The sequence below is a fragment of the Streptomyces sp. NPDC025618 genome (genome assembly GCF_055558795.1).
On record NZ_JBVHLW010000006.1, the window covers coordinates 139345 to 195707 of the forward strand.

The following is a 56363-nucleotide window of genomic DNA, read 5'->3' on the forward strand; positions in this document are numbered from 1 at the left end:
TCTCTCTCTCTTCTCCCCCCTCCCCCCCCCCCCCCCCCCCCCCCCCCCCCCCCCCCCCCCCCCCCCCCCCCCCCCCCCCCCCCCCGGACAGCTACGAGGGCCACGTCAAGGACCAGGAGAGCGTGCCCACGTATCACTGGGTGAAGGACGGAGGCCGGCAGAAGGAGACAGTGCAGTGGTCCCGCGTGCGTTACACCGGCTACTCGTTCCTGGCGGTCGAGGTCCAGCCCGGCCCGCGGCCGCGGATGCGGGTGACGGCGCTGGCGGAGAGCGGCGAGCGCATCGATCACTTCGACGTGACGCGGAGCGGAGGGGCGAAGGGCTAGCACAGCGACGTGACGCGGAGCGGAGGGGCGAAGGGCTAGCACAGCGACGTGACGCGGAGCGGAGCGTCGAAGAACTAGTGACCGGTGACGCCGCCGTTGTCGCGTCGGTCCAGCGCGCGCTGGAGGGCTGCGGCGGCGTTCACCCGGTCGGCCTTGTGCTCGGCACTCTCGGCCGGACGGGGGGCGCGGCGGGTCCTGCGGGCTGCGGTTTCGGGCATGGAAGTCACGTCTCCTCTTACTCAGGTCGTCTGGCTGTGTCGGCTGGCTGAATCCCCGGGAGGGGTCGGACGGAGCCGGGAGGAGGGCGCGGGGCGGGTGCCGCAGGGATCACCTGCTCGGGGGCACACCGGCCGGGGCCGCTGTCGCTCGATGGAGCGGAAGGTTCGGCTTCCTCCACGCTAGGACAGGGCGGCGGCGGTGTCTCCCCGAATACTCGGTCTTCCTACTATCTGAGACGGCGGGCGTGCCCGGGACATGACGCCGCCCCCGCCCGGCTGGGGGGCCGGACGGGGGCGGGGATCAGCGAAGGGCAGGTCAGCCCATGTGCGGGTAGCGGTAGTCGGTCGGCGGGACCAGGGTCTCCTTGATGGAGCGGGTCGACGTCCAGCGCATCAGGTTGGACGCGGCACCGGCCTTGTCGTTCGTGCCCGAGGCACGGCCGCCGCCGAAGGGCTGCTGGCCGACGACGGCACCCGTCGACTTGTCGTTGATGTAGAAGTTGCCCGCGGCGAAGCGGAGCTTCTCCATCGCGTCGGCGGCCGCGGCGCGGTCCTGCGCGATGACCGAGCCGGTCAGGGCGTAGGCCGAGACGGACTCCATCTGCGCCAGCATCGCGTCGAAGTCGCCGTCCTCGTAGACGTGCACGGCGAGGATCGGGCCGAAGTACTCGGTCGTGAAGACCTCGTTCGCCGGGTCGGTGCACTCGATGACCGTGGGGCGGACGAAGTAGCCGACGGAGTCGTCGTACGTGCCACCGGCGACGATCGTGCAGCTCGGGTCGGCCTTGGCGCGGTCGATCGCGGCCTTGTTCTTCGCGAAGGAGCGCTCGTCGATGACGGCGCCGATGAAGTTCGACAGGTCGGTGACGTCACCCATGGTGATGCCGTCGACCTCGGCCGCGAACTCCTCCTTGAAGCCGTCCTCCCAGATGGAGCGCGGGATGTAGGCACGGGAGGAGGCCGAGCACTTCTGGCCCTGGAACTCGAAGGAGCCGCGGGTCAGCGCGGTCTTCAGGATGCCGCGGTCGGCGCTCGGGTGGGCGACGACGAAGTCCTTGCCGCCGGTCTCGCCGACCAGGCGCGGGTAGGAACGGTAGTTCTCGATGTTGTTGCCGACCGTCTTCCAGAGGTACTGGAAGGTCTTGGTCGAGCCGGTGAAGTGGATGCCGGCCAGCTCGGGGTGGTTCAGGGCCACCTCGGAGACGGCGAGGCCGTCACCGGTCACCAGGTTGATGACGCCCTTGGGCAGGCCCGCCTCCTCCAGGAGCTGCATCAGCAGCACGGCGGAGTGGGTCTGCGTCGGGGACGGCTTCCAGACGACCACGTTGCCCATGAGGGCCGGGGCGGTCGGCAGGTTGCCGGCGATGGCGGTGAAGTTGAAGGGCGTGATCGCGTAGACGAAGCCCTCCAGCGGCCGGTGGTCGCTGCGGTTCCACACACCGGTCGCGTTGGCGACCGGCTGCTCGGCGAGTATCTGGCGCGCGAAGTGCACGTTGAAGCGCCAGAAGTCGACGAGCTCGCACGGGGTGTCGATCTCGGCCTGCTGCGCGGTCTTCGACTGGCCCAGCATGGTGGAGGCGGCCAGCGTCTCGCGCCAGGGGCCGGCCAGCAGCTCGGCGGCGCGCAGGATGATCGCGGCGCGGTCGTCGAAGGACATCGCGCGCCAGGCCGGGGCGGCGGCGAGCGCGGCGTCGACGGCGTCCTGCGCGTCCTGCCGCGTGGCGTTGTTGAAGGTGCCGAGCACGGCGGCGTGGTTGTGCGGCTGGACGACCTGGAACGGCTCGCCGCCGCCCATCCGCTTCTCGCCGTTGATCGTCATCGGCAGGTCGACCGGGTTGCCCGCCAGCTCCTTGAGCTTGGCCTCGAGACGGGCGCGCTCGGGGGAACCGGGGGCGTAGCTGTGCACCGGCTCATTGACCGGGGCGGGGACCTGGGTAACGGCGTCCATGGGTTCCGTTTCTCCTTCGGGGCTCGTCAGGGGGGATCGGGCGGCTCAGCCCTTGGTGAGGATGGAGCGGGCGAAGAACAGCAGGTTGGCGGGCTTCTCGGCGAGGCGGCGCATGAAATAGCCGTACCAGTCGGTCCCGTACGCCGTGTAGACGCGCATCCGGTGGCCGTCGGCGGCCAGCCGGACGTGCTCCTCACTGCGGATGCCGTAGAGCATCTGGAACTCGTACTCGTCCAGTTTGCGCCCCGCCTGCCGGGCCAGCTCCTGCGAGATGGCGATCAGCCGCGGGTCGTGCGAGCCGATCATGGGGTAGCCCTCACCCGCCATCAGGATCTTGACGATGCGTACGAACGCCTTGTCGATCTCGGCCTTGTCCTGATAGGCGACGGACGCGGGCTCTTTGTACGCACCCTTCACGATACGCACCCGGCTGCCGGCCGCGGCGAGGCGGCGGGCGTCGTCCTCGGTGCGGAAGAGGTACGCCTGGATGACGCAGCCGGTCTGCGGGAAGTCCCGCCGCAGCTCCTCGTGGATCGCGAACATCGAGTCGAGGGTGGTGTGGTCCTCGGCGTCGAGTGTGACCGTGGTGCCGATGGCCGCGGCGGCCTCGACGACCGGGCGGACGTTGGCGAGCGCCAGCTCGTGGCCGCCCTCCAGCGCCTGGCCGAACATGGAGAGCTTGACCGACATCTCGGCCTTGGTGCCGAGGCCGAGCTCCTTGAGGCGCTCGATCAGCGCGAGGTAGGCGTCGCGGGCGGCGTACGACTGCTCGACCGTGGTGATGTCCTCGCCGACGACGTCGAGGGTGACCTCCAGGCCCTCGGCCGCGGCGTCCTTCACGATCGGGATGACCTGGTCGAGGGTCTCGCCCGCGATGAAGCGGGCGACCACCTGCTTGGTGCCCGGCGCGGCCGAGACGAGACGGCGGATGGCGTCGCTGCGGGACGCGGCGAGCAGCACAGGACCCAGCACTGGGCACCTCCACGATGACGGCCGGCCCCACGGCGGGGGCGGCATAAGTAACTCATCGTGAAAACTAGAGATCACAGCGATCCTCGGCCATCGACAGCTGTCACGCATCCGTGGCCCGGATCTCAGACACATGTATGACAATAGTGAGCGGCACATGAAACCGGGGGGCGAAATCGGGCCGTAACGGGTCCACACGAAGGGGCCCCAGGTCCGAAGGGAGCGCGGCGGGGCGATGCGCGGCGACTATCAGCAGCTCGTGGACGAGATATCGGCCGCGCTCGGCGCGCCCGCGACCCTGGAGGACCGGGATTTCGGGCTGATCGCCTTCGGCGCCCACGACAGTGACGACGACGTCGAGCTGACGATGGACCCGGTGCGGACCCGGTCGATCCTCCAGCGCCGGTCGACCGCGGCCGTCCGGGCGTGGTTCGAGGCGTTCGGCATCGCGCGGGCCCAGGCTCCGCTGCGGATCCCGCCGGATCCCGCGGCGGGGGTGTTCAAGGGCCGCATCTGTCTGCCCGTACGCCACCGGGGCGTGGTGCTCGGCTATGTGTGGCTGCTGGACGACGAGCACCTGTCCGGGCTGGACCTCTCGGTGCCACTGGCGGACCCGCGGCTCGCGCAGGCGATGGAGACAACCACCCGGATCGGGGCGCTGCTGGCCGCCGAGGCCCGCGCGGGCGCGGAGCTGGGCGAGCTGCTGCGGGAGTTGCTGACCGGGCGGCCCGCGGGCCGGGACTCGGCGCGGGCCGCCCTGCGGGACGCGCTGGGCGCGGCGGGTGACGGGCCGCTGGCGGTGGTCGCGGTGGCGCCGTGGCGGGCGGCGGGCGACACCGAGGGCGAGCCGGGTGAGACGGGGGACGCGGAGGGGCCCGGTGCGGGATCGGCGCTGGCCGGGCAGTCGGGGGTGGCGGCGCTGTGCGCGGTGCCGGACGCCCTGCCGGACGGCTCGGCGGCGCTGGCCGCGCTGATCCGGCTGCGGGCGACGACGGCCCCGGCGCCCGCGCTCACGGCGGCGGACCGGCTGCTGCGCTCGCCCCGCGCGGGCGGTGCGGGCGGTGCGGGCGGCCGCCCCGTGCGGGCCACGGCCGGGCTCGGTGCTCCCCGCCGGGGGCTCGCGGAACTGCCGGCCGCCTGGCGCGAGGCGCTGGCGGCCGCGCGGGCGGCCGGGGCGGAGGCGCGGCTGGGGCCGGTGGCGGAGTGGTCGGGCATCGGCCCGTACCGCGTGCTGTCCGCGCTGCCGGCCCAGGCCGCGGCGGACCCTTCCGTACGCCCGCTGCTGGCCCCGGCGCACACGGAACTGGCCCGCACGGCGGAGGTCTTCCTCGACTGCGCGGGCCAGGCGGGCCGCACGGCGGCGGCGCTGGGCATCCACCGGCAGACGCTCTACTACCGCCTCTCCCGGGTGGAGCAGCTCACGGGCCTGGACCTGGACGACGGCGAGGGCCGCCTGCTGCTCCACATGGCCCTGAAGGCGGACCGGTTGTAGGAGCGGGGGCTAGTCCTCCTCGGCGCTGATCGCCTGGACCGGGCAGGCGCGCACCGCCTCGCGCGCCAACGGGTCGCCGCCGCCGTCCTCATTGCCGGGGATCACCGTGCCGAAGCCGTCGTCGTCCTGGGCGAAGACGCCGGGCGCGGTCAGGGCGCACTGGCCCGAGCCGACGCAGAGATCGGAGTCGATGGAGATGCGGAAGGTGCTCATGGTGGTTTCCGTTCCGTGAAGTCGTCACGACGGGTTCGGCGCAGGCCGCCGGTACGTCCAGTGCAGGCCGCTCCGCAGCGCTCGGCTACGCGCGATCCGGCCACATCCCGCACAACGACGGAATACGGCACACCGCTACGCCTTCCAGGACAGGTCCGCACACACGGGTGCGGCCGTGCCACCCCCCGATGGCACGGCCGCACTGCCCGGGGCGTCAGGCCGCGGGCTTCCTGAGGGTCTCCATCAGGCTGGTGAAGCTGTCGTCCGCGTGGCCCTGGCCGAGTCCGCGGCGGAAGATCTCCAGGACCGCGGCGGGCAGTGAGGCGTCGACTCCCGCGTCCTTGGCGGTCTGCGTGATGTGGTCGACGCTGGCCGCGCACATGGCGAGCCTGTCGACGTCACCGCCGTGCTGCCCGGCGTCGACGCGCGGGGTGTAGAAGGAGAGGAAGCCCGGGACCGAGGACACGATCGAGGTGGCGTACGGCCGGACCTCCTCGGCGGTGATGCCGTGCGCCTCGGCGACGGTGACGGCGTGCAGCCAGCCGCTCATCGTGGTCCAGAAGATGTCCATCATGAGCTGGTAGTGGAGCGCGGCCAGGCCCGGGTCGGCGCCGCGGTAGTCGGCGGCGGTGAGCACCTCCAGTGTGGGCCGGTGGGCCTCGAAGACGTCCCGGGGGCCGCTGTAGAAGGTGGCCGACTCGGACGAGCCGATGCCCGAGGGCGGCACCTGCACCCCGCCGGTGAGGTGACGCGCGCCGTGCTCCTCGGCCCAGGCGGCGGCCTCGCGGGCGCGCGCCGGGGTGTCGGAGCTGAGGTTGACGAGGACCCGGCCGGGCAGCGCCGCGGTGGCGGGCCCGAGGACCGCGAACATCGCGTCGTAGTCGGTCAGGCTGAGCACCACCAACTCATGGGCGCCCAGCGCCTCCTCGACCGTCGCCGCCCGCTCTGCGCCCTTGGCGACGAGGGCGTCGGCCTTGGCGGCGGTGCGGTTCCACACGGTCACCGGGTGGCCCGCGGCCAGGAACGCCTCGGTCATCGCCGTGCCCATGGGGCCGAGACCGATGACGGTGACGGCCTGCTTGCCCCGAGAAGACGCCTGCTTGCTCTGAAAAGACATGGGAGATCCCCCCGCTAGAACGAACGCTCTATCTAGAGAGGAACCTAGCACGCTCTGGAACGAACGCTCTATTCGATATCCTTGCCGGGTGAAGACCACTACGCAGGCGGGCGCGGACGCTCTCGGCACACGCGAACGGATCGTCCGGGCCGCGTCACGGCTGATGCAGCGTCAGGGCTACGAGGGGACCGGGATCAAGCAGATCTCCCGGGAGGCCGAGGCGACGCTCGGCTCGGTCTACCACTTCTTCCCCGGCGGCAAGCAGGAGCTGGCGACGGAGGCGATCCGGCACGGCGACCGGGAGTTCGCGGACATCCTGCGGTCGGTGCTGGCCGGCGAGGAGGATCCGGCGGAGGCGGTGGCCGCGGTGGCCCGCGCCGTCGCCGGCGAACTGCGCGCCTCCGACTGGATCGACGGCTGCCCGGTCACGGCGACGAGCCTGGGCACGGCCGGGCGCGCGCCGGACATCCAGCAGGCGGCGGCGGAGGCGTTCGAGCGCTGGCGCGGGCTGGTGTCCGACAAGCTCCGCGCCTGCGGGATCGCCGAGGAGGACGCGTACGAGCTCGCGCACACGGTGATCCACACGCTGGAGGGCGCGGAGCTGGCGGCTCAAGTCGCGCGGAGCGACGAGCCGTTGGTGATCGCCGGGCGGCACCTGGCCAGGCTGATCACTTCCTATCGGTGAGCTTTGAGGTCCGGCGCCCATGGGTGCCGGACGACAGAGCTCAGGCGTCCTCGCGGCCACCCGGCGTTCCGTCGGCCAAGGGCGACGGCGACTCGAGGAACTGGCCGGCCAGCGCCCGGCGCATCCCCTCGACCAGCTCCGCGCCGGTCGGCGCGGACTCGGCCTCGATGACCCACTGGACCCACATCCCGATGAACAGGGCGTGGTAGAAGGCGCCCGTGGTCCGCTTCGCCTCCTCGCTCACATGGCTGCCGTCGAGGCCCTCGAAGATCTTCAGCATGCCGTCCCGGCCCTCCGGGAACACACCGGCGAACCACTTCTTCAACTCCGGATTGCTCCCCAGCTGACCGACCACCTCCAGCTGGAGCTCCCAGAACCGCCGGCTCTCCTCGAACCCCGCCGTCAGCGTGTTCAGCTTCGCGGTGAAGAGCTCCGCCCGCGAGGTACCCGGGGGCGAGCCGGCCTCCAGGGCGCGGGTCATCGCGTCGCCCCACTCCTCGGTCATCTTGACGAACGCGGTCATCATCAGCGCGTCCTTCGAACCGTAGTGATAGCCGATCGAGGCGAGGTTGGCGCCGGAGGCCGCCACGATGTCGCGCGCGGTGGTGCGCACCCAGCCCTTTTCGAGCAGGCACGCCTTCGCGCCGGCCAGCAGGTCTTCACGATGTCCCATGCCGGCACCCTAGCGCCGGACCATACACGCGTACTAGACAGGCGTCTAAGACGCTTGTCTATACGTACGCGTGGAGACGGCGCCGGCTCCCGCCCTGCCCCTTCCCCCACCCCCGAACACGCGCGGCAGCGCTGACCGTTCGGACGTCAAGGCCGGGGACGGCGCCCGGGTGCGGGCGCCGTCCACGACCTTCGCCGTCGGCTCAGTCGTGCAGCTTGTGCAGCCAGAGCCCCACGGCGACGCCGTTACCGGTGAGCGCGCACACGTGGTTGGTGAACTTGCCGGGGTCCGCGTTCACGGCGCTGGTGCCCGCCTTGTTGCAGTTGTCGTACGTCCAGTACCAGGTCTGGTACTCCCAGCACGGCACGGTGTTGTTGTTGTCGGAACAGCTCGGCGCGGGCACGTTGTCCATGGGCCGCTGCGGCTCCGCGATCGCTCCGGGTCTGTCACCGGCCGCCTGGGCCGTGGTGGCGACGGCGCCCAGGCCGCCGAGTGCGGCGATCACGGCCACTGCGGCGACGGCCGTACGCGTGGAAAGCCTCATCCCGCATCCCCCTCTCCGAGGGCCCCGCTCCTCGCGCGGGCCCCTGTCGGCACGGGGCCCGAACGGGCCCCGTGCGAGGGCTACCCGGCAGGAACGTTCACGCATTCGCGCACCGCCGTGGAATTCGTACGAGCGACACGACCACGGTCTGCGACCGCTCCGGGTACGGGACGGGGCCGGACCCCTGGGCCCGGCCCCGTGCAGCGCTGTGCCTCAGTCCGTCAGATTCACCGCACGCGCCGACACCGCGCCGATCTCCTCCGCGATCTCGGCGAGGACCGGGGCCGGGATGGACTCGTCGACGGTCAGCGCGACCAGGGCCTCGCCGCCCTCCCGGGCGCGGGAGACCTGCATGCCGGCGATGTTGATGCCCGCCTCGCCGAGGATCCGGCCGACCGTGCCGACGACGCCGGGGCGGTCGCCGTAGCGGAGGAAGGCCATGTGGTCGGCGAGCGCCAGGTCCACGTCGTGGTCGCCGACCGCGACGATCTTCTGGAGGTGCTTGGGGCCCGCGAGCGTGCCGGAGACGGAGATCTCGTCGCCGCCGGAGAGCGTGCCGCGCACGGTCACCACGTTGCGGTGCTCGGCCGACTCGGAGCTGGTGGTCAGGCGCACCTCGACGCCACGCTCCTGCGCGAAGAGCGGGGCGTTGACGTACGACACCGTCTCGTCGACGACGTCCTCGAACACGCCCTTGAGCGCGGACAGTTCGAGCACCTTGACGTCGTGCTGGGTGAGCTCGCCGTAGACCTCGACGTCGAGCCGGACCGCGACCTCGCCCGCGAGGGCGGTGAAGATCCGGCCGAGCTTCTCGGCGAGCGGCAGACCGGGCTTGACGTCCTCGGCGATGACGCCGCCCTGGACGTTGACCGCGTCGGGCACCAGCTCGCCGGCCAGCGCGAGGCGGACCGACTTGGCGACCGCGATGCCCGCCTTCTCCTGGGCCTCACCGGTGGAGGCACCCAGGTGCGGGGTGGCGACCACGTTGTCGAACTCGAACAGCGGGGAGTCCGTGCAGGGCTCCTGGGCGTAGACGTCCAGGCCCGCGGCCGCGACCCGGCCCTCCTTCAGGGCGGTGGCCAGCGCCGCCTCGTCCACGATCCCGCCGCGCGCGGCGTTGACGATCCGCACCGACGGCTTGACCTTGTGCAGCGCCTCGTCACCGATGAGACCGAGCGTCTCGGGCGTCTTCGGCAGGTGGACGGTGATGAAGTCCGCGGTCTCCAGCAGCTCGTCGAGCGTCAGCAGCCGGACGCCCATCTGCGCGGCCCGCGCGGGCTGCACATAGGGGTCGTACGCGACGATCTTCATGCCGAACGCGGACATGCGCTGGGCCACGAGCACGCCGATGCGGCCGAGGCCGACGACGCCGAGGGTCTTCTCGGACAGCTCGACGCCGGTGTACTTCGAGCGCTTCCACTCGCCGTTCTTCAGGGCGGAGTTGGCCTGCGGGATGTTGCGCGCCGTGGCGATCAGGAGGCCGCACGCGAGCTCGGCCGCGGTGACGATGTTGGAGGTCGGGGCGTTCACGACCATCACACCGGCCTTGGTGGCGGCGGCGACGTCGACGTTGTCCAGGCCGACACCGGCGCGCGCGACGACCCGCAGCCGCTTGGCGGCGGCGACCGCCTCGGCGTCGATCTTCGTGGCGCTGCGGACGAGGACGGCGTCCACATCGGCGATGGCGGGCAGCAGGGCGGCGCGGTCCGCGCCGTTGCAGTGCCGGATCTCGAAGTCCGGGCCCAGGGCGTCGACGGTCGCGGGCGAGAGCTCTTCCGCGATCAGTACGACGGGTTTACGGGACGAAGCAGTGCTCACGTGGTCCTCACAGTCCATGGGGTTACCCCCATGCCGTTCAGGCGATGGGGGAGGACGGCCGTCCCGACGGCCGAAGGCGGTGAAGGGCAGCCGCGTGTGACGCACGACGCTGTGAGCCTGACGCGTTGATGCTCCGCAGTCTATCGGGGGTTGGAACCCGCTCGGGCGCGTGCGGAGAAACGTCACCCCGGCGTGACGGGGTGCGGGTCCGCCACGAACACGGGGACCCGCACCCGAGGCCGACTACTTGTCGTCCACCCAGCTCATGAGCTTGCGGAGCTTCTTGCCCGTCGTCTCCAGCAGGTGGTCCTCGTCGGCCTTCTTGTACTCGTTGTACTTCGGCAGGCCCGCCTCGTACTCCTTCATCCAGTTGTTGGCGAAGGTGCCGTCCTGGATCTCGCCCAGGACCTTCTTCATCTCGGTCTTGGTCTGGTCCGTGATGATGCGCGGGCCGGTGATGTAGTCGCCCCACTCGGCGGTCTCGGAGACCGACCAGCGCATCTTCTCCAGGCCGCCCTCGTACATCAGGTCCACGATCAGCTTGAGCTCGTGGAGGCACTCGAAGTACGCGATCTCCGGCTGGTAGCCCGCCTCGACCAGGGTCTCGAAGCCGGCCTTCACCAGGGCGGAGGCACCGCCGCAGAGCACGGCCTGCTCGCCGAAGAGGTCGGTCTCGGTCTCCTCGGTGAAGGTCGTCTTGATGACGCCGGCGCGGGTGCCGCCGATGGCCTTGGCATAGGAGAGGGCGAGCTGGAAGGCGCTGCCGGAGGCGTCCTGCTCGACGGCCGCGATGCACGGCACGCCGCGGCCCTCCTCGTACTGACGGCGCACCAGGTGGCCCGGGCCCTTGGGGGCGACCATGCAGACGTCCACGCCGGCCGGGGGCTTGATGAAGCCGAAGCGGATGTTGAAGCCGTGGCCGAAGAACAGCGCGTCGCCGTCCTTGAGGTGGTCCTTGACGGACTCCTCGTAGACCTTGGCCTGGATCGGGTCCGGCACCAGGATCATGATGACGTCGGCCTCGGCCGCGGCCTCGGCGGGCGTGACCACGCGCAGGCCCTGCTCCTCGGCCTTCGCCTTGGACTTGGAGCCCTCGTGCAGGCCCACCCGGACATCGACGCCGGAGTCGCGCAGCGACAGCGCGTGGGCGTGGCCCTGGCTGCCGTAGCCCAGGACCGCGACCTTGCGGCGCTGGATGATGGACAGGTCGGCGTCGTTGTCGTAGAACAGCTCGGCTGCCACTGAGGTATCTCCTTGTTTTCCGGGATTCCGGTTGTGCGTCCCACCGTATGCCGGGTGGGCGGGAAAAAGTGTTCGGGTCTCGTGATGCGGAAGGGCCGGCCGTCAGGCCGTGCGGTCCAGGGCGCGCAGGCTGCGGTCGGTGATGGAGCGGGCGCCGCGCCCTATGGCGATCGTCCCGGACTGCACGAGCTCCTTGATGCCGAACGGCTCCAGCATCTTGAGCATCGCGCCCAGCTTGTCGCTGCCGCCGGTGGCCTCGATGGTGACGGCCTCCGGGGAGACGTCGACGGTCTTGGCGCGGAAGAGCTGGACGATCTCGACGATCTGGGAGCGGGTCTCGTTGTCGGCGCGGACCTTCACCAGCACCAGCTCGCGCTGGATCGCGGCGCTGTCCTCCAGCTCGACGATCTTCAGCACGTTGACGAGCTTGTTGAGCTGCTTGGTGACCTGCTCCAGCGGCAGCGACTCGACGTTGACGACGATGGTGATGCGGGAGATGTCCGGGTGTTCGGTGACCCCGACCGCGAGCGAGTCGATGTTGAAGCCGCGGCGGGCGAACAGCGCGGCGATCCGGGTGAGGATGCCGGGGGTGTTCTCCACGAGGACGGAGAGCGTGTGCTTGGTCATGGTCTCTTTCTCTCTCCTGGCCTCAGTCGTCTTCGGTGTCGCCGAAGTCCGGGCGGACGCCGCGCGCCGCGAGGATCTCGTCGTTGGAGGTTCCGGCGGCGACCATGGGCCAGACCATGGCGTCCTGATGGACGATGAAGTCCACCACGACCGGGCGGTCGTTGATGGCGTTGGCCTTCTCGATGACGGCGTCGAGCTGGGCCGGGTCCTCGCAGCGCAGGCCCACACAGCCCATGGCCTCGGCGAGCTTGACGAAGTCCGGGACCCGGGTGCCGGCGCACGCCTCCTTGCCGGTGGCGCCGGGGCCGGAGTGCAGGACGGTGTTGGAGTAGCGCTGGTTGTAGAAGAGGGTCTGCCACTGGCGGACCATGCCGAGGGCGCCGTTGTTGATGACGGCGACCTTGACGGGGATGCCGTTCAGGGCGCAGGTGACCAGTTCCTGATTGGTCATCTGGAAGCAGCCGTCGCCGTCGATCGCCCAGACCGTGCGGTCCGGAGCGCCGGCCTTGGCGCCCATCGCGGCGGGCACGGCGTAGCCCATGGTGCCCGCGCCCCCGGAGTTGAGCCAGGTGCGGGGCTGTTCGTAGTCGATGAAGTGCGAGGCCCACATCTGGTGCTGGCCGACGCCCGCCGCGTAGATGGTGTCCTTCGGCGCGAGCTGCCCGATGCGCTGGATGACCTGCTGCGGGGAGAGGCTGCCGTCCTCGGGCTGGTCGTAGCCGAGGGGGTAGGTGTCGCGCCAGCGGTTGAGGTCGGCCCACCAGGCCGCATATCCCGTTCGGGCGGCCTCCGGGGTGTGCCCCTCGGCGTGCTCGGCCTGGATCGCGACGATCAGGTCGGCGATGACCTCGCGGGCGTCCCCGACGATCGGCACGTCGGCGGCACGGTTCTTGCCGATCTCGGCGGGGTCGATGTCCGCGTGGACGATCTTGGCGTACGGGGCGAAGGAGTCGAGCTTGCCGGTGACCCGGTCGTCGAAGCGGGCGCCGAGGGCCACGATCAGGTCGGACTTCTGCAGGGCGGTGACGGCGGCGACCGCGCCGTGCATCCCGGGCATGCCGACGTGCTGCGGGTGGCTGTCGGGGAAGGAGCCGAGCGCCATCAGGGTGGTGGTGACGGGGGCGCCGGTGAGCTCGGCGAGCACCTTGAGCTCCGCGGTGGCACCGGACTTCATCACGCCGCCGCCGACGTAGAGCACCGGCCGCCTGGCCTGGGTGATCAGCTTGGCGGCCTCGCGGATCTGCTTGGCGTGCGGCTTGGTGACCGGGCGGTAGCCGGGCAGGTCGGTGTGCGGGGGCCAGCTGAAGGTGGTCCGCGCCTGGAGGGCGTCCTTGGCGATGTCGACGAGCACCGGGCCGGGGCGGCCGGTGGAGGCGACGTGGAATGCCTCGGCGATGGTCCGCGGGATCTCGGCGGGGTCGGTGACCAACCAGTTGTGCTTGGTGATCGGCATCGTGATGCCGCAGATGTCCGCCTCCTGGAAGGCGTCCGTACCGATCGACTTGGAGGCGACCTGGCCGGTGATCGCCACCAGCGGGACGGAGTCCATGTGGGCGTCGGCGATGGGGGTGACGAGGTTGGTCGCCCCCGGCCCCGAGGTCGCCATGCACACCCCGACCTTGCCGGTGGCCTGCGCGTATCCGGTGGCCGCGTGCCCGGCGCCCTGCTCGTGGCGGACGAGGACGTGACGGACCCTGGAGGAGTCCATCATCGGGTCGTACGCCGGGAGGATCGCACCGCCCGGGATGCCGAAGACGATCTCCGCCCCTACCTCCTCCAGCGAGCGGATGAGGGACTGCGCCCCCGTGACGTGCTCGACGGTGGCGGGCTGCTGCGCCGCGCCGCTTCGGGCCCGCGGCTGCGGATGGTGGGCCCCGGTGGCCTGCTCGGTCATCGACATTCTCTTCTCGAGGGATTCGACGGTAAGGATTCGACGGTTACGACAGCTTCGGCGGTGGGCGGTTTGGGTGGGTCTGCGTGCATCCGATGCAACAAAAAACCCCTCGTGCCGTGAGGCAAGCGAGGGGAGCGCGCCGGAGTGGTCAGCAGGACTTACTGGGTGGCCTGCTTCAGCCGACGCGCTTTCCAAGTACGAGAATTCGGGTGCGCATGGCTCCGACCCTCCACCCGCCGCATATGAGGTGTCAAGCGGGTGGGACGGGCGTCTCATTATTTGAGCGCAATGGAGCATGTGCGAGGGATCCCGCGCCGCCCGCCGCGCCCGAACGGGCGCCCGACGGCATGATCGCGGGGGCCGGCGGAACGCCTCCGACGAGCACGTTCGCGCCGTCCGCGGGGCGGGGCACCGGATAGCTGCCGCGGTCGAGAGCGTAGCGGAGCCGGTGTTCGTCGAGCGGGCCCGCGAACGCCTTGCCCAGGCCGTGGGTGCAGCCCATGGCGCGCAGGGCGAGCGCCTGCTCGGGCACGTCGACGCCCTCGGCCACGGACTGCATCCCGAGGTCGGTGGCGATCCTCAGCAGCCCCGCGGTGATCTTGTGCAGCCGGGCGGACTCCACCACGCCGTCGACCAGCCCGCGGTCGAGCTTGAGCGTGTCGATGGGGAGCCTGCGCAGCGCGCTGATCGCGGCATAGCCGCTGCCGAAGCCGTCCAGGGCGATCCGCACGCCGAGGCGGCGCAGGGTGACCAGCCGCCGCTCCAACTCGTCCAGCGAGACCCGGGGGTCGCTGCCGGACAGCTCCAGGACGAGCGCGCCGGAGGGCAGGCCGTGATGGATGAGCAGCCCTTCGAGGTACTTCGGTGGCAGCGACTTGTCCATCAGACGGGTGGCCGACAGCTGGACGTAGACCGGCACGGGGTGGCCGGCGCGGCAGCGGTGGGCGGCCTGCTCGACGGCCTTCTCGACCGTCCAGCGGCCGAGTTCGGCGAAGCGCGCGGCCTCGTCGCCGCGCTCGCTCTCGGCGACGCGGAGGTATTCGGCGGGGGTGAACAGTATCCCCTGGGCCGAGCGCCAGCGGGGCTGCGCGGCGACCGCGGTGACGCGGCCGGTCTGGAGCTCCACCACCGGCTGGTGCAGCAGCGCGAACTCACCCTCGTGCAGCGCGGTGCGCAGCCGGGTGGCCAGCTCGGCGCGGCGCACCACGTCGGCCTGCATCTGCGGTGCGTAGAGCTCGACGCGGCCCTTGCCCGCCTGCTTCGCGCGGTACATCGCGAGGTCGGCGTTGCGCATCAGGGCGCCGGGGGTGATGCCGGGCTCCGCGAAGGCCACGCCGATGCTGGCGGCCACGCGGACCTCGGTGCCTCCTTCCACCTTGTACGGCTGGGAGAGGGTGAGCCGGAGCCGGTCGGCGATCTCGTGGATGCGGTATTCGCGGGCCGCGGGGTCGCGGGTGCCGTCGCCGATGATGAGCGCGGCGAACTCGTCCCCCCCGAAGCGGGCGGTGCTGTCGCCGGAGCGCACCGAGTCCTGGAGCCGGCGGGCGGCCTGGACCAGCAGTTCGTCGCCCGCCTGGTGGCCGACGGAGTCGTTCACCGCCTTGAAGCCGTCGAGGTCGATGAAGAGCACGGCGGTGCCCGCGTCGGTCGCTCTGCGGCCGGCGAGTGCCTGCTGGACCTTCTTGGTGAACAGGGCGCGGTTGGGCAGGTCGGTGAGCGGGTCGTGCTCGGCGGTGTGCTGGAGCTGGGCCTGGAGCCGGACCCGCTCGGTGACGTCACGGCTGTTGAAGATGAGGCCGCCGTGGTGGCGGTTGACGGTGGACTCGACGTTGAGCCAGTCGCCGGTGCCGGAGCGGAAGCGGCACTCGATCCGGGTGGTGGGCTCCTCGGCGGGCGGCGCCGCGAGGAAACGGCGCACTTCGTGGACGACTCTGCCGAGGTCCTCCGGGTGGATCAGCGAGGCCAGTTCGGACCCGACGAGCTCCTCGGCCTCGCGGCCGTAGACGCCCGCGGCGGCGGGGCTGACGTAGCGCAGTATCCCGGTGGGCGCGGCGATCATGATGACGTCGCTGGAGCCCTGGACGAGGGACCTGAAGTGGTTCTCCTTCTGGGCCAGTTCCTGGGTGAGGGAGATGTTGTCGAGCAGCATGATGCCCTGGCGGATGACGAGCGCGAGGACGACCGTGCAGCCGGTGAAGAGCACGACCTGGTCGACGTGGTGGCCGTCCAGGACGTTGTAGAGGATCCCCAGGGTGCAGACCGCGGCGGCCAGATAGGGCGTGAGGGCGGCGAGCGAGCCGGCGATGGGCCGGCTCGGGTGGTTCAGGTGCTGGGCGGAGCGGGCGGGCGCCGCGTCGTCGTCCTCCTCGCGGGCCACCCAAGGCGCGTACGCCATCAGCAGATAGCCCGCGAACCAGCCCGCGTCGAGGATCTGGCCGGAGCGGTAGTGCGAGCGCAGCAGCGGTGAGGTGAACAGCGCGTCGCACAGGACGGTCAGCGCGAGGGCCGCGATGGCGGTGTTGATGGCGGAGCGGTTGGCCGTGGAGCGCCGGAAGTGCAGCGCGAGGACCATCGACACCAGGGCGATGTCCAGCAGCGGATAGGCGAGCGAGAGGGCCGCGTGCGCCACGGTCTCGCCCTCGAAGTGCGCGGTGTGCGCGAGGGCCAGGCTCCAGGACAGGGTCAGCAGGGAGCCGCCGGTCAGCCAGGCGTCGAGGGCCAGGCAGACCCAGCCGGCCCGGGTGACGGGGCGCCTGGCGAGGACGAGCAGGCCGATGATGGCCGGTGGCGCGAAGAGCAGGAAGCAGAAGTCGGCCGCCGAGGGGGTGGGCACGCGCTCGTCGAGGACGACCTCGTACCACCCCCAGACGATGTTGCCGAGGCCCGCCATCGCGGAGGAGGCCGCGAAGAGCAGCCAGGCGAGCCGGAAGCGCGTCTTGTGCGTCCGGCCGTACCAGAAGCAGGAGACCGCGGCGAGCGCCGCGGCGCCGCCGAGCCCGAAGTCGCCCATGGCGGAGGCCAGCTCGCTCGATCCCCAGCCGAAGGCCGCGCCCGTGGCATAGCCGCCGCAGACCAGGGCGAGGAGGAGCTGGGACGCGGGCCCGGAACCGCCGGCCTGCCGGCGGGACAGCGTCGCTCCGGGGGCGCTCACCGCGTCGCCGCCCCGGGCGGGACCCCGAGCCAGGCGAAGTGGGCCCGGAGAAAGGAGAGATGAGGCCGCCGGCATCCCGGACTGCCCGGCCGGGGCCGGGGGCGGGACGGTGGAGCCGCCGCGCGGTGGTGCCGTGGTCGGTGCGTGAGCCGCGTCGGGTTGATCGTCCAGTGGCCGTGCATCGCCCGTCGCCCCCCTCAGTGCCGGTACTTCGCTGCGCCGTACGGTGCCCGGCGCAGCCCCCGGTCCGGACGATACACCAGACTCGTCACTCAGGGACATAGCTCATATACATAGCGTAATCAGCAGCGGGGTTATGAACACTGAGTGCAGCCGAACGGTACCTCTACGTGGCAACTAGGGGGCAGTGACTACGACATTTTGCAGGGGTGCGTCCAGCGCGAATCTGGCCAGCTGATCACGCAGGAGGCGTTCGGCGCGGGGCAGAAAGGCCGAAGAGGGCCCGCCCACATGGGGGGTGATCAGGGTGCCCGGCGCGCTCCACAGCGGGTGGCCCGGCGGCAGCGGCTCGGGGTCGGTGACGTCGAGCGCGGCCCGCAGCCTGCCCTTCCCCAGCTCGGTCAGGAGCGCCTCGGTGTCGACGATCGCGCCGCGCGCGATGTTCACCAGCAGGGCACCGTCCTTCATCGCCGCGAGGAAGTCCGCGCCCACCAGGCCGCGGGTCCCCTCCGTCAGCGGCGCCGCGACGATCACGACGTCGGCTGCGGGGAGGAGGGACGGGAGCGCGGTGACGGGGTGGACAGGCCCGCGGGGCGTTTCGCGCGGGGAGCGCGCGACGCGTACGACCCGCGCGCACTCAAAAGGCGCGAGCCGGTCCTCGATGGCGGATCCGATGGAACCGTAGCCCAGGATCAGCACGTTCTTGTCCGCGAGCGCCGGGCGGAAACCCTGCGCCCACTCCCCCGCGTCCTGCGCCCGCACGAAGCCGGGGATGTCGCGCAGCGCGGCGAGGGTGAGCGTGAGGGCCAGTTCGGCGGTGCTGGTGTCGTGCAGTCCGCGGGCGTTGCACAGCAGGGTGCCCGACGGCAGCAGCGGCACGGCGGGCAGGATGTGGTCGACGCCCGCGGTGAGCGTCTGGACGACCCGCAGGCCCGTCATGGCGGAAAGCGGGCGCACGACCAGATCACCGCTGGTCACATAGGGCGGGACGTAGAAGGCGCAGCGGGCGGGGTCGGTGGGGTAGTCGGGTTCGCCGTTCCAGTAGGCGTAGTCCAGGGCCGCGGGCAGGCCCTCGATCTCCTCGGGGCGGATCGGCAGCCAGGCCAGGGGGCGGGTGGAACCGCTGTGATCTGCACTCATGCCAGGAGGCTATGCGAAGCCGCCTGCCCGGCAGAGGTTAGTTTGGGGTCGAGGAACGGGAGGGAACGGCCGGTGGAGCGCAGGACAATCGGTGCGGCGGCGCTCGAGGTGGGCGCGATCGGCCTCGGCTGCATGCCCATGCACTGGGCCTACACCGCCTCTCAGCAGAGCGGTGAGGGCGCGCTGCGCACGGTGCACGCGGCGCTCGACGCGGGGACGACCCTGCTGGACACCGCGGACATGTACGGGCCGTTCACCAATGAGCTGCTGGTCGGCCGGGTGCTGCGGGAGCGGCGCGCGGAAGCCTTCGTCTCCACCAAGTGCGGGCTGCTGGTGGGCGATCAGCACATCGTCGCCAACGGCCGGCCCGGCTATGTGAAGCGGGCGTGCGACGCCTCGCTGCGGCGGCTGCAGACCGATGTGATCGACGTCTATCAGCTGCACCGGCCGGATCCCGAGGTGCCGGTCGAGGAGACCTGGGGGGCGATGGCGGAGCTGGTCTCGGCGGGCAAGGTCCGGTCCCTGGGGTGGTGCGCGATCGGCGCGCGGACCCACCGCCGGTCGCGCGCCGGGCTCTACGACGCGACGATCCGCCAGCTGGAGCGAATACAGCAGGTGTTCCCGGTGAGCTGTGTGCAGGCGGAGTTGTCGGTGTGGTCCCGGGAGGCGCTGGACGCGCTGGTGCCGTGGTGCGCGTCGCGGGGCGTCGGGCTGATCGCGGCGATGCCGCTGGGGAACGGTTTCCTCAGTGGCACGCTCACGCCGGGGCAGGGCTTCGAGCCGGAGGACATCCGGGCGCGGCACCCGCGTTTCACCGCCGAGATGATGGCGGCCAACCAGCCGATAGTGGCCGGGCTGCGGCGGGTGGCCGGGCGCCATGGCGCGACGGCCGCGCAGGTCGCCCTGGCCTGGGTGCTGGCGCAGGGCCGGCACGTGGTGCCGGTGCCGGGGACGAAGAAGGCCGCGTGGGTGAGGCAGAACGCGGCGGCCGCGCAACTGCGGCTCACGCCGGAGGACTTCGCGGAGATCGCGGCCCTGCCGAAGGCCATGGGTTCCTGGGACTGAGGCGGCGCCCCGCAGGGGGCGCGCCGGCGGGAGCGTGTATAAGGAACTGTGCCGCGGCCGACCGGTACGCTGCCCCGCCTCGGCGAGAGGAACCCACCATGCGACGACGTGCGACGCGCCCCCGCCTCGCCGCTGTCACGGCCGCGCTGACCGTGGGCGCGCTGCTCGGCGCCGCGGGCTGTTCGGGCGGCGAGGGGCTGCCGGGCCGCGGCGGGCCGGGGCCGGGACCCTCGGGCGTCAAGTCCCCTGGCGGGAGCGGCGCTTCGGGGGCGCCTTCCGCGTCCGCGGCGCCCGCCGAGGGCTCGGTGAAGGTCGTCCGCACGCTCACCACCAAGCTCACCTCCCCCTGGGGCGTCGCCCCGCTGCCCGGCGGTGATCTGCTGGTCGGCTCCCGCGACACGGGGAAGATCGTCCGGGTGGCCGCGAAGGACGGCGCGCTGAGCGAGGTGGGCTCGGTGCCGGGCGTCGCGGCGGCGGGCGAGGGCGGCCTGCTGGGCCTGGCCCTCTCCCCCGGCTTCACCACGGACCACCTGGTGTACGCGTACTTCACCACCGCCTCGGACAACCGGATCGCGCAGCTGCGCTACGACGCGGGCAAGCCCGACGGGCTGCGGCTGGGCGCGCCGAACACGATCTTCCAGGGCATCCCCAAGGGGCGGATCCACAACGGCGGGCGGATCGCCTTCGGCCCCGACGGGATGCTCTACGCGGGCACGGGCGAGGGCGGCGAGCGCGAGCGCGCCCAGGACCCCGGATCGTACGGCGGCAAGATCCTGCGGATGACGCCGGACGGACGGCCCGCGCCCGGCAACCCACGGGCCGGCTCGGTGATCTATTCCTCGGGCCACCGCAATGTGGAGGGGCTGGCGTGGGACGCGGACCGGCGGCTGTGGGCGTCGGAATTCGGCCAGGACACGTGGGACGAGCTCAATCTCGTCGAGCCGGGCGGCGATTACGGCTGGCCGGCCGTGGAGGGCAGGGCGGGCCGCCCCGGCTATCGCGACCCCGTCGCGCAGTGGAAACCCTCCGAGGCGTCCCCGGGCGGGCTCGCCTATGCGAAGGGGTCCCTGTGGATGGCGGCCCTGCGGGGTGAGCGGCTGTGGCGGATCCCGCTGCGGGGCGCCGTTCCGGCGGCGGATCCGCAGCCGTTCCTGACGGGCGGGTACGGGCGGCTGCGCACGGTCGTGGCGACCGACGACGGCGGCCTGTGGCTGACGACGAGCAATACGGACGGCCGGGGCAAGCCGGGGGACGCGGACGACCGCGTCCTGCGGCTGGAGGTGTCCTGAGGGCGCCGCGCACTCCTCCGGGTTTCGCACGCGCGTCTGGCATGCTGGAGAGGCAGCGCTGCGACGGGAGTTGAGATGTTCAATGTCTTCGAGGAACTGTTCACACCGGGGCGTGAGCACACCGACGAGGAGCAGAACCGGCTGGAGCTGACCCGGGAGGACGTCGGCGACGGCGACCCCGGCCGCGGCCCGGTGGACCTCGACTCGGGGCACGTGGTCATACGGCCCCGGCAGGCCGGCTGAGCGGGACCGCCCCGTAGCCGCGCCGGGAAAGCGGCGTCAGAGCTGCGGCACGGGCTCCGCCGCGCGGGGCGGCGGGACGGGCAGCGGCGCCGGTGCTTCCGGCGGCTCGATGCTGAAGCGCGGCAGCAGCCGTTCCAGCCACGCCGGCAGCCACCAGTTCGCGCCGCCGAGCATGTGCATCAGGGCGGGCACCAGCAGCGTGCGGAGCACGAAGGCGTCCAGGGCCACCGCCGCGGCCAGGCCGATGCCGAACATCGCGATCACGCGGTCGCCGCTCAGCACGAAGGCGAGGAAGACCGAGATCATGATCACCGCGGCGGAGTTGATGACGCGGCTGGTCTCGGCGAGGCCGACGCGCACGGCCCGGCAGTTGTCGCGGGTGGCCCGCCACTCCTCGTACATCCGGCTGACCAGGAAGACCTGGTAGTCCATGGACAGGCCGAAGAGCACCGAGACCATGACGACCGGCAGGAAGGGCTCGATCGGGCCCGCCGCGCCCAGGCCGAGGGTCTCGCTGCCCCAGCCCCACTGGAAGACCGCGACGATCAGGCCGAAGGAGGAGGCGACCGCGGCGATGTTCATCAGGGCGGCCTTCAGCGGTATGCCGACGCTGCGGAAGGCCAGCAGGAGCAGCAGGCAGCCGAGGCCGACGACGGTGCCGATGAACAACGGCAGCTTGCCCAGGATGACGCCCGCGAAGTCGTCGTAGCTCGCGGTGATGCCGCCGACCTGGACCTCCGCGCCGGTGCCGGCGGTGGCCCGCGGCAGCACCGTGGTGCGCAGCCGGTCGACGAGGTCACTGGTCGCGCGGGACTGCGGTGACGTGGTGGGCACGACGGTGATCACGCCGGTGTCGCCGCTGTGGTTCAGGGCCGAGGGGGTCACGGAGGCGACGCCCTCGGTGTGGCGGAGGGTGTCGGGCAGGCGGTTGAAGGCGAGCCGGTCGGCGGCGCTGTCGAGGGGCGCGACGAGGGTCAGCGGACCGTTCACGCCCGGGCCGAAGCCCTTGCCGAGCATGTCGTACGCCTGGCGGGTGGTGGAGGCCGCCGGGTTGTTGCCCTGGTCGGAGGTGCCCAGGTGGAGGGAGAACACCGGCAGCGCGAGGATCAGCATCACGGCCGCGGCGAGGCCGCCCAGCAGCTTCGGGTGACGCTCGACGAAGGCCGACCAGCGGGCGGCGAGCCCGGTGGGCAGCTCGGGGCGGGGGCCGCGCTCGGCGAGGGCGCGGCGTTCGCGGCGGCTGAGCGCGCGGTGGCCGATCAGCCCGAGCAGCGCGGGCAGCAGGGTGACGGAAGCGGCCACGGTGAGGACGACGGTGAGCGAGGCGGCGAGGGCGACGCCGTTGAGGAAGCCGAGCCGCAGGATCAGCATGCCGAGCAGCGCCACGCAGACGGTGCCGCCCGCGAAGACGACGGCGCGCCCGGTGGTGGCCACGGCCTGCTCCGCCGCCTCGTGCACGGACAGGCCCGCCCGCAGGCCCTTGCGGTGCCGGGTGACGATGAAGAGGGCGTAGTCGATGCCCACGCCGAGCCCGATGAGGGTGCCCAGCATCGGGGCGAAGCCGGCGACCGTCATGACGTGGCCGAGCAGGACGGTGCCCATGGCGGCGGTGCCGACGCCGACGAGCGCGGTGGCGATGGGCAGCAGGCTGGCGGCGAGCGAGCCGAAGACGACGAAGAGCACGACCGCCGCGACCAGCACGCCGATGATCTCGCTGAGGTGGCCGCTCGACGCCTCGGTGGTGCCGATGGAGCTGCCGCCAAGTGCGACCTGGAGGTGGTCCGTGGCGGCGGCCCGCGCGGTGTCGACGACCCGCTGGACCTGCGCCCTGTCCGGGTCGCCTGCGGTGTTCACGAAGCTCAGGGAGGCGTAGGCGGTGTGGCCGTCCGGGCTGATACGGGCCGCGCCGTCACTACCGTACGGGCCGCTGACCGCGGCGACGCCGGGCAGTTCGGCGACCTCGCGCAGGACGGAGCTCATGCGCTGCTCGACGCCGGGGGCGCGGACGGTGCCGGAGTCGGTGTGCCAGACGATGGTGTCGTCGCCGCCCTCGCGGGGGAACGCCTTCTCCATCAGGGCGGTGGCGCGGGCGGACTCGGTGCCGGGGACGCCGTAGTCGTCGGAGTACGCGGAACCGGCGAACGCGGCCGCCGCGCCCGTGCCCAGCAGGGCGACGAGCCACAGCACGATGACGGCGAAGCGGCGGCGCAGGCACCACCGGGCAAGTGAGGTCATTCCCTGCTTCCCGGATATCGCGTCGACCTCGCCGGGTGATGACCCGTGGTTCCGACCGCTGGAGCTGGAAGGGAGGAGGCCGCGGGCACGCGGACGGCGTGGGGGGCCTCTTCCGCACCACTGTGACAGGCGAAAAAGATCCTTTGTCCGCTTTGTGACTCAGCCCACACGGCCCGCACGGCCCCGGCCGGCGGTCACCTCCGCACGCGCGGCGCCGCCGTCGGCGGCGGCAGGGGCTCCCAGGCGTGGGCCACGTCGACGACCACGAGGTGGCCGTACTGGAAGACGCGGAACGGCAGCCGGGCCCGCACGCCCAGACCGATCTGGGTGTCCCCCTCGAAGCTGCCCGCGAAGCGGGTGTCCCGGAAGGTCCGGTAGCCCGTGAGGTCCACGTTCCGCAGCGGCTCCCCGAACCGGCCGCGGTAGGTCCGCAGGCCCGTGGTCGGCTCATAGCTGGGCGCGGCCACCCGGATCTCCAGGATCGCGCCGCCGTCCACCGGGACGGGCTCGCCCGAACCGTCCTGATACAGCCGGTCGACATAGGCCACGCGATAGCCGATCGGACGCTCGCCGCCGCCCTTGACGTCGAAGACCATGCGGTCGAAGCAGTCGTGCTGTCCGGTTCTGATGTCCCGCAGCGACTTGTAGGCGCTGTCCGTGGCGACCTTGGCGAGGCTTCCCCAGCCGGCCTCGCAGCGCACGGCGGGCACGGTGTCCCCCATGCCGCCGTCGGCCGCGGTGACCGGGGCGGCCGTCGCCGTCACCCCGGCCCCCGCCAGCGCGAGCGCCGTCAGCGCCCTGCTCAACCGTCGCATCACTAACCCCCAGCCGTCTGGTCGCGGACACACCCTGGGCCCGCAACCCGCGATCATGCCGGACCGTTTCCACACCCGGCGGACGCACCGACCAAATCCAGCCAACTCCCGCTAAGTGCGGCCGAATTCGGTTATTCGGCTATACGACAATGGCCGCCCCTTACGCGAGGGACGGCCATTGACGGCTGTGACAGCTGTGGTGCGTGAGGTCAGCCCTCGACGCCCAGCCGCTCCAGACTGTGCCTGATTATTCTTTCGCGGCAAGCCGCTCAAGAATCAGCTCACGGACGCGTGCCGCGTCCGCCTGGCCTCGGGTGGCCTTCATGACCGCGCCGACGAGCGCGCCCGCCGCCGCGACCTTGCCCGCGCGGATCTTGTCCGCGATGCCGGCGTTGGCCGCGATGGCCTCGTCCACGGCGGTGCCCAGCGCGCTGTCGTCGGAGACGACCGCGAGACCGCGGGCCGCGACGACGGCGTCCGGGTCGCCCTCGCCCGCGAGCACGCCCTCGATGACCTGGCGGGCCAGCTTGTCGTTGAGGGAGCCCTCCGCGACCAGCGCGCACACGCGCGCGACCTGCGCCGGGGTGATCTCCAGCGCCGCGAGGTCCGTACCGGCCTCGTTGGCCCGGCGGGCCAGCTCGCCCATCCACCACTTACGCGCGGCGGCGGAGTCGGCACCGGCCTCGATGGTGGCGACGATCAGGTCGACGGCACCGGCGTTGAGGATCGACTGCATGTCGTGCTCGGTGACGCCCCACTCCTCGCGCAGCCGGTTGCGGCGCACGCGCGGCAGCTCGGGCAGCCGCGCCCGGAGCTCCTCCACCCACTCCCGGGAGGGAGCGACCGGCACCAGGTCCGGCTCGGGGAAGTAGCGGTAGTCCTCGGCGTTGTCCTTGATGCGGCCCGCCGTGGTGGACCCGTCCTCCTCGTGGAAGTGCCGGGTCTCCTGCACGATCGTGCCGCCGGAGGACAGCACCGCCGCGTGCCGCATGATCTCGAAGCGGGCGGCCCGCTCGACGGAGCGCAGCGAGTTGACGTTCTTCGTCTCCGAGCGGGTGCCGAACTTCTCGGTGCCGTTCGGGCGCAGCGACAGGTTGACGTCGCAGCGCATCTGGCCCATTTCCATCCGGGCCTCGGAGACGCCGAGCGCCTTGATGAGCTCGCGCAGCTCGGCGACGTACGCCTTGGCGACCTCGGGGGCCCGCTCGCCCGCGCCCTCGATCGGCTTGGTGACGATCTCGATGAGCGGGATACCGGCCCGGTTGTAGTCGAGCAGGGAGTGCGAGGCGCCGTGGATGCGGCCGGTGGCACCGCCCACGTGGGTGGACTTGCCGGTGTCCTCCTCCATGTGGGCGCGCTCGATCTCCACGCGGAAGACCTCGCCGTCCTCCAGCTGAACGTCCAGATAGCCGTCGAAGGCGATCGGCTCGTCGTACTGCGAGGTCTGGAAGTTCTTCGGCATGTCCGGATAGAAGTAGTTCTTCCGGGCGAAGCGGCACCACTCGGCGATCTCGCAGTGCAGCGCGAGACCGATCTTCACGGCGGACTCGACGCCGACGGCGTTGACGACCGGCAGCGAGCCGGGCAGGCCGAGGCAGGTGGGGCAGGTCTGCGAGTTGGGCTCGGCGCCCAGCTCGGTGGAGCACCCGCAGAACATCTTGGTCCGGGTGCCGAGCTCGACATGGACTTCGAGGCCCATGACGGGGTCGTAGGACGCCAGCGCATCCTCGTACGACACCAGGTCGATGGTGGTCACGGAAAACTAACCTCTCAGTCCGCGAGAACGTCGTCGCTGCTCATCCGGCGCAGTTCGCGCACGAGCAGGGCGACGCCGGTGGCGATGGCGGCGGCGGAGACGATGGCGTCCACGAGCTGGAGCGTGTCCTGCTCGCCCCGGGCCTTCTTGGCCTGCTTCACGACGCTCACCGCGCCGAACAGCGTGGTGCCGATGGACAGATACGTGCCGGGCTTGGACTTCTTGAAGCCCTTGGCCTTCGCGAGCTTGCCGGTGGTCCCGGCCTTTTCGACGGTCACAGCGACGGTGCCTCCTCGAGCAGCGGGTGTCCCCAGCGGGCGGTGAACGCGGCCTCGACCGCGGCCCCCACCCGGTAGAGCCGGTCGTCGGCCATGGCGGGCGCGATGATCTGCAGGCCCACGGGCATCCCGTCCTCGGGCGCCAGACCGCAGGGCAGCGACATCGCGGCGTTGCCCGCCAGGTTGGTCGGGATGGTGCACAGGTCGGCGAGATACATCGCCATCGGGTCGTCCGCGCGCTCGCCGATCGGGAACGCGGTGGTCGGGGTGGTCGGCGAGATCAGCACGTCGACACCGCCCTCGCCGAACGCCTTCTCGAAGTCGCGCGTGATGAGCGTGCGGACCTTCTGCGCCGAGCCGTAGTACGCGTCGTAGTAACCGGAGCTCAGGGCGTACGTACCGAGGATCACGCGGCGCTTGACCTCGTCGCCGAAGCCGGCCTCACGGGTGAGCGCGGTGACGTCCTCGGCGGACTTCGTGCCGTCGTCGCCGACCCGCAGGCCGTAGCGCATGGCGTCGAAGCGGGCCAGGTTGGAGGAGCACTCGGACGGCGCGATCAGGTAGTACGCGGCCAGGGCCAGGTCGAAGGAGGGGCAGTCCACCTCGACGACCTCGGCACCGAGCTCCTTGAGCAGCTCCACGGACTCGTCGAAGCGCTGGAGGACACCGGCCTGGTAGCCCTCGCCGCGGAACTGCTTGACGATGCCGATGCGCATGCCCTTGACGTCGCCGTTCCGCGCCGCCTCGACGACCGGCGGGACCGGGGCGTCGATGGAGGTGGAGTCCAGCGGGTCGTGCCCGGCGATGGCCTCGTGCAGCAGGGCCGCGTCCAGGACCGTACGGGCGCAGGGCCCGCCCTGGTCGAGGGAGCTGGAGAAGGCGACCATGCCGTAGCGGGAGACCGCGCCGTAGGTCGGCTTGACGCCGACGGTGCCGGTGACGGCGGCGGGCTGACGGATGGAACCGCCGGTGTCCGTGCCGATGGCGAGGGGGGCCTCGTACGCGGCGAGCGCGGCGCTGGAGCCGCCGCCCGAGCCACCGGGGATCTTGGTCAGGTCCCAGGGGTTGCCGGTGGGGCCGTAGGCGCTGTTCTCCGTGGAGGACCCCATGGCGAACTCGTCCATGTTGGTCTTGCCGAGGATGACGACGTCGGCGGCCTTCAGGCGCTGCGTGAGCGTCGCGTCGTACGGCGGGATCCAGCCCTCGAGGATCTTGGAACCGACGGTGGTCGGGATCCCCTTGGTGGTGAAGATGTCCTTGAGCGCGAGCGGCACGCCGGCCAGCGGGCCGAGCTTCTCTCCGCGGGCGCGCTTCTCGTCGACGGCGCGGGCCTGCGCGAGGGCACCCTCGCGGTCCACGTGCAGGAAGGCGTTGACCTTCTCGTCGACGGCCTCGATGCGGGCCAGGTGCGCCTCGGTCACCTGGACGGCGGTGACCTCGCCCGAGGCGATCTTCGCGGCGATCTCCGCCGCGGTCAGCTTGATCAGTTCAGCAGTCATGGTCAGTCCTCCCCCAGGATCTGCGGCACCTTGAAACGCTGCTGCTCCTGGGCCGGGGCTCCGGACAGCGCCTCCTGCGGGGTCAGCGACGGACGGATCTCGTCCGCGCGCATGACGTTGGTCAGCGGCAGCGGGTGGGACGTCGGCGGTACGTCCTGGTCGGCGACCTCGGAGACGCGGGCGACCGCGCCGATGATGTCGTCGAGCTGTCCGGCGAAGTGGTCGAGCTCTTCGTCCTTGAGCTCCAGACGTGCCAGCCGGGCGAGGTGGGCGACCTCCTCGCGCGTGATGCCAGGCATGCGGCGATCCTCAGGGTTCGTGACGGTTTCTGGGCAGGTTGATGGCCCAATCCTATGGCTTCCGCCAGGAGGCGGCCGACGCATATTGCCGGGGGCGGTTCCGGCCGGGGGCAGGGAGCGCGCTCAAGCTCTCCCGGCTACGGGCCGGGAGGCACCCTGCGGGCTTGACCGCCCAGCCGCACCAGCCATGTTCAGCCCGTCCGGCGCTTGAGGACACCGCGCGGAGCGCGGTCAGGGCCCCGCGTCCGGCACAGGCCCACGGACCTCCGCCCGCTCAGGTGACCTCCGCCTCCTCCGGCGGAGCCACTGGTGCCACCGGCAAGCGGTCGACCTCGCGGTGCCAGCCGCTCTCGCCGCGCAGCCGCAGCCACGCCGTCGTCTCGTCCGGCGGCATCGCCGCGGCGACCAGCCACCCCTGCACCGCGTCGCAGCCGAGATCGCGCAGCCGCTCCCACGTCTCGTCGTCCTCGACGCCCTCGGCGACGACCAGCAGGCCAAGCGAGTGCGCGAGGTCGAGCGTGCAGCGCACGATCTCCGCGTCCTCGGTGTCGATGGCGAGCCGGGCCACGAAGGACCGGTCGATCTTGAGCTCGCTCACCGGGAGCCGCCGCAGGTGGACGAGGGAGGAGTAGCCCGTGCCGAAGTCGTCGAGGGACATCTTCACGCCGTGGCCGGTGAGCCCGGCGAGGGTGTCGGCGGCCCGCTGGGGGTCCTCCAGGAGGACGTGTTCCGTTATCTCCAGCTGGAGCGCGCCCGGGGGCACGCCGTGCCGGGCCAGCCGCGCCGCGACGGAGCCGGCGAAGCCGGGGGTGTGGACGTCGCGGGGCGAGACGTTCACCGCGACGGGGACGTTCAGCCCCATCGCCCGCCACTTCGCGACCTGGCCGAGCGCGGTCTCCAGGACGTACTCCGTGAGCCGGGGCATCAGGCCCGAGGACTCGGCGATGGCGATGAACTCGTCCGGGGAGACTCTGCCGCGCTCGGGGTGGACCCAGCGGACGAGCGCCTCCAGCCCTTCGACGTGGCCGTCGAAGCCGACCTTCGGCTGGTAGTGCAGCTCCACCTCGCCGGCGTCCAGCGCCCGCCGGAGGTCGCCCAACAGGCCGAGCCGGTCGAGGGTGTTGCCGTCGCGCCGGGCCTCGTAGACCTCGACACCGCTGCGGTCGCGCTTGGCCTGATACATCGCCACGTCGGCCCGGCGCAGCAGGTCACCGGCGTCGAGCGCGTGGTCGGGATAGACGGCCACACCCGCGCTGGCCTCCAGGACGAGGGTGAGCCCCTCCAGGTCGAGCGGGGAGCCGAGGGCGGCGACCAGGGAACGGGCCACGCGCTGGGCGCTGGTGAGCGAGTCGGCGGTGGGGAGCAGGACCGCGAACTCGTCGCCCCCGAGCCGGGCCGCCTCCGCCTCGCGCGGCAGGGCGAGCCGGAGCCGTTCCGCTATCTGCAACAGCAGCCGGTCCCCGGCGAGGTGGCCGAGGGTGTCGTTGACGGAGCGGAAGCGGTCGAGGTCGATGAGGACGAGGGCGGCGCGGTTGCCGGCGCGCTCGGCCTCGTCGAGGGCGTTCCAGGTGCGCTCCAGCAGCCACTGCCGGTTGGGCAGGCCGGTGAGCGGGTCGCGGAGCTGCTCCTCGGCGCGGGCGCGGGCGATCCAGAGCGTGGAGTCCAGGGCGATGAGCGGCACGGCGAACAGCGGGAGCAGCATGGGCGCGTGGTCGGCGACGACGGCTATGAGCGGGGCGATGCCCAGCAGCGCGCCGCCGACGAGAGCCTGGCGGACGAGCGCGGTGCGGGCGATGCTGCTCAGGCCGGTGCGGGGGGCCATCGAACACCAGAGCAGGGCGCGGGTGACCACGAGGTAGAGGAACGCGGCCAGGGCGATCTTGGGGACCGCGGTGAGCGGCCAGGTGTCGGGCAGCCAGGGGTTCTCGACGCTGGAGACGATGTGGCACACGGCCAGGGCCAGGCCCGCGGCCCCGATGCCGAGGATGTCGACCGCGCCGTGGAGTAACGCCTGGCGCCAGCGGTGGCGGCGGGCGGTGGCCACGAGCACCACGACGGAGATGCTGATCAGGACGGCGGGGAGCCAGCCGTAGAGCAGCAGGACGGCCAGGGTGAGGGCGGCCCCGGAGCCGGTGCCGCCCCACCAGCGGTCGCGGCCGAGGGCGACGAGGTGGGCGACGATCAGGGCGGTGAGGGCGGCGAGGGCCACGCCCACGGTATGGCCGGGGAAGAGGGCGTGGCCCTCGGTGAGTACGCGACCGATTCCGGCGGCCAGCGCGAGGCCGGCCAGGGTGACACAGACCGTCGGCAGCGCGGGCGGAGGGACCCGGCGCAGCCGAGATGCCGGTTCGGCGCTGTCGGTGGGTTTCATGCCCGTCCCTCTCACAGCCGGCGGTGCCCGCGCCACGGCAGGCGCACATCTCAACAGTAGGCCGCAGAAGGCTACGGCGGGCAGCGATCGGCAGCGGTTGCCCGATTGGGATCCGACCTCTTGTAGCCATCTGGTATGCGCTGTAGGGGTAATGCCCACTGCCTATGCGGGCATTACTCCGGTGGGGTGGCGACCTGGGTTTTGGTAGTGATCCGGGCCCCATGTGTGACGGGGCGGACGCACGCGCCGCAGGGGGCGGGACCCGGGCCCGCTACCGGCGGTCCTCCGCAGGCGCGAGGGGCTCGCGGCTGCGGAGGACCGGCATCACCGGCACCCCGGGCCCCCGCGCTCACTCCGGTGCCGGCACCGCCGCCTCGCGCGCGGCGTCCGGGCCCCGCTCCAGGAGGACGGCGAACCCGTCCTCCTCCAGCACCGGCACCTTCAGCTGCATCGCCTTGTCGAACTTCGAGCCCGGGTTGTCCCCCACCACCACGAAGTCCGTCTTCTTGGACACCGAGCCGGTCACCTTGGCACCGCGGCTCTGGAGTGCCTCCTTCGCCCCGTCCCTGGTGTACGCGGAGAGCGTGCCGGTGACGACCACGGTGAGGCCCTCCAGCGGCCGGGGACCCTCCTCCTCGCCGTGCCCCTCGTCCTCGAAGCGGACGCCCGCGGCGCGCCACTTCTCGACGATCTCGCGGTGCCAGTCCTCGGCGAACCACTGCTTCAGGGACTCCGCGATGATGGGGCCGACGCCCTCGACCGCGGCCAGCTCCTCCTCGCTCGCCTCGGCGATCCGGTCCAGCGAGCGGAACTCCCGGGCCAGGGCCTCGGCCGCGACCGGGCCCACGTGACGGATGGAGAGCCCGGTGAGGAAGCGGGACAGCGGGCGCTCCTTGGCGGCCTGGATGTTCTCCAGCATCGCGAGGGCGTTCTTCTTCGGCTCACCCTTTTGATTCGCGAAGAAGGTGACGACCTTCTTCTCCCCCGTCTTCGGATCGACCTTGGGCAGGCCGGAATCCATGTCGAGGACGTAGGACTTGATGGGCAGCAGCTCCTCGATCGTCATGTCGAAGAGGTCGCCCTCGTTCAGCAGCGGCGGAGTGGCCGGCTCCAGCGGCTGGGTGAGGGCGGTGGCCGCCACATAGCCGAAGTTCTCGATGTCGAGGCACTTGCGGCCCGCCAGGTAGTAGAGGCGCTCGCGGATCTGGGCGGGGCAGGCGCGGGCGTTGGGGCAGCGGAGGTCGATGTCGCCCTCCTTCATCGGCTGGAGGGCGCTGCCGCACTCCGGGCACTCGGCCGGCATCACGAACTCCCGCTCGCTGCCGTCGCGCAGATCGGCCACCGGCCCCAGGATCTCGGGGATCACGTCGCCGGCCTTGCGCAGCACCACGGTGTCGCCGATGAAGACGCCCTTGGCCTTGACGACCTCCTGGTTGTGCAGGGTCGCGAACTCGACCTCGGAGCCGGCGACGGTGACGGGCTCCACCACCGCGTACGGCGTCACCCGGCCGGTGCGGCCGACACCCACCCGGATGTCGACCAGCTTGGTGTTGACCTCCTCGGGCGCGTACTTCCAGGCGATGGCCCAGCGCGGCGCGCGGGAGGTGGAGCCGAGCCGCCCCTGGAGGGGGATCTCGTCGAGCTTGACGACGACGCCGTCGATCTCGTGCTCCATCGAGTGCCGGACCTCCGGGTCGCCGTAGTGCGCGATGTACTTCCGCACCTCCGCGAGCGAGCCGACGACCTTGGCGTGCGCGGCCGTCGGCAGGCCCCACTCGCGCAGCAGCTCGTACGCCTGCGACTGGCGGTCGATGTCGAAGCCCTCGCGGGCGCCGACGCCGTGCACCACCATGTGCAGCGGGCGGGTCCGGGTGACCCTGGGGTCCTTCTGGCGCAGCGAACCGGCGGCGGCGTTGCGCGGGTTGGCGAAGGGCGGCTTGCCCGCCTCCACCAGGCGGGCGTTGAGCTCCTCGAACTTCTCCATCGGGAAGTAGACCTCGCCGCGGATCTCGACCAGCGCCGGGACCCGCTCACCCTTCAGCCGCTCCGGGATCTCGTCGATCGTCCGGATGTTGGGCGTGATGTCCTCGCCGGTGCGGCCGTCGCCGCGGGTGGCGGCGCGGGTCAGGCGGCCGTGCTCGTACGTCAGATTGACGGCCAGGCCGTCGACCTTCAGCTCGCACAGGAAGTGATAGGACGCGCCCTCGCCGACCTCCTTGGCCAGCCGGTCGGCCCAGGTGGCCAGCTCCTCGTCGTCGAAGGCGTTGTCGAGGGAGAGCATGCGCTCGCGGTGCTCGACGGCCGTGAACTCCGTCTCGTACGCCCCGGCGACCTTCTGGGTGGGCGAGTCGGGGGTGCGCAGCGCCGGATACCGCTCCTCCAGCGCCTCCAGCGAGCGCAGCAGCCGGTCGAACTCGGCGTCGCTGACGACCGGGGCGTCCTTCACGTAATACCGGAAGCGGTGCTCCTCGATCTGCTCGGCGAGCCGCGCGTGCTGCTCCCGTACCTCCGCGGGTGCCACGACAAGCGCAGCCTCCGCCGCGAGCTGTTCTTCGCCGTGCTGTCCGCCAGCCACCGTCTCGTCCTCCCGTTGATCCATGGGCGAGCCCATGAGCGCCGTCACTCAGGGTTGTCCGCGAGTGATCTCGCCGCCCGGACGCAGTGGGCGAGCGCGGTGCGGGCATATGCGGGCGAAGCGCCCGCGAGTCCGCACGTGGGGGTGACCACCACGGACTCCGCGAGGCTCCCCGGCGACAGCCCCAGCCTGCGCCACAGCGTCCTGACACCCATGACGCTACCGGCAGGGTCTGACAATGGGCCGTCCACACCCGGCACCACGCCCACGAGCAGCTTCGTGCCCGCCTCGACGGCCTCGCCGACGGCTTCCTCCTCACGCTCGGTGAACAGTGAGAAGTCGAAGGAGACGCCGCCGACGCCGGCCCGGCGCAGCAGGGCGAACGGCACGCCGGGGGCGCACGCGTGCACGACGGGCGCCGTGCCCGTGGCCTCGCGCGCGACCGTCACCAGCTCGCGCAGCGCGCCCTCGACCACGGCCCGGTCCACCGCCCGGTAGGTGCGGTAGCCGCTGGCGGTGCGGACGCGCCCGGTCAGCACCGGGGTCAGCGAGGGCTCGTCCAGCTGGAGCACCACCTGGGCGCCCGGCACCCGGCGGCGCACCTCGGCGAGGTGCGTCCGCACGCCCTCCGCGAGCGAAGCCGTGAGGTCACGGCAGGCCCCGGGGTCCGCGAGGGCCGCCTCGCCGCCGCGCAGTTCCAGCGCGGCGGCCAGCGTCCACGGGCCGACGGCCGAGACCTTGAGCGCGCCCTCGTAGCCCTGCGTGAACTCCTCCAGGGCGTCGAGGTCCTCGCCCAGCCAGGACCGGGCGCGCTTGGTGTCGCGGCCGGGCCGGTCGCTGATCCGCCATCCGCTGGGCTCCACATGGGCGTAGAGCTCGACCAGCATTCCGGCGGTGCGCCCGATCATGTCCGCGCCCGGGCCGCGGTCGGGCAGCTCCGGGAGGTACGGCAGGGCCTCCAGCGACCCCGTCACGGTCTTGGCGGCCTCCCGGGCGTCGCCACCGGGCATCGACCCGACCCCGGTGGCGACTCCGGGGCCCCAGCTCAACTCGTTCTTCTCGCTCACGCAGGAAGACTACGAGACCGCTGTGGTGCCCCTGACCTCGTGTGCCCGCCGTGGCGTCAGCGGCCGGGGCGGACCGTCAGGTCGTTGATCTCCGCGTCCCGGGGCAGGTCGACCGCCAGCAGGACGGTCTGCGCGACGGAGTCCGGATCGATCCACTTCGCGGCGTCGTACTCCTTGCCCTCCTGCTGGTGCACCTTCGCCTGCATCGCGGTCGCGGTGCGGCCGGGGTAGACGCTGGTGACACGGACGCCGTTGCCGTGCTCCTCGGCGCGCAGCGCGTCGGCGAGGGCCTTCAGGCCGTGCTTACTGGCCGCGTAGACGCCCCAGGTGGCGTGGGCGTTGAGCCCGGCGCCGGAGTTGACGAAGACGACGTGCCCCTGGGAGACGCGCAGCTGGGGCAGGAAGAGGCGGGTGAGTTCGGCCGGGGAGACCAGGTTGGCCGCGAGCGTGCTGTTCCAGGTGCGGGTGGTCATGTCGCCGATGGTGCCGAGGTCGCAGACGCCCGCGATGTGCAGCAGCGAGTCGACGCGGTCGGGCAGCGTCTGCTGGCTGAGCGCCCAGGAGATCCGGTCGGGGTTGGAGAGGTCGGCGACGAGCGTCTTCGCCCCGGGGAAGCGGGCGGCCAGCTCCTTGGCCCGCCCGGCGTCCCGCGCGAAGAGATACAGCTCGTCGCCCCGCGCCAGCAGCCGGTCAGCGACCGCAGCGCCGATGCCCGAGCCGGCTCCGGTGATCAGATGTGTAGCCATGCCTCCACCCTGCCCTATCGCAGGCCGGCGGACTCCTCCAGGTAGGCCATGGCGCCCATGGGAGCAGCTTGCACTTTCGAGTGACGCGTTGCCGAACCCACGGCCGACGGCCGGACGCCCGGGCAGGGTGGACATCACGTCGCTAACCTGGCAGTGGCCAGGACCAAGAGGGGAGGGCCACACCATGACACTTCAGCTGGAGCGCCCGGTGACGACTGTGGAAATGCAGAGGTTCGAAGCGATCGACGCGGCATTTCCGGATCTTCATGCCGAGATGATCGACGGAGAGGTCTGCATCGAGACCGTGGTTACCAGTGCTCACGGGAACATGGTCATGACCATCGCCTCCCAGCTCTTGTCGAAATGGTTCGTCATGACAGAGGTCAACACCGTTTACGACGGCTGGCACGGGACGACGTACCTGCGCCCGGACTTCTCCGCCGCCGACCCGTCCTATCGCGGTACGAATCACCAGGAATTCGCCGCGGACGAGATCATCCTCGTCGGCGAGGTCGTTTCCGTCTCCAACCCGGAGAACGACACCCACCGCAAGGTCAGGAAGTACGCGCAGGCCGGTATCCCGTACTACCTCATCGTCAACCCCATCGAGGGCCGGTGTCTCCTCTACTCACTCCCCGAGGATGACCACTACCGGTCCCGGGTGGAGAGCAAGTTCGGCGACCCGGTGCCGATCGGCGCCCCCATCGACACCGAACTCGACACGACAGCCCTCTACACCTACTGAGCCGCCACCCGCGCGGCCGTCCGCTCCGTCGAAGCGATCGTCGCCGACCCCACCACCCGTGTCTCGTCGTAGAGCACGATCGCCTGCCCCGGGGCCACGCCCCGGACTGGCTCCTCGAAGGTGACGCGGAGTTCGCCGTCGATCAGCTCGGCCGTGACCGGGGTCTCGCCGCCGTGGGCGCGGAGCTGGGCCGTGTACGTGCCGGGGCCCGTCGGGGCCGTGCCGCACCAGCGGGGCTTGATGGCGGTCAGGGCCGAGACGTCGAGGGCCTCCACCGGGCCGACCGTGACCGTGTTGTTCACCGGGGAGATGTCCAGGACGTAGCGCGGCTTGCCGTCCGGCGCCGGGTGGCCGATGCGCAGGCCCTTGCGCTGGCCGATGGTGTAGCCGAAGGCGCCCTCGTGGGTGCCCAGCTTCGTGCCCGACTCGTCGACGATGTCGCCGTCGGCCCTGCCCAGGCGGGAGGCCAGGAAGCCCTGGGTGTCGCCGTCCGCGATGAAGCAGATGTCGTGGCTGTCGGGCTTCTTCGCCACGGCCAGGCCGCGCCGCTCCGCCTCCGCCCGGATCTCTTCCTTGGTCGTCAGGGTGTCACCGAGCGGGAACATCGCGTGCGCCAGCTGCCGCTCGTCCAGCACGCCGAGCACATAGCTCTGGTCCTTGGCCATGTCGCTGGCCCGGTGCAGCTCACGCGTGCCGTCGTCCTTGAGGACGACGGTGGCGTAGTGGCCGGTGCACACCGCGTCGAAGCCGAGCGCGAGGGCCTTGTCGAGCAGCGCCGCGAACTTGATCTTCTCGTTGCAGCGCAGGCAGGGGTTGGGCGTACGGCCCGCCTGGTACTCCGCGATGAAGTCCTCGACCACGTCCTCACGGAAGCGCTCCGCGAGATCCCAGACGTAGAACGGGATGCCGATGACGTCGGCGGCGCGGCGGGCGTCGCGCGAGTCCTCGATGGTGCAGCAGCCGCGCGCGCCCGTACGGAACGACTGCGGGTTCGCGGACAGCGCGAGGTGCACGCCGGTCACGTCGTGGCCCGCTTCCGCGGCGCGGGCGGCGGCGACGGCGGAGTCGACGCCGCCGGACATGGCGGCGAGTACGCGCAGCGGGCCCGTGCGGGGGGCCTTCGGGTCGGGTGCACCGGGGAAGTCAGTCATAACCCTTCCAGGGTACGGGGCGCCGGCCGCGGGCTTGGCGGTGATCTCCGGCGGCCCCTCGATCGCCTGGTGCGCCTCTTGGGGTGCGTCTTGCGCTCCGCGCGCGGCTGCGGGCCCGGTGGGGGCCGTTCGCGCAGTTCCCCGCGCCCCTGTCGGGGCGCCCGGCACCGCGGCGCCCATCTCGTCATCCCGGTTGTGGGCAGGCGTTCCGCACGGCGGAACGGGTGGGCACAACCGGCCCACCGGCCCGCACCGCAAGGGGCCCCGGATCAGCTCAGGCCGGCCGTCCGGGCCCTCTCGACGACCGGGCCGATCGCCTTCGCCACCGCGGCCACGTCCGCCTCCGTCGACGTGTGTCCCAGGGAGAAGCGCAGCGTCCCCCGCGCGAGGGCCGGGTCGGTTCCCGTGGCGAGCACCACGTGGCTGGGCTGGGCCACGCCCGCCGTGCACGCGGATCCCGTCGAGCACTCGATGCCCTGTGCGTCCAGGAGCAGCAGGAGGGAGTCGCCCTCGCAGCCGGGGAAGGAGAAGTGCGCGTTCGCGGGCAGCCGCCCGGCGGGGTCGGGGTCGCCGCCGAGCACCGCGTCCGGCACGGCGGCCCGTACCGCGGCGACCAGGTCGTCCCGCAGGGCCCCGATCTCGCGCGCGAAGTCCGCGCGCCGCTCCGCGGCCAGCGTGCCGGCCACCGCGAAGGCGGCGACTGCGGGCACGTCGAGCGTCCCGGAGCGCACGTGCCGCTCCTGGCCGCCGCCGTGCAGCAGGGGTACGGGCGCGTACTGCCGCCCGAGCAGCAGGGCGCCGATGCCGTACGGCCCGCCGACCTTGTGGCCGCTGACCGTCATCGCGGCGAGCCCGGAGGCGGCGAAGTCGACGTCGAGCTGGCCGAACGCCTGCACGGCGTCGGCGTGCAGGGGTATGCCGAACTCGGCCGCCACCGTGGCCAGTTCACGGACCGGCATGACCGTGCCGATCTCGTTGTTGGCCCACATCACGGTGGCGAGGGCCACGTCGCCGGGATCACGGGCGATCGCCTCGCGCAGCGCGTCGGCGTGCACCCGGCCGTGGGCGTCGACGGGGAGATACTCCACGGTCGCGCCCTCGTGCTCGCCGAGCCAGTGCACGGCGTCGAGCACGGCGTGGTGCTCGACGGGGCTGGCGAGGACGCGCGTACGGGCCGGGTCGGCGGCGCGGCGGGACCAGTACAGCCCCTTGACGGCGAGGTTGTCCGCTTCGGTGCCGCCCGCGGTGAACACGACTTCGCTGGGGCGCGCGCCGAGCGCGGCGGCGAGGGACTCGCGCGACTCCTCGACGGTGCGGCGCGCCCGCCGCCCGGCGGCGTGCAGCGAGGAGGCGTTGCCCGTGCGGGCGAGCTGGGCGGTCATCGCCTGCACCGCCTCCGGGAGCATCGGGGTGGTGGCGGCGTGGTCGAGGTAGGCCATGGTGGGGACGATTCTACGAGGCGCCGCGCTTGGCGGTTCCCTTGTGGGTGGGGGTTGGCGGGGGCGGGGCGGTTCGCGCCTGCGGCGGGCTTTGTTCCCCTGCCCCGCCCCTTCCCGGCTGCATCTGATGTGCGGCTCCGCCGCGTGGGGGGCAAGCCCCCAGACCCCCAGCAACACGCTTCGCGCGTTGTCCTCAATCGCCGGACGGGCTGAATGGCGCTCCCGCCGCAGGCGACCGCGCGCCTCATACCCCCCGCGGTACCAGCGCCAGCTGGCGCGACTGTGCCACCAGGCAGTCCTCGCTGTCCCAGACCTCCGCGTCCTCCTCCAGGAAGCCGCCCGCGAGGTTGCGCGTGGTGATGGAGACGCGGAGGGGGCCGGGAGCGGGGCGGCGGCGGACGTGGGTGGTGAGTTCGACGGTGGGGACCCACCCGTTCAGGCCCATCTCGAAGGCCGTCGGCGGCAGCGCGTCCACCGCCAGCAGCAGCGAGAGCGCGTCGGCGGGCCGCCCGTCCGCCAGTCCGAACCAGGCGCGCATCTCGCCCCGCCCGCTCGGCGCGCCCGCGGCCCAGCCGGCCGTGGCGGGGTCGAGCCGGATGTCGAGCCGCCCGGAGATCTCGGGGGCCAGGCCGCCGGCCGGGCCGTCCTCCTTGCCGAGGCAGTGCTCGTACGGCGGCATGGCGGGCGGCTTGGCCGTCGTGCGGATGTCGTCGGTGAGGGCGCCGAGGTCGCCGTGGGTGGCGAGCACCCGGATGCGCTCGACCTCGGTGCCGTCCTCGGCGGTCTGGACCAGCGACGCCTGCCCGGTGGAGAGCGTACGGCCGGTGCGGATCAGCTCGGTCCGTACGACGGCGGGGCCGGGCCGGGAGGCGGAGAGATAGTGCGCGGTGACGGAGAAGGGGTCCGGGTGCGGCAGCGCGGCGCCGAGGGCGCGGCCGAGCAGGGCGAGGAGGTAGCCGCCGTTGACCGCGCCGAAGACGGTCCACCCGGCGGAGAGGTCCGCGTCGTAGTCGGCGCGCCGGCCGTCCCGCTCACGCGGCGACAGGGCGGTGTCGCGGTCGAATTCGCTGTTGCCGATGGTTCCCAGAGCCATGGGCCGAAAATACACCGAGAAGTTACTGATGGGTAGGTCAGTCGGTGGCGGGAGCGGTCAGACTTCCTCCGCCGCCGCGCTCCTGCGGTGCCACGCGCGCGGCGCCCGCCAGTGGTAGCGCATGGCCAGCAGCCGCAGCACGAAGGCCGTCAGCACGGGAAGCGCGCTGGTCGTGGCGTCGAGCGCGTCGAAGCGGATGAGCAGCGCGGCCATCGCCGCGCCGACCATCGCGGGCACGGCGTAGAGGTCGCGGTCCCAGCGGAGCAGCGAGGGCACCTCGTGCGCGAGTATGTCGCGCAGCACTCCGCCGCCGACGGCCGTGGCGAGGCCGAGGGTGGCGGAGGAGGTGAGGCCGAGCCCGTGCGCGTACGCCTTCATCGTGCCCGTCACGCAGAACAGCCCGAGCCCGGCGGCGTCGAAGACCCCGACGGCCTTGGTGATCCGCTCGACCTCCGGGTGCAGGAAGAAGACGATCAGCGTGGCGAACAGCGGGGTCAGGAAGTAGCCGAGGTCGGTGAAGGCCGCGGGCGGCACCGCGCCGATGATCAGGTCCCGGAACAGCCCGCCGCCCAGCGCCGTGACCTCGGCGAGCACGGCCATGCCGAAGACGTCGAAGTTCTTGCGCACGGCGAGGAGCGCGCCGGAGATCGCGAAGACGAAGATCCCGGCGATGTCCAGCAGATGCTGGACGGAGGGGCTGAACAGATCGGTGAGCACGCGACATTCTTACTCGAACGCACGCTCCGCCCTCCGCCCACGGCCCTCGAAACCGGACGGGCCGGACGAACCGGCCCGTCCGGGCGGTCAGGAGGAGACCGCGGCCGGCTCCGGGGCGTTCTCCGGGTGGTGGCAGGCCACCCGGTGTCCGGTGGCCAGTTCGAGCAGCGGCGGCTCCTGGGCGGAGCACACCTCCGTCGCCTTCCAGCACCGCGTGTGGAAGCGGCACCCCGAGGGCGGCGAGATGGGCGACGGCACGTCGCCCTTGAGCAGGATCCGCTCCCGCTTGGCGCGCCGTTTGGGGTCGGGCACCGGCACCGCGGAGAGCAGCGCCTTGGTGTACGGGTGCATCGGCTTCTCGTAGAGCGACTTGCGGTCGGTGAGCTCGACGAGCTTGCCGAGGTACATCACCGCGATCCGGTCGGAGACGTGCCGGATGACGGACAGATCGTGGGCGATGATCACGTAGGTCAGGCCCAGCTCGTCCTGGAGGTCGTCCAGCAGGTTGACCACCTGCGCCTGGATGGAGACGTCCAGGGCGGAGACCGGCTCGTCGGCGACCACGAGCTTGGGGTTGAGGGCGAGCGCGCGGGCGATGCCGATGCGCTGCCGCTGGCCGCCGGAGAACTCGTGCGGATAGCGGTTGTAGTGCTCGGGGTTGAGGCCCACCAGCTCCAGCAGCCGCTGGACCTCCCGCTTCACCCCGCCCTCGGGCGTGACGCCCTGGAGCTTGAAGGGGGCGCCGACGATCGTGCCGACGGTGTGCCGGGGGTTCAGCGAGGAGTACGGGTCCTGGAAGATCATCTGTATGTCGCGGCGCATCGGGCGCATCCCGGAGGCCCCGAGGTGGGTGATGTCCCTGCCCTGGAACTCGACCCTGCCGCCGGTGGGTTCCAGCAGCCGGGTGATCAGCCGGCCCATGGTCGACTTCCCGCAGCCGGACTCGCCGACCACGCCGAGGGTCTCCCCCGGGCGCACCTCGAAGCTGATGCCGTCGACCGCCTGCACCGCGCCGACCTGGCGGCGCAGCAGTCCCTTGGTGATGGGGAAGTGCTTGACCAGGCCCTCCACCTTCAGCAGCGGCTCGGCCCGCTCGGGTGCCGCCTGCTGCCCGGGGATGGTCACGTCTCGCTCCGGCACGGTGTCGTCCTTCACAGCTTGGGCGCAATCTCTTCGGTCCAGATGCGGGTCCGCTCCTCCAGGGACATATGGCAGGCGGCGACGTGCCGCCCGTCGCCCTCGCCGGAGACCAGCCGCAGTTCGGGCCGCTCGGTGCGGGTGATGCCGCCTTCGGGGATGTCGGCGTAGGGGCAGCGGGGGTTGAAGGCGCAGCCGGACGGCACATTGATCAGGCTGGGCGGGGTGCCCTTGACGGGGATCAGCCGGTCGGTCTGGTCGCGGTCGATCCTCGGCATGGAGCCGAGCAGTCCCCAGGTGTAGGGGTGGCGGGGTTCGTAGAAGACCTTCTCGGCGGGGCCGCGTTCGACGCAGCGGCCGCCGTACATCACGAGGATGGTGTCGGCCAGTTCGGCGACGACCCCCAGGTCGTGGGTGATGATGATGACCGCGGAGCCGAACTCCTTCTGCAGATCACGGATCAGGTCGAGGATCTGCGCCTGGACGGTGACGTCGAGGGCGGTCGTCGGCTCGTCGGCGATCAGCAGTTCGGGGTTGTTGACCAGGGCCATCGCGATCATGGCACGCTGGCGCATGCCGCCGGAGAACTGGTGCGGGTAGTCGTCGACGCGGCGGTGCGGCTCGGGGATGCCGACGCGGTCGAGCATCTCCACGGCGCGCTTGCGGGCGGTCTTCCGGTCGGAGGTGTGGTGCACCCGGTGGGCCTCGGCGATCTGCGCGCCGACGGTGAAGTACGGGTGCATGGCCGAGAGCGGGTCCTGGAAGATCATGGCCATCTTCCGGCCGCGCAGGGTGCGTACGTGGTCGGGGTCGGCGGAGATCAGCTCCTCGCCGTCCAGCCACACCTCGCCGGAGATGCGGGCCCGCACCGTGCGGTGCAGGCCCATGATGCCGAGCGAGGTGACGGACTTCCCGGAGCCCGACTCTCCGACGATGCCGAGCGTCCTCCCGGCCTGGACGTCGAAGCTCACGCCGTCGACGGACTTCACCAGGCCGTCGTCGGTGTCGAAGTGGACGCGCAGGTCGCGCACGGAGAGGAAGGCGTCCGGGCCCGCGGCCGGCGGGGTGGCGACGGGCTCGCCCACGGCCGCGCCCCCGGTCACGGGCTGTTCCTTGTCGAGCTCGCTCACGAGTACCTCACCCTGGGGTCGATGGCCGCGTAGACCAGGTCCACCAGCAGATTGCACAGGACGATGAAGAAGGCGGCCACCAGGGTCACGCCCATCACGATGGGCAGGTCGTTGTCCTGGATGCCCTTGACGGCGTATTCGCCGATGCCCTTGAACGAGAACACCGTCTCGGTGATGACGGCGCCGCCGAGCAGCAGGCCGAAGTCCATGCCGAAGATGGTGACGATCGGGGTGAGGGCGGAGCGCAGTCCGTGCTTGGCGACGACCTTGCTCTCCTTGAGGCCCTTGGCGCGGGCCGTGCGGATGTAGTCCTCGCTCATGGTCTCCAGCATCCCGGCGCGGGTGAGCCGGGCATAGAGCGCGGAGTAGAGGAAGGCGAGGCTGCACCAGGGGACCAGGAGGTTCCAGGCCCACTGCGCCGGATTGTCGGTGAAACTCACGTAGTTGATGCCGCTGCCCCACACCGGCCACTGGACGGTGAGGACGCTCAGGGCCAGCATGCCGGTGAAGAAGATCGGCAGGGAGACGCCGGCCAGGGCCACGCCCATGAAGAAGCGGTCGAAGAAGGTGCCCCGCTTGAGCGCGGAGAGCACGCCCACGGCCACACCCGACACCAGCCAGATCACGGCGGCGCCGATCGCCAGCGAGAGGGTGACCGGGATGCGCGAGGTCAGCTGCGGCCAGACCTCGACGTGGCTCTTGAAGGAGTAGCCGAAGCAGGGCGCGGCGCAGTGCGAGGCGTCCGGGCCGAACTTGTAGTTCGCGCCCGCCACGATGGCCTTGATGAAGTGCCAGTACTGGGCGTAGATCGGCTGGTCGAAGCCGAGGTTCTTCTTGACCGCGGCGATCGAGTCGGCGTTGGCGTCCTTGCCGACGTACTGGGTGGCGAGTTGGTCGACCGTCTGGCCCGCGATACGGGGGACGAGGAAGAAGATCGCGAACGTGACTGCGCTGACCACCAGCAGCAGTAGGACCGCGGCGAACAGGCGTCGGATGATGTACGCAGCCACAGCTGTGCGGCACCGGCGGCCGCGGGCCGGAGGTGTTCCGGCCCGGCGGACGCCGGCACCTTCACCTGCCTTTCCAGAATCTACGGCGGGCTGGCCCGCTGCTACTTGGAGGAGCCCATCAGCAGGTAGTCGTACATGCCGAGGTAGGCCTGGGTGACCGTGACGTTGGTCGCGGAGTCGGGCCGGAAGAGCAGGTTCTTGCGATAGATCAGCGGCACCGCGGAGGCGTTGTCGACGATCATCTTGTCGATGTCGCCCCACGCCTTGGTGCGGGCGGCCGCGTCGGTGTTGCCGATGGCGTCGTTGAGCGCCTTGTTGATCTGCGGGTCGTCCAGCTCCTGGACGTTGTTGCCGCCGGAGGGCTTGATGGCCGAGCCGTTGGCGATCTGGTCGAGGAAGCCGAAGCCGGTCGGCCAGTCGGCACCCCAGGCGGTCATGATCATGCCGAGGTCATGGCTGTGGACGTAGTCCGGCACACCCACGAAGTTGGTGAAGTACTTGCCGGTCGGGAACGTCTTGATGTTCGCCGTGATGCCGATCTTCTTCATCGACGCCTGGACCGCGGTGGCCATGGCCATCTCCGCCGGGCGGTCGGAGCGCGCCGTCAGGTTGGTCGTGAAGCCGTTCGGCTGACCGCACTGCTTGAGCTCGTCCTTGGCCTTGTTGATGTCACCGGCGCTGTTCGGCGTCTCGTAGAGGTTGAACTTCGCGTAGCCGTTGACGGTCGGCGGCAGCAGTGTCGAGGCGACGTCGCCCTTGGGGTCGCCGCCCTGGGCCTGCTGGACGGACGTCTTGTCGATGCCCCACTGGACCGCCTTGCGGCAGTGGATGTTGTCGAACGGCTTCACGTGCACGTTCAGACCGATGTACGAGCTGGCACCGGCGTACGAACTGTCCGTCTGCTTCTTGTACTTGCCGCTCAGGACCTTCGGCTGGGTCTGCGGGGCGACGCCGGTGCCGGCCGCGTCGGCCGTCAGGCTGTCGTTGAGCAGATTGTTGTCGATGGTCGGCTGGAGGATCTTGAATTTGATCGAGATCTTGTCCGGGAGGGCCGGGCGGATCGCGTCCGTCTTCTTGTCCCACTGCGGGTTGCGCACCAGCGTGGCGCTCTTGCCCTCCTCGTACGAGGAGAACTTGTACGGCCCGGAGGAGATGATGTGCTTCACGTATTCGGCGCCCTTGTCCGCCTTCTGCGGCACGGGGGCGGTCTGCGAGAAGGTCGCGAGGTAGTCGAAGTCGGCGAAGGCGTCCTTGAGATGGAAGACGATCGTCTGGTCGTCCGGTGTCTCGATGGACTTCAGCCCGTCGGGCGACGTGTCCTTGTACGGGCCCTCGTATTTGTCACCGCCCTCCAGGTGCGCCTTGAAGTACGTCGGGCCGTTGGACAGCGCGGCGGGCGCGAAGTTGCTGCGCTCGACCGCGTACTTGACGTCCTTGGAGGTGATCGCCGTGCCGTCCTCGTACTTCAGGCCGGGGCGCAGCTTGTACGTCCAGGTCTTGGCGTCCGGGCTCGGCTTGCCGAGGGACTCGGCGAGGTCGGGGACGACCTCCAGGCCCTCCTTGCCGGCGGCGGGCTTGAAGCTGGTGAGCGTGCGGCCGTAGAGGCGGGAGAAGTTCTGCACCCAGCCGTAGTAGGTGTTGCCCGGGTCGAGCGAGTCGGGCACGTCGGAGACCTCGTAGGTGGCCGTACCGCCCTTCTTGTCACTCTTGTTGACGACCGAGGTGAGGGCGGCGTCGGCGACCGCGTTCTTGCCCCCGCCGCCCTTGCCGCCATCGCTCTTCGAACTGCTGCACGCGGACGCCCCCAGCGTCAGCACCACGGCGGTGGCGAGCACCGCCGTCGCTTTTCTTGTCTTCACCTGAGGAAAACCCCCTCTGTCGATGGTTGTGGCGCGGTGGACGGAAGGTCGCCGCGGATCACTTGCTGCGGGGGTCGAGGGCGTCCCGCAGCCCGTCGCCCAGCAGGTTGAATGCCAGCACCGTGACGAAGATGGCGAGCCCTGGCACGAACATGTACTGCGGATCGGCCTGGTAGAGGTCCGTCGCGCTGGTGAGCATGCCGCCCCAGGACGCCTGCGGCGGGGCGATGCCGACGCCGAGGAAGCTGAGCGCGGCCTCGAAGAGGATGTTCGTCGGGATGAGCAGGGTGGAGTAGACGAGGATCGGCGCCACCAGGTTGGGCAGCAGCTCCCGGAAGAGGATGAACGGGCCGCGCGCGCCGAGGCTGCGGGACGCCTCGACGAACTCCCGTTCCCGCAGGCTGAGCGTCTGGGCCCGCACGATGCGGCCCATGTAGGGCCAGTTGAAGAAGCCGATCACGAAGATCAGCACACAGATGCGCAGCGGCAGGCCCGAGAGCCCGAAGGCGCCGTCCTGGAGCGCCGCCGAGATGGAGATCGCGAACAGCAGCAGCGGGAAGGCCAGGAAGGTGTCCATCATGCGGCTGATGACGCTGTCCACCCAGCCGCCGTAGAAGCCCGCGACGACGCCGAGCACGGTGCCGATCACCACGGAGAGCAGGGTGGCCCCGGTGGCGACGATCAGGGAGACCCAGGAACCCTCGATGATGCGGGCCAGGATGTCGCGCCCGTACTGCGGGTCGACGCCCAGCGGATGCTCCCAGCTCATTCCGCCGAACCCGCTCTTGGGAGCGAGGAGTTCGGGGTCGACGAGGTCCTGGTGGAACTGGTTGGGATCGAGTCCGAAGACCGACTCGATCGGCTTGGCCAGCACGGCGAGCAGGATCAGCAGCACCACCACGACACCGCCGGCGACGGCGACCTTGTCGCGCTTGAAGCGGATCCAGGCGATCTGGGTGAGCGAACGCCCCTCGATCTGGCTCTTCTTGGCCCCGGCGAGGACGGCCTCGGGCTGCGCTCCGGCAGCCGCCCCGGTGGTCTCGATAGGTGCGGTCACAGTGCCTTTGACCCCTCTCGGCCGGGGGTGACCGGCCCACGCCCGCCGCCGGAGGCGGCTTGGATCTCACATGTACACGTGCAGACTGGTGCAGTTGGTACCGGTGGAGCGGAAGGTCACAAAAGGGGGCCCGTACGCAGGAGCGACGTCCCTTGGAGCGGGAGTCTTCAACGGGGCTGCGATCACCCGCCAGCCCTGGCCGGGAATGGATGCGCAACCGTGATATGACCAGTCGGCTTCCGTTATCCGAACGCCGGGGTCCCATGAGCGGTCGACTGTCTGCCGGACGGCAACTCGTGCTGCCTGCAAGCATATTGGGGCCGGCGCGGAACCGCCCCGGTCAGTACGCCTGCGGCGCCGCGCCCGGCTGCCGGCCCTGGGAGGTGCCGCCGGGATAGCCGACCGGCGGATAGCCGTAGCCCCCGGCGGGGGCGCCGCCGTGTGCGTCACGGTCGAAGAAGGGACGGGTGTTGGCCCTCATCCACATCGCGACCGGGTCGTGCTCGTCCGACATCGCCACCGTGGACACCGGCAGCCCCTCGGGCACCGCGCCGACCGACTGACGCATCATCGACCGCACCGACTCCACGGCGGCCTGCGAGCTGTCGTACAGATCGAGGCCGATGGCGAGATAGGGGGTGCCCAGCGCGGGCTGCACCCAGGCGCGGCGCAGCGCCCGCACCGCGGGGGTGCGGTGGGCGTTCTGCCCGAGCAGGGCGTAGAACTGCGGGAGCTCCAGGGACGGCTCACAGAGCCGCAGCGGCCCGGCGGGCAGCCGGTCGAGTCCGGTCGCGATCCGCCGCAGGTCGAGCCAGGGCACGCCGACGCCGCCGCCGGGGGCGTGCGGGTTGAGCCACAGGCCCCAGCGGTCGGGGTAGAGCGAGCCCGCGACGGCGCGGCCCGGGACGACGGCGTGGGCGCGGTTCCAGCCACTGGCGGCGAGCTCCTGGGCGGAGGTGACGCACGGGGCGTAGCCGAGGCCGTCGATCTCCATGTTGCCGTACTGCGCGTCGGGCGAGCCCGCCTGGCCGTGCCAGAGCAGCATCCAGACACTGCCCTCGGCCAGGGCCTGGAGCAGCGCCTCGTACGTGTCGTACCGACCGGGCGCCACTTGGCGCAGCATCTGCTCCACGCCGCTCTCCGCGCCCGCGCTCACCTGGGTCCGCCTCTTCTCTCGGCCGTCTCCCGGCCGCCCACTTCGGTGCCCCGGGGCGCGGCAGCGCCCCCGGTCCGGTCATCCAACCAGCTTACGAGCCCGCGGCGGCGGGCACGGGAGGAGTCACAGGTCACGGTCGTAGAACGGGCGGATCCGAGCCGACATCCAGTCACCGACCGGGTCCCGCGCGACATCGAGGAAGACGAGCTGCACGGGCCAGGCCACGGGCGCCGTGCCGAGCGCCCGGCCGAGGGCGTCCAGGGTGGCGGCGCGGCTGCCGGGGTCGGGCAGGTCGAGCTCGACGCCGATGAAGAGCGCGGGGTCGCCGCCCTCGACGCTGGCCAGCGTCCGGCGCGCGGTCCGGACGACCTGGGCGGCCGCGAACTCCAGCCCGGCGGCGGCGAGGAAGGCGGTGGGCTCGTCCTGCCAGTCCGGCTCGAAGAGCCGCACCCGGCCGCCGGTGGCGTCGCCGTCCAGGGCCGTGCGGCCGGCCCGGCAGAGCTCGGCGACGGCGGGCGGCGGGAGCGGCGCGCCGACGGCGCCGTCGGGGTTGACCGCGATGCCGACCTGCGGGGGCAGGCCGCGGGCGAATTCGACGGCGGGCGCCACGGTGAAGGACATCCGGTCGCCGACGACGCGCAGGAACTCCGCCTCGGAGCTGAACACCGGTACGTAGGCGGCGCCGTCCAGCTCCAGGGTGGGGATGTCGAGGTCGGGGCTGTCGGGCCCGCCGCCGTTCGGCAGCGGCACCCACAGGTGGCTGCGGCCGAGCACCTCGACGATGCGGGCACCGGCACCGGGCACGCCCAGGGAGGCGGCGAGCACCGCTTCGAGTTCATTGGCGGGCCAGCCCTCGGGGAGGCCGCCCAGGGGGGCACCGGCCGGGGCCGTGGGCCGACCGTACTGCTCGGGGATGCTCATCTCGTCCAACTCGCCCAACGCCGTCCAACCACCGTATCGACAAAGCCGCAACCGAACCCTAACGGCTGCACCCCCGTCCGCTCCCGTCGGCTTCCGGAATCGGCACCGATGTCCCAGGTCAGGACGGATCGGGGTGGAATCGGGGGAGGAATCAGGAGGAGGCTCCTCCCCCACCGGGAACGACGCTCGCAGCGGGCATCGGGTTGCACAGGACCACCACCCGCCACACAGCGGCACCGGTCAGCCGAACGCGAGCCGGCCGAGCCCGTCGGCGGTCCGCCGGGACAGCAGCACCACCGACGCGGCACCGCGCGGCACCTCCCCCGCGGCGGCGGCGTCGAGCAGCCGGCCCATCGCCCGCCGGTGCCTGCGGAACGCGTACGCCGAGACCCCCCGCCCGCGCGCCCGCTGGCCCGCCAGCGCCGTCCTCGCGTCCACGTCCAGCACCACCAGGTGCACCCCGGCCCCGCGCCGCCGCGCGGCGCGCGCGGCCCACCGCCGCACCCAGCCCCGCTCCCCGCAGTCGTGCACGACGACGCTCGACCCGGACCGCAACGCCCGCCGCAGCGCGGCGTAGTGGAGGACCCGCGCGGCCGGCCGGTAGACGCCGTACGGCAGGCGGCGTGGCACGCGCCGCTCCAGCCGCTCGCGGGTGTCCTGCGAATCGACGCACCACACGACCTCGCCCGCGCCGTCCAGGGCGGGCACCGCCCGCCGCATCAGCGTGGACTTCCCGCTGCCGGGCAGCCCGGAGACGATCACCAGATGCCCGGCCGGATAGCGCAGCTCCGCGCGCGCCGGGCCGCCGCGCAGGTCGACGACGCCCGACGGCGGCCCGGGCGCCGCCGGTTCGCGTGGCGCGGGCTCCGCCCGCCCCGCCTCCGTGCTTCGCGTCCGCACCCGATCGCCCTCCCCCGTACCCGGCCTGCCCCGTACCCATGAAACGTAAAGAAAAGGTAATCCAATTGAGAGGCCGGTGGGCGGTTCCTCACGCGCCGGTCCGTGCAATGATGTGCGCGCCAACTGCGTACCCAACTCCATACCGGCCGCTCGAATCCACGCGGGAGAGTTCCAGCCATTGAGCTGGGCGCCGAAGGAGCAAGTTCCTCCCTTGAATCTCTCAGGCCCCGTACCGCGTGGGTGAGGCAGATCTGAAAAGCGGGCCGCACCACGCGGCCCCACCCAAGGTGCAAGCCGAGGACGCGCTCGTCGCCGACCGCTCCCGGTGAACCTCTCAGGTTCCGATGACAGATGGGGAGGACGTCCTCACTGCCATGCCTGGGAGCCCACACCATGACTGATGCCCCTCGCCGAACGGCCCTCGACGCGCTGCACCGCGCGCTGGGCGCCACGATGACCGATTTCGCCGGCTGGGACATGCCCCTGCGCTACGGCAGCGAGCGCGACGAGCACGTCGCGGTGCGCACCCGCGCCGGTCTCTTCGACCTCTCCCACATGGGCGAGATCACCCTCACCGGCCCGGGCGCGGGCCGGGCGCTCGACCACGCGCTGGTCGGCAACCTCTCCGCGCTGGCCGTCGGCCGCGCCCGCTACACCATGATCTGCGACGCTGGGGGCGGCATCCTGGACGACCTGATCGTCTACCGCCTCGGCGACGAGGAGTACATGGTCGTCGCCAACGCCTCCAACGCCCAGGTGGTGCTGGACGCCCTGACCGAGCGCGCGGCCGGTTTCGAGGCGGAGGTCCGGGACGACCGCGAGAACTACGCGCTGCTCGCCGTCCAGGGCCCCGAGTCCCCCGGCATCCTGAAGTCCCTGACGGACGCCGACCTCGACGGCCTCAAGTACTACGCGGGCCTGCCGGGCACCGTGGCGGGCGTGCCCGCGCTGATCGCCCGCACCGGCTACACCGGCGAGGACGGCTTCGAGCTCTTCGTCGCCCCGGCCGACGCCGAGAAGCTCTGGCAGGCGCTGACGGACGCGGGCGCCGAGGCGGGCCTCGTGCCGTGCGGCCTCTCCTGCCGCGACACGCTGCGGCTGGAGGCGGGCATGCCGCTCTACGGGCACGAGCTGACGACGGCCACCACCCCCTTCGACGCGGGCCTGGGCCGGGTCGTGAAGTTCGACAAGGAGGGCGACTTCGTGGGCCGCGAGGCGCTCGCGGCCGCCGCCGAGCGCGCCGAGAGCGACCCGCCGCGCAAGCTGGTCGGCCTGATCGCGACGGGCCGCCGGGTGCCGCGCGCCGGATATCCGGTCGTCTCCGGCGGCCGGATCATCGGCGAGGTCACCTCCGGTGCTCCCTCGCCCACGCTCGGCAAGCCGATCGCCATCGCTTATGTCGACGCCGCCCACTCCGCGCCCGGTACAAATGACGTATCCGTGGACATTCGCGGCAGCCACGAGCCGTACGAGGTCGTCGCCCTGCCCTTCTACAAGCGGCAGCGCTGACCCCTTCTCATCTCACCTGTCAATACCCGTTGCACAAGCACCCTCGCGCATCCAGGAGAATCTAGCCATGAGCAACCCCCAGCAGCTGCGCTTCAGCAAGGAGCACGAGTGGCTGTCGGCCGTCGACGCGGACGGCGTGGCCACGGTCGGCATCACCGAGTTCGCCGCGAACTCGCTCGGTGACGTCGTCTTCGCCCAGCTCCCGGCGGTCGGTGACACGGTCACCGCGGGTGAGTCCTGTGGCGAGCTGGAGTCGACCAAGTCGGTCAGCGACCTGTTCTCCCCGGTGACCGGCGAGGTCACCGAGGCCAACCAGGACGTCGTGGACGACCCCGCGCTGGTGAACTCCGCCCCCTTCGCGGGCGGCTGGCTGTTCAAGGTGAAGATCACGGACGAGCCGGCGGACCTCCTCTCCGCCGACGAGTACACGGCCTTCACCGCAGGCTGAACCCGCCCCTCCTCCTCCCGCCCAGGAAGTCCAGGAAGAACTCATGTCGCTTCTGAACAGCTCCCTCCATGAGCTCGACCCCGACGTCGCCGCCGCTGTCGACGCCGAACTCCACCGCCAGCAGTCCACCCTCGAGATGATCGCGTCGGAGAACTTCGCTCCGGTCGCCGTCATGGAGGCCCAGGGCTCGGTCCTCACCAACAAGTACGCCGAGGGCTACCCGGGCCGCCGCTACTACGGTGGCTGCGAGCACGTCGACGTCGTCGAGCAGATCGCCATCGACCGGATCAAGGCGCTCTTCGGCGCCGAGCACGCGAACGTCCAGCCGCACTCCGGCGCGCAGGCGAACGCGGCCGCGATGTTCGCGCTGCTCAACCCCGGCGACACCATCCTGGGTCTGAACCTCGCCCACGGCGGGCACCTGACCCACGGCATGAAGATCAACTTCTCCGGCAAGCTCTACAACGTGGTCGCGTACCACGTCGACGAGGCGACCAACCTGGTCGACATGGACGAGGTCGAGCGCCTCGCCAAGGAGCACCGCCCGAAGCTGATCGTCGCCGGCTGGTCGGCCTACCCGCGCCAGCTGGACTTCGCGGCCTTCCGCCGGATCGCGGACGAGGTCGGCGCGTATCTGATGGTCGACATGGCCCACTTCGCGGGTCTCGTCGCCGCCGGGCTGCACCCCTCCCCGGTGCCGCACGCGCACGTCGTCACCACGACCACCCACAAGACGCTGGGCGGCCCCCGCGGTGGTGTGATCCTCTCCACGGCCGAGCTGGCCAAGAAGATCAACTCCGCCGTCTTCCCCGGTCAGCAGGGTGGCCCGCTGGAGCACGTGATCGCGGCCAAGGCCGTCTCCTTCAAGGTCGCGGCGAGCGAGGAGTTCAAGGAGCGCCAGCAGCGTACGCTGGAAGGCGCGAAGATCCTGGCCGAGCGTCTGGTGCAGGCCGATGTCGCCGAGGCGGGCGTGTCCGTCCTCTCCGGCGGCACGGACGTGCACCTGGTGCTGGTGGACCTCCGCAACTCCCAGCTGGACGGCCAGCAGGCCGAGGACCGCCTCCACGAGGTCGGCATCACGGTCAACCGCAACGCCATCCCGAACGACCCGCGGCCCCCGATGGTCACCTCGGGTCTGCGGATCGGCACCCCCGCGCTGGCCACGCGCGGCTTCCAGGCCGAGGACTTCCGCGAGGTCGCGGAGATCATCGCCGCGGCGCTGAAGCCGTCCTACGACGCGGAGTCCCTGCGCTCCCGCGTCACGGCCCTGGCGGACAAGCACCCGCTGTACGCCGGTCTGAAGTAACCGAGCAGGACCCGATTCACCCGCTGGTACGGGGCACTGGGCACACTGGAAGGTGAGCCCGGTGCCCCGCACCACGTGGCGGGACGCCGGATCACTCACGTGGCACCCCGTGTGCACCGACCGTGGCCCGGCCGCCCGCGTCACACCCCGTACCACCGACCCGAGGGAGCGCCACCGTGGCCATCTCCGTTTTCGATCTCTTCTCGATCGGCATAGGCCCGTCCAGCTCCCACACGGTCGGCCCGATGCGGGCCGCGCTGATGTTCACGCGCCGGCTGAAGAACGAGGGCCTGCTGGCCCACACCACCTCCGTGCGCGCCGAGCTCTTCGGCTCGCTGGGCGCCACCGGCCACGGCCACGGCACGCCCAAGGCCGTGCTGCTCGGCCTGGAGGGCCACTCCCCCCGCACGGTCGACGTGGAGACCGCGGACGACGAGGTCGAGCGCATCCGCTCCTCGAAGCGGCTGCGGCTGCTCGGCGCGGAGATCGGCTCGACGCACGAGATCGACTTCGACGAGTCCACCCAGCTGATCCTGCACCGCCGCCGCTCCCTGCCGTACCACGCGAACGGCATGACCCTCTTCGCCTACGACGAGGCCGGCGCGCCCCTGCTGGAGAAGACCTACTACTCCGTCGGCGGCGGCTTCGTCGTGGACGAGGACGCGGTCGGCGAGGACCGGATCGTCCTGGACGACACCGTGCTGAAGTACCCCTTCCGCACGGGCGACGAGCTGCTGCGGATGTCCCGCGAGACGGGCCTGTCGATCTCCGCCCTGATGCTGGAGAACGAGAAGGCGTGGCGCACGGAGTCCGAGATCCGCGCGGGTCTGCTGGAGATCTGGCGCGTCATGCAGGCGTGCGTCTCCCGCGGCATGTCCCGCGAGGGCATCCTCCCCGGCGGCCTCAAGGTGCGCCGCCGCGCGGCCAACTCCGCCCGCCAGCTGCGCGCCGAGGGCGACCCGCAGGCCCGCGCGATGGAGTGGATCACGATCTACGCCATGGCCGTCAACGAGGAGAACGCCGCGGGCGGCCGCGTCGTGACCGCGCCCACCAACGGCGCCGCGGGCATCATCCCGGCCGTGCTGCACTACTACATGAACTTCGTGCCCGGCGCGGACGAGGACGGCATCGTCCGCTTCCTGCTCGCCGCGGGCGCGATCGGCATGCTCTTCAAGGAGAACGCCTCGATCTCCGGCGCCGAGGTCGGCTGCCAGGGCGAGGTCGGCTCCGCCTGCTCGATGGCCTCCGGCGGCCTCGCCGAGGTCCTCGGCGGCTCGCCCGAGCAGGTCGAGAACGCGGCCGAGATCGGCATGGAGCACAACCTGGGCCTGACCTGTGACCCGGTCGGCGGCCTGGTGCAGATCCCCTGCATCGAGCGCAACGGCATGGCCGCGGCCAAGGCCGTCACCGCCGCCCGCATGGCCCTGCGCGGCGACGGCCGCCACCATGTCTCCCTCGACAAGGTCATCAAGACCATGAAGGAGACGGGCGCGGACATGAAGGTCAAGTACAAGGAGACGGCGCGGGGCGGGCTCGCGGTCAACGTCATCGAGTGCTGAACGGGCGCTCCCGCTCGGGGATCATGGCCGGAAACATCGTGTCACCGGGTGACCTCCGGAAGTAGTGTCGGCTCCTCGTCGGCCGTTCCACGCGAGGAGCCCCGCCATGCGCCACCACGCCCGCGCCACTGCCGCGATCCTCGGCGCCGTCACCGCCGCCCTCGGTCTCGCGGCGCCCTCCGCCGTCGCCGCGCCCCCGGCGGTACCGTCCTCGGCCGTACGGCTGCAGAACGGCGCGTACAGCGGCTGCCTGACGGCGGAGGGGGCCGGCTACCGCGACCCACGGGGCGCGGCCCGGCCCAGGCTGGTGGCGCTGGAGACGTGCGACGCGGCGACTCCGGCCCGGCAGTCCTGGCTCTACAGCGCGGCCACCCATCAGTTCTCGTCGGTGGCCGAGCCCTACCACTGCATCGACCGGAAGGGCTCGCTGCTGGTCACCGCGCTGTGCGACACCGAGGCGCCGGAGCAGCGGTTCCGCACCGCTCCGGCCGGTGCGGGCGGTCTGCGCAAGGTGACGTCCGAGGCCGACGGCCGCGTCTGGGCGCAGGATTCGCGCCGCGCGAACGGGGTCCGGACGGCGGCGGGTGAGGGGGTGCGGCCGGTGCGTGACGTGGCGTCCTCGCTCCGGGCGGAGCGGAGCTGGGCGCTGACCGCGGTCTGATCTTCCTGGGGGCGGGCGTTGTCAGTGGTGGCGCGTACGCTCTCCAGCATGAGTTACGCAGACCTGCGCGAACTCCAGAGCGCGCTCAGCACCGCCTCGGACATCGCCTTCGCCCTCGACGCCGCCCCGGCCCCCCATGAGGCCGACCAGCTTCTCGACGCCCTGCGCCGGGCGCTGACCGCGGCCGGTGCCCTGGGCGCCGGGCTGGGCGCGACGGCGTGCGCGGAGCACCCCAAGGGGCCCGTGGACCCGCTCCACGGCGACAAGGACGACCCGCTGCCGCCGGGCTGGGGCCGGTGCCTGCTGTGCAACGACCGCAGGCGGCGGGCCAGTGCGCAGCGCAGGGGCTGGCGCTGACCCGCCGGGAGCCGTGCGGGAGCCGGGTCAGCCGTTGAGGGAGGCCCAGAACTCCTCGAAGGACAGCACGCCGTCGCCGTTGGCGTCCTTCTTGTTGATGATGGCCTGGGCCACGGTCTCGGTGACGTTGAAGTCGCCGAGCTGAGCCATCACGCTCTTGTACTCGGCGGCGGTGATCAGACCGTCCCCGTCGGCGTCGAACCGTTCGAAAGCCTTGCGCGCTTCGGCCTCGCGCGTCGCGTTGTCGGCCATGTGGGCCTCCCCTTGTGTGCTGGTGTGACCGGCACACATTAGCCGCCGCTGATCACCAGGCCGATATAGCGGTCCCAGTCCCAGTGCGGGCCGGGGTCGGTGTGGGTGGAGCCGGGCACCTCGACGTGGCCGATGATGTGGTCGCGGGTCCGCGGGATGCCGTAGCGGGCGCAGACGGCGGCGGCGAGCCGGGCCGAGGAGCGGTACATCGCGTCGGTGAAGTATTCGGGGCGGTCGATCCAGCCCTCGTGCTCGATGCCGATGCTGCGGGTGTTGTAGTCCCAGTTGCCGGCGTGCCAGGCGATGTCCTTCTCGCGGACGAACTGGCCGATGTAGCCGTCCGCGGAGGCGACCATGTAGTGCGCCGAGACCCTGGCCGTGGGGTCCTGGAAGATCCTCATCGCGTCGCCGAAGGTCTCCTGGGTCACGTGGATCACGAGGAAGTCGACCGGGTGCGCGGAGGGGCGGCTGGAGACCGTGTAGTTGGCGCTGTTCGCCGGTATCCAGTGGGTGGGGGGATAGGGGGTGGTGGCGGTGTCTTCGTCCATGGGGGGCTCCCGGATGGCGGGCACACCGGTCGGCAGCCCGGCGGGGACATGACACTCCAGAACGGCCCGGCCCGCAAGGACCGACATGGGCTCCGCATAAAAATAGGGGTTCACCGCTGGTTCATTCATGGAATGTAAGGCGGGTGTCACAACTCACCTTTGATTAACGAGATATCTCTCCTGAATTGCCCGGATCTGCCCTGATAGCCGCTTTGGCTGGCACGCGACTGTCTGCCATAGTCGATGCCACGACCCCCATTGACCCGGGCCAGGTCGTTCTTCCGGCCGCGGAACACACCCCTTTCTCCGCGGCCGCACGCAGAGGCCCCCGGCCCGTCGCATACCGACGGATGGGGGCCTCTGCGTTTCCCGGCCGCGCCGGGGGGCGGTTCAGGGGTCCGCGACGCCGCGCCGGGGCGGCTCAGCGGTCCGCGACCCTCATCTCGAACCACGTCGTCTTGCCGCGGGCCAGCAGATCCACGCCCCAGCGGTCGGAGAGCTTGTCGACCAGGAAGAGCCCGCGCCCGCTCGTGTCCAGTTCGTGCACCGGCATCAGGCACGGCAGCCCGCGGGAGGGGTCGCGCACCTCGATGCGCAGCCAGCCGCGGCGGCGCAGCATCCGCAGCCCGAAGCAGCGCGCCCCGGTGTGCCGGACGGCGTTGCCCACGAGCTCGGAGACCAGCAGCACGGCGTGCTCGGCGAGCTGGGGGGAGAGTCCCCAGTGCCGCAGGACGACGGACTGGGTGAGCCGCCGGGCGGCGAGCGCCGACTCCGGGCGGGAGGGCAGCTGGACTTCGCCGAGTGTGGGGTCGCCGAACAGGTCGAGCGCCTTGAGCGCCAGTTCATCCTCTGCGGACGGCATCCAGCGCACAGCGGCCGTGCCACTTCGCTGCCGCGGCTGATCCGTTCCTTCCAGGCCCGCCATGCACCCCA

The 56363-nt window shown here is 71.6% G+C and carries 50 protein-coding genes, 1 pseudogene and 1 riboswitch; of the genes and pseudogenes, 13 read left to right on the plus strand and 38 right to left on the minus strand.

Going from position 1 to position 56363, the window contains the following annotated elements:
- Window positions 1-326, plus strand: a pseudogene (locus ACZ4A5_RS08720) (hypothetical protein); the annotation flags it as partial.
- Between the two features lie 74 nt (window positions 327-400).
- On the opposite strand, the gene ACZ4A5_RS08725 reads toward ACZ4A5_RS08720, so the two are convergent.
- The 3 genes from ACZ4A5_RS08725 to ACZ4A5_RS08735 form a co-directional block, all read right to left on the minus strand.
- A complete protein-coding gene (locus ACZ4A5_RS08725; protein WP_398869804.1) occupies window positions 401-544 on the minus strand; it encodes a hypothetical protein in 144 nt (47 codons plus the stop codon).
- A gap of 316 nt (window positions 545-860) precedes the next feature.
- On the minus strand, window positions 861-2492 hold the full coding sequence (gene pruA, locus ACZ4A5_RS08730; protein WP_467580013.1) for an L-glutamate gamma-semialdehyde dehydrogenase: 1632 nt from the start codon (window positions 2490-2492) through the stop codon (window positions 861-863).
- Between the two features lie 45 nt (window positions 2493-2537).
- The gene (locus ACZ4A5_RS08735; protein ID WP_467580015.1) at window positions 2538-3464 is read right to left on the minus strand and encodes a proline dehydrogenase family protein; all 927 of its coding nucleotides are present in this window, start codon (window positions 3462-3464) and stop codon (window positions 2538-2540) included.
- A 232-nt stretch (window positions 3465-3696) separates the two neighbouring features.
- Between ACZ4A5_RS08735 and ACZ4A5_RS08740 the strand changes: the two genes are divergently transcribed.
- Window positions 3697-4953, plus strand: coding sequence for a PucR family transcriptional regulator (locus ACZ4A5_RS08740; protein ID WP_467580017.1), 1257 nt, complete (start codon window positions 3697-3699; stop codon window positions 4951-4953).
- Window positions 4954-4962: 9 nt separating this feature from the next.
- Here the strand turns inward: ACZ4A5_RS08740 and ACZ4A5_RS08745 are convergent, their stop codons facing one another.
- Together ACZ4A5_RS08745 and ACZ4A5_RS08750 are read right to left on the minus strand one after the other, a co-directional pair.
- A complete protein-coding gene (locus ACZ4A5_RS08745) occupies window positions 4963-5166 on the minus strand; it encodes a ferredoxin (protein ID WP_467580019.1) in 204 nt (67 codons plus the stop codon).
- Between the two features lie 214 nt (window positions 5167-5380).
- Window positions 5381-6283: an NAD(P)-dependent oxidoreductase gene (locus ACZ4A5_RS08750; protein WP_467580022.1), complete on the minus strand. Its 903-nt coding sequence runs from the start codon at window positions 6281-6283 to the stop codon at window positions 5381-5383.
- 88 nt (window positions 6284-6371) lie between these two features.
- On the opposite strand from ACZ4A5_RS08750, the gene ACZ4A5_RS08755 reads away from it, so the two are divergent.
- Window positions 6372-6968 (plus strand): TetR/AcrR family transcriptional regulator, encoded by a 597-nt coding sequence (locus tag ACZ4A5_RS08755; RefSeq protein WP_467580025.1) that lies wholly within the window; start codon window positions 6372-6374, stop codon window positions 6966-6968.
- A gap of 40 nt (window positions 6969-7008) precedes the next feature.
- Here the strand turns inward: ACZ4A5_RS08755 and ACZ4A5_RS08760 are convergent, their stop codons facing one another.
- From ACZ4A5_RS08760 to ACZ4A5_RS08795, 8 genes are all read right to left on the minus strand, one after another.
- Entirely contained in the window at window positions 7009-7641 is a 633-nt protein-coding gene (locus ACZ4A5_RS08760) for a TetR/AcrR family transcriptional regulator (RefSeq protein ID WP_467580028.1), read from the minus strand.
- 202 nt (window positions 7642-7843) lie between these two features.
- A complete protein-coding gene (locus ACZ4A5_RS08765; RefSeq protein ID WP_467580031.1) occupies window positions 7844-8185 on the minus strand; it encodes a hypothetical protein in 342 nt (113 codons plus the stop codon).
- Window positions 8186-8398: 213 nt separating this feature from the next.
- A complete protein-coding gene (gene serA, locus ACZ4A5_RS08770) occupies window positions 8399-10021 on the minus strand; it encodes a phosphoglycerate dehydrogenase (protein WP_467580033.1) in 1623 nt (540 codons plus the stop codon).
- Between the two features lie 225 nt (window positions 10022-10246).
- Entirely contained in the window at window positions 10247-11245 is a 999-nt protein-coding gene (gene ilvC / locus ACZ4A5_RS08775; RefSeq protein ID WP_467580035.1) for a ketol-acid reductoisomerase, read from the minus strand.
- 102 nt (window positions 11246-11347) lie between these two features.
- Window positions 11348-11872, minus strand: a complete 525-nt coding sequence (gene ilvN / locus ACZ4A5_RS08780) for an acetolactate synthase small subunit (protein WP_361528134.1) — start codon at window positions 11870-11872, stop codon at window positions 11348-11350.
- Between the two features lie 22 nt (window positions 11873-11894).
- The gene (locus ACZ4A5_RS08785) at window positions 11895-13766 is read right to left on the minus strand and encodes an acetolactate synthase large subunit (RefSeq protein WP_467580039.1); all 1872 of its coding nucleotides are present in this window, start codon (window positions 13764-13766) and stop codon (window positions 11895-11897) included.
- 250 nt (window positions 13767-14016) lie between these two features.
- Window positions 14017-16917: a putative bifunctional diguanylate cyclase/phosphodiesterase gene (locus tag ACZ4A5_RS08790; RefSeq protein ID WP_467580042.1), complete on the minus strand. Its 2901-nt coding sequence runs from the start codon at window positions 16915-16917 to the stop codon at window positions 14017-14019.
- Window positions 16918-17274: 357 nt separating this feature from the next.
- Window positions 17275-18237 carry a 2-hydroxyacid dehydrogenase gene (locus ACZ4A5_RS08795; RefSeq protein ID WP_467580045.1) on the minus strand — a complete coding sequence of 321 codons (963 nt, stop codon included), beginning with the start codon at window positions 18235-18237 and terminating at the stop codon, window positions 17275-17277.
- 72 nt (window positions 18238-18309) lie between these two features.
- Here ACZ4A5_RS08795 and ACZ4A5_RS08800 point away from each other — a divergent pair, with 72 nt between their 5' ends.
- The 3 genes from ACZ4A5_RS08800 (at window position 18310) to ACZ4A5_RS08810 (ending at window position 20834) form a co-directional block, all read left to right on the plus strand.
- Window positions 18310-19302, plus strand: a complete 993-nt coding sequence (locus ACZ4A5_RS08800) for an aldo/keto reductase (protein WP_398869789.1) — start codon at window positions 18310-18312, stop codon at window positions 19300-19302.
- Window positions 19303-19400: 98 nt separating this feature from the next.
- The gene (locus ACZ4A5_RS08805) at window positions 19401-20591 is read left to right on the plus strand and encodes a PQQ-dependent sugar dehydrogenase (RefSeq protein ID WP_467580049.1); all 1191 of its coding nucleotides are present in this window, start codon (window positions 19401-19403) and stop codon (window positions 20589-20591) included.
- Between the two features lie 75 nt (window positions 20592-20666).
- Window positions 20667-20834 carry a DUF6191 domain-containing protein gene (locus ACZ4A5_RS08810; RefSeq protein WP_467580052.1) on the plus strand — a complete coding sequence of 56 codons (168 nt, stop codon included), beginning with the start codon at window positions 20667-20669 and terminating at the stop codon, window positions 20832-20834.
- Window positions 20835-20870: 36 nt separating this feature from the next.
- Here ACZ4A5_RS08810 and ACZ4A5_RS08815 read toward each other — a convergent pair whose 3' ends face one another.
- The 10 genes from ACZ4A5_RS08815 to ACZ4A5_RS08860 form a co-directional block, all read right to left on the minus strand.
- Window positions 20871-23069 carry an MMPL family transporter gene (locus ACZ4A5_RS08815; protein ID WP_467580055.1) on the minus strand — a complete coding sequence of 733 codons (2199 nt, stop codon included), beginning with the start codon at window positions 23067-23069 and terminating at the stop codon, window positions 20871-20873.
- A 194-nt stretch (window positions 23070-23263) separates the two neighbouring features.
- Window positions 23264-23884, minus strand: coding sequence for an AMIN-like domain-containing (lipo)protein (locus tag ACZ4A5_RS08820; RefSeq protein ID WP_467580058.1), 621 nt, complete (start codon window positions 23882-23884; stop codon window positions 23264-23266).
- 247 nt (window positions 23885-24131) lie between these two features.
- Entirely contained in the window at window positions 24132-25640 is a 1509-nt protein-coding gene (gene gatB / locus ACZ4A5_RS08825; protein ID WP_467580061.1) for an Asp-tRNA(Asn)/Glu-tRNA(Gln) amidotransferase subunit GatB, read from the minus strand.
- 14 nt (window positions 25641-25654) lie between these two features.
- Complete coding sequence (locus tag ACZ4A5_RS08830) at window positions 25655-25918, minus strand: hypothetical protein (RefSeq protein WP_398869782.1); 264 nt, start codon at window positions 25916-25918, stop codon at window positions 25655-25657.
- Window positions 25915-27417 (minus strand): Asp-tRNA(Asn)/Glu-tRNA(Gln) amidotransferase subunit GatA, encoded by a 1503-nt coding sequence (gene gatA / locus ACZ4A5_RS08835; protein ID WP_366007082.1) that lies wholly within the window; start codon window positions 27415-27417, stop codon window positions 25915-25917. The genes ACZ4A5_RS08830 and gatA overlap by 4 nt, the downstream gene beginning before the upstream one ends.
- Window positions 27418-27419: 2 nt before the next feature.
- Window positions 27420-27716 (minus strand): Asp-tRNA(Asn)/Glu-tRNA(Gln) amidotransferase subunit GatC, encoded by a 297-nt coding sequence (gatC, locus tag ACZ4A5_RS08840; RefSeq protein WP_116214038.1) that lies wholly within the window; start codon window positions 27714-27716, stop codon window positions 27420-27422.
- A 274-nt stretch (window positions 27717-27990) separates the two neighbouring features.
- Complete coding sequence (locus tag ACZ4A5_RS08845) at window positions 27991-30087, minus strand: putative bifunctional diguanylate cyclase/phosphodiesterase (RefSeq protein WP_467580067.1); 2097 nt, start codon at window positions 30085-30087, stop codon at window positions 27991-27993.
- Between the two features lie 349 nt (window positions 30088-30436).
- On the minus strand, window positions 30437-32686 hold the full coding sequence (gene ligA, locus ACZ4A5_RS08850; RefSeq protein ID WP_467580070.1) for an NAD-dependent DNA ligase LigA: 2250 nt from the start codon (window positions 32684-32686) through the stop codon (window positions 30437-30439).
- A gap of 20 nt (window positions 32687-32706) precedes the next feature.
- Window positions 32707-33729 carry a methionine synthase gene (locus ACZ4A5_RS08855; protein ID WP_467580072.1) on the minus strand — a complete coding sequence of 341 codons (1023 nt, stop codon included), beginning with the start codon at window positions 33727-33729 and terminating at the stop codon, window positions 32707-32709.
- Between the two features lie 56 nt (window positions 33730-33785).
- Window positions 33786-34475, minus strand: a complete 690-nt coding sequence (locus ACZ4A5_RS08860; RefSeq protein ID WP_467580075.1) for an SDR family oxidoreductase — start codon at window positions 34473-34475, stop codon at window positions 33786-33788.
- 184 nt (window positions 34476-34659) lie between these two features.
- Here ACZ4A5_RS08860 and ACZ4A5_RS08865 point away from each other — a divergent pair, with 184 nt between their 5' ends.
- Window positions 34660-35220: a Uma2 family endonuclease gene (locus ACZ4A5_RS08865; RefSeq protein WP_467580078.1), complete on the plus strand. Its 561-nt coding sequence runs from the start codon at window positions 34660-34662 to the stop codon at window positions 35218-35220.
- Here the strand turns inward: ACZ4A5_RS08865 and mnmA are convergent.
- The 12 genes from mnmA to ACZ4A5_RS08925 form a co-directional block, all read right to left on the minus strand.
- Window positions 35214-36371, minus strand: a complete 1158-nt coding sequence (gene mnmA, locus ACZ4A5_RS08870; RefSeq protein ID WP_467580080.1) for a tRNA 2-thiouridine(34) synthase MnmA — start codon at window positions 36369-36371, stop codon at window positions 35214-35216. The genes ACZ4A5_RS08865 and mnmA overlap by 7 nt on opposite strands.
- Before the next feature lie 269 nt (window positions 36372-36640).
- A complete protein-coding gene (locus tag ACZ4A5_RS08875; RefSeq protein WP_467580083.1) occupies window positions 36641-37810 on the minus strand; it encodes a cysteine desulfurase family protein in 1170 nt (389 codons plus the stop codon).
- A gap of 244 nt (window positions 37811-38054) precedes the next feature.
- Window positions 38055-38903: a thioesterase family protein gene (locus ACZ4A5_RS08880; RefSeq protein ID WP_467580086.1), complete on the minus strand. Its 849-nt coding sequence runs from the start codon at window positions 38901-38903 to the stop codon at window positions 38055-38057.
- 57 nt (window positions 38904-38960) lie between these two features.
- Window positions 38961-39620, minus strand: coding sequence for a trimeric intracellular cation channel family protein (locus tag ACZ4A5_RS08885; protein ID WP_467580089.1), 660 nt, complete (start codon window positions 39618-39620; stop codon window positions 38961-38963).
- 87 nt (window positions 39621-39707) lie between these two features.
- Window positions 39708-40760 carry an ABC transporter ATP-binding protein gene (locus ACZ4A5_RS08890; protein WP_467580092.1) on the minus strand — a complete coding sequence of 351 codons (1053 nt, stop codon included), beginning with the start codon at window positions 40758-40760 and terminating at the stop codon, window positions 39708-39710.
- Window positions 40761-40771: 11 nt separating this feature from the next.
- Entirely contained in the window at window positions 40772-41887 is a 1116-nt protein-coding gene (locus ACZ4A5_RS08895; RefSeq protein ID WP_467580095.1) for an ABC transporter ATP-binding protein, read from the minus strand.
- A complete protein-coding gene (locus tag ACZ4A5_RS08900) occupies window positions 41884-42897 on the minus strand; it encodes an ABC transporter permease (RefSeq protein WP_467580098.1) in 1014 nt (337 codons plus the stop codon). Before ACZ4A5_RS08900 ends, ACZ4A5_RS08895 begins: the two co-directional genes overlap by 4 nt.
- Before the next feature lie 101 nt (window positions 42898-42998).
- Complete coding sequence (locus ACZ4A5_RS08905) at window positions 42999-44756, minus strand: ABC transporter substrate-binding protein (RefSeq protein ID WP_467580101.1); 1758 nt, start codon at window positions 44754-44756, stop codon at window positions 42999-43001.
- A 58-nt stretch (window positions 44757-44814) separates the two neighbouring features.
- A complete protein-coding gene (locus tag ACZ4A5_RS08910; protein ID WP_467580103.1) occupies window positions 44815-45813 on the minus strand; it encodes an ABC transporter permease in 999 nt (332 codons plus the stop codon).
- Between the two features lie 340 nt (window positions 45814-46153).
- Window positions 46154-46936, minus strand: a complete 783-nt coding sequence (locus ACZ4A5_RS08915; protein WP_467580213.1) for an enhanced serine sensitivity protein SseB C-terminal domain-containing protein — start codon at window positions 46934-46936, stop codon at window positions 46154-46156.
- A 156-nt stretch (window positions 46937-47092) separates the two neighbouring features.
- Window positions 47093-47890 carry an enhanced serine sensitivity protein SseB gene (locus ACZ4A5_RS08920; RefSeq protein ID WP_467580216.1) on the minus strand — a complete coding sequence of 266 codons (798 nt, stop codon included), beginning with the start codon at window positions 47888-47890 and terminating at the stop codon, window positions 47093-47095.
- Window positions 47891-48130: 240 nt separating this feature from the next.
- Window positions 48131-48790, minus strand: a complete 660-nt coding sequence (locus ACZ4A5_RS08925; RefSeq protein WP_467580106.1) for an AAA family ATPase — start codon at window positions 48788-48790, stop codon at window positions 48131-48133.
- Between the two features lie 151 nt (window positions 48791-48941).
- Window positions 48942-49035, plus strand: a riboswitch (glycine riboswitch).
- 148 nt (window positions 49036-49183) lie between these two features.
- On the opposite strand from ACZ4A5_RS08925, the gene gcvT reads away from it, so the two are divergent.
- The 6 genes from gcvT to ACZ4A5_RS08955 all read left to right on the plus strand — a co-directional run bounded on the left by gcvT (window position 49184) and on the right by ACZ4A5_RS08955 (window position 54630).
- Window positions 49184-50299: a glycine cleavage system aminomethyltransferase GcvT gene (gcvT, locus tag ACZ4A5_RS08930; RefSeq protein ID WP_467580108.1), complete on the plus strand. Its 1116-nt coding sequence runs from the start codon at window positions 49184-49186 to the stop codon at window positions 50297-50299.
- A 67-nt stretch (window positions 50300-50366) separates the two neighbouring features.
- Window positions 50367-50747, plus strand: a complete 381-nt coding sequence (gcvH, locus tag ACZ4A5_RS08935; protein ID WP_467580111.1) for a glycine cleavage system protein GcvH — start codon at window positions 50367-50369, stop codon at window positions 50745-50747.
- A gap of 43 nt (window positions 50748-50790) precedes the next feature.
- Window positions 50791-52053 carry a serine hydroxymethyltransferase gene (gene glyA, locus ACZ4A5_RS08940; RefSeq protein ID WP_467580114.1) on the plus strand — a complete coding sequence of 421 codons (1263 nt, stop codon included), beginning with the start codon at window positions 50791-50793 and terminating at the stop codon, window positions 52051-52053.
- 176 nt (window positions 52054-52229) lie between these two features.
- Window positions 52230-53612, plus strand: a complete 1383-nt coding sequence (locus ACZ4A5_RS08945; RefSeq protein WP_398869760.1) for an L-serine ammonia-lyase — start codon at window positions 52230-52232, stop codon at window positions 53610-53612.
- Between the two features lie 106 nt (window positions 53613-53718).
- The gene (locus ACZ4A5_RS08950; RefSeq protein ID WP_467580117.1) at window positions 53719-54273 is read left to right on the plus strand and encodes a hypothetical protein; all 555 of its coding nucleotides are present in this window, start codon (window positions 53719-53721) and stop codon (window positions 54271-54273) included.
- Between the two features lie 48 nt (window positions 54274-54321).
- Window positions 54322-54630, plus strand: a complete 309-nt coding sequence (locus ACZ4A5_RS08955; RefSeq protein WP_366003756.1) for a hypothetical protein — start codon at window positions 54322-54324, stop codon at window positions 54628-54630.
- A gap of 27 nt (window positions 54631-54657) precedes the next feature.
- On the opposite strand, the gene ACZ4A5_RS08960 is transcribed toward ACZ4A5_RS08955, so the two are convergent.
- The 3 genes from ACZ4A5_RS08960 to ACZ4A5_RS08970 form a co-directional block, all read right to left on the minus strand.
- The gene (locus ACZ4A5_RS08960; protein ID WP_398869758.1) at window positions 54658-54882 is read right to left on the minus strand and encodes an EF-hand domain-containing protein; all 225 of its coding nucleotides are present in this window, start codon (window positions 54880-54882) and stop codon (window positions 54658-54660) included.
- A 38-nt stretch (window positions 54883-54920) separates the two neighbouring features.
- Window positions 54921-55430 (minus strand): N-acetylmuramoyl-L-alanine amidase, encoded by a 510-nt coding sequence (locus ACZ4A5_RS08965; RefSeq protein WP_467580122.1) that lies wholly within the window; start codon window positions 55428-55430, stop codon window positions 54921-54923.
- Between the two features lie 421 nt (window positions 55431-55851).
- Window positions 55852-56355, minus strand: coding sequence for an ATP-binding protein (locus ACZ4A5_RS08970; RefSeq protein ID WP_467580125.1), 504 nt, complete (start codon window positions 56353-56355; stop codon window positions 55852-55854).
- Window positions 56356-56363: the final 8 nt, after the last annotated feature.

Excerpts from the sequence above, each read along its gene's own strand:
- ACZ4A5_RS08950 (WP_467580117.1), top strand. The coding sequence starts at position 53,719 with ATGCGCCACCACGCCCGCGCCACTGCCGCGATCCTCGGCGCCGTCACC.
- ACZ4A5_RS08820 (WP_467580058.1), bottom strand. The coding sequence starts at position 23,884 with ATGCGACGGTTGAGCAGGGCGCTGACGGCGCTCGCGCTGGCGGGGGCC.
- ACZ4A5_RS08815 (WP_467580055.1), bottom strand. The coding sequence starts at position 23,069 with ATGACCTCACTTGCCCGGTGGTGCCTGCGCCGCCGCTTCGCCGTCATC.
- ACZ4A5_RS08805 (WP_467580049.1), top strand. The coding sequence starts at position 19,401 with ATGCGACGACGTGCGACGCGCCCCCGCCTCGCCGCTGTCACGGCCGCG.
- ACZ4A5_RS08765 (WP_467580031.1), bottom strand. The coding sequence starts at position 8,185 with ATGAGGCTTTCCACGCGTACGGCCGTCGCCGCAGTGGCCGTGATCGCC.
- ACZ4A5_RS08965 (WP_467580122.1), bottom strand. The coding sequence starts at position 55,430 with ATGGACGAAGACACCGCCACCACCCCCTATCCCCCCACCCACTGGATA.
- ACZ4A5_RS08785 (WP_467580039.1), bottom strand. The coding sequence starts at position 13,766 with ATGACCGAGCAGGCCACCGGGGCCCACCATCCGCAGCCGCGGGCCCGA.
- ACZ4A5_RS08915 (WP_467580213.1), bottom strand. The coding sequence starts at position 46,936 with ATGCTGCGCCAAGTGGCGCCCGGTCGGTACGACACGTACGAGGCGCTG.
- ACZ4A5_RS08745 (WP_467580019.1), bottom strand. The coding sequence starts at position 5,166 with ATGAGCACCTTCCGCATCTCCATCGACTCCGATCTCTGCGTCGGCTCG.
- ligA (WP_467580070.1), bottom strand. The coding sequence starts at position 32,686 with ATGGATCAACGGGAGGACGAGACGGTGGCTGGCGGACAGCACGGCGAA.
- ACZ4A5_RS08860 (WP_467580075.1), bottom strand. The coding sequence starts at position 34,475 with ATGGCTACACATCTGATCACCGGAGCCGGCTCGGGCATCGGCGCTGCG.
- gatC (WP_116214038.1), bottom strand. The coding sequence starts at position 27,716 with ATGCCTGGCATCACGCGCGAGGAGGTCGCCCACCTCGCCCGGCTGGCA.
- ilvN (WP_361528134.1), bottom strand. The coding sequence starts at position 11,872 with ATGACCAAGCACACGCTCTCCGTCCTCGTGGAGAACACCCCCGGCATC.
- pruA (WP_467580013.1), bottom strand. The coding sequence starts at position 2,492 with ATGGACGCCGTTACCCAGGTCCCCGCCCCGGTCAATGAGCCGGTGCAC.
- ACZ4A5_RS08865 (WP_467580078.1), top strand. The coding sequence starts at position 34,660 with ATGACACTTCAGCTGGAGCGCCCGGTGACGACTGTGGAAATGCAGAGG.
- ACZ4A5_RS08880 (WP_467580086.1), bottom strand. The coding sequence starts at position 38,903 with ATGGCTCTGGGAACCATCGGCAACAGCGAATTCGACCGCGACACCGCC.
- ACZ4A5_RS08920 (WP_467580216.1), bottom strand. The coding sequence starts at position 47,890 with ATGAGCATCCCCGAGCAGTACGGTCGGCCCACGGCCCCGGCCGGTGCC.
- ACZ4A5_RS08810 (WP_467580052.1), top strand. The coding sequence starts at position 20,667 with ATGTTCAATGTCTTCGAGGAACTGTTCACACCGGGGCGTGAGCACACC.
- mnmA (WP_467580080.1), bottom strand. The coding sequence starts at position 36,371 with ATGACTGACTTCCCCGGTGCACCCGACCCGAAGGCCCCCCGCACGGGC.
- gcvT (WP_467580108.1), top strand. The coding sequence starts at position 49,184 with ATGACTGATGCCCCTCGCCGAACGGCCCTCGACGCGCTGCACCGCGCG.
- ACZ4A5_RS08750 (WP_467580022.1), bottom strand. The coding sequence starts at position 6,283 with ATGTCTTTTCAGAGCAAGCAGGCGTCTTCTCGGGGCAAGCAGGCCGTC.
- ACZ4A5_RS08795 (WP_467580045.1), bottom strand. The coding sequence starts at position 18,237 with ATGAGTGCAGATCACAGCGGTTCCACCCGCCCCCTGGCCTGGCTGCCG.
- gatA (WP_366007082.1), bottom strand. The coding sequence starts at position 27,417 with ATGACTGCTGAACTGATCAAGCTGACCGCGGCGGAGATCGCCGCGAAG.
- serA (WP_467580033.1), bottom strand. The coding sequence starts at position 10,021 with ATGGACTGTGAGGACCACGTGAGCACTGCTTCGTCCCGTAAACCCGTC.
- ACZ4A5_RS08955 (WP_366003756.1), top strand. The coding sequence starts at position 54,322 with ATGAGTTACGCAGACCTGCGCGAACTCCAGAGCGCGCTCAGCACCGCC.
- glyA (WP_467580114.1), top strand. The coding sequence starts at position 50,791 with ATGTCGCTTCTGAACAGCTCCCTCCATGAGCTCGACCCCGACGTCGCC.
- ACZ4A5_RS08725 (WP_398869804.1), bottom strand. The coding sequence starts at position 544 with ATGCCCGAAACCGCAGCCCGCAGGACCCGCCGCGCCCCCCGTCCGGCC.
- ACZ4A5_RS08960 (WP_398869758.1), bottom strand. The coding sequence starts at position 54,882 with ATGGCCGACAACGCGACGCGCGAGGCCGAAGCGCGCAAGGCTTTCGAA.
- ACZ4A5_RS08740 (WP_467580017.1), top strand. The coding sequence starts at position 3,697 with ATGCGCGGCGACTATCAGCAGCTCGTGGACGAGATATCGGCCGCGCTC.
- ACZ4A5_RS08970 (WP_467580125.1), bottom strand. The coding sequence starts at position 56,355 with ATGGCGGGCCTGGAAGGAACGGATCAGCCGCGGCAGCGAAGTGGCACG.
- ACZ4A5_RS08845 (WP_467580067.1), bottom strand. The coding sequence starts at position 30,087 with ATGAAACCCACCGACAGCGCCGAACCGGCATCTCGGCTGCGCCGGGTC.
- ACZ4A5_RS08875 (WP_467580083.1), bottom strand. The coding sequence starts at position 37,810 with ATGGCCTACCTCGACCACGCCGCCACCACCCCGATGCTCCCGGAGGCG.
- gcvH (WP_467580111.1), top strand. The coding sequence starts at position 50,367 with ATGAGCAACCCCCAGCAGCTGCGCTTCAGCAAGGAGCACGAGTGGCTG.
- ACZ4A5_RS08760 (WP_467580028.1), bottom strand. The coding sequence starts at position 7,641 with ATGGGACATCGTGAAGACCTGCTGGCCGGCGCGAAGGCGTGCCTGCTC.